The organism is Roseburia sp. 1XD42-34 (assembly GCF_009917385.1).
GTDB lineage: Bacteria > Bacillota > Bacilli > Bacillales > Amphibacillaceae > Virgibacillus.
Genome location: NZ_QWLJ01000021.1, coordinates 1 through 57,671, shown reverse-complemented (window position 1 = coordinate 57,671; position 57,671 = coordinate 1). Strand labels below are relative to the sequence as shown.

At 38.0% G+C, this 57,671-nt stretch carries 44 protein-coding genes and 1 pseudogene (1 of these 45 running past the window's edge); 26 read left to right on the top strand and 19 right to left on the bottom strand.

Translation table 11 applies throughout. The features are described from left to right. On the bottom strand, nt 1-737 hold the 5' portion of the coding sequence (locus D1839_RS12435; protein WP_120380281.1) for a serine hydrolase domain-containing protein. It extends 289 nt beyond the left edge of the window; the window shows 737 of its 1,026 coding nt (coding positions 1-737); it begins with the start codon at nt 735-737; its stop codon lies beyond the left edge, outside the window. A gap of 230 nt (nt 738-967) precedes the next feature. Further along, entirely contained in the window at nt 968-1,357 is a 390-nt protein-coding gene (locus D1839_RS12430) for a thiol-disulfide oxidoreductase DCC family protein (RefSeq protein ID WP_120380280.1), read from the bottom strand. A gap of 330 nt (nt 1,358-1,687) precedes the next feature. Here D1839_RS12430 and D1839_RS12425 point away from each other — a divergent pair, with 330 nt between their 5' ends. Next, nucleotides 1,688-3,733 (top strand): catalase, encoded by a 2,046-nt coding sequence (locus D1839_RS12425; RefSeq protein WP_120380279.1) that lies wholly within the window; start codon nt 1,688-1,690, stop codon nt 3,731-3,733. A 278-nt stretch (nt 3,734-4,011) separates the two neighbouring features. Here the strand turns inward: D1839_RS12425 and fdhD are convergent, their stop codons facing one another. Together fdhD and D1839_RS12415 are read right to left on the bottom strand one after the other, a co-directional pair. Beyond that, on the bottom strand, nt 4,012-4,815 hold the full coding sequence (gene fdhD, locus D1839_RS12420; protein ID WP_120380278.1) for a formate dehydrogenase accessory sulfurtransferase FdhD: 804 nt from the start codon (nt 4,813-4,815) through the stop codon (nt 4,012-4,014). 87 nt (nt 4,816-4,902) lie between these two features. Beyond that, on the bottom strand, nt 4,903-7,254 hold the full coding sequence (locus D1839_RS12415) for an FdhF/YdeP family oxidoreductase (protein WP_120380277.1): 2,352 nt from the start codon (nt 7,252-7,254) through the stop codon (nt 4,903-4,905). A 1,095-nt stretch (nt 7,255-8,349) separates the two neighbouring features. Here D1839_RS12415 and D1839_RS12410 point away from each other — a divergent pair. The 6 genes and pseudogenes from D1839_RS12410 to D1839_RS12385 all read left to right on the top strand — a co-directional run bounded on the left by D1839_RS12410 (nt 8,350) and on the right by D1839_RS12385 (nt 14,123). Beyond that, complete coding sequence (locus tag D1839_RS12410; protein WP_120380276.1) at nt 8,350-10,581, top strand: ribonucleoside-diphosphate reductase subunit alpha; 2,232 nt, start codon at nt 8,350-8,352, stop codon at nt 10,579-10,581. Continuing rightward, nucleotides 10,566-11,048: a flavodoxin gene (locus D1839_RS12405; RefSeq protein ID WP_120380275.1), complete on the top strand. Its 483-nt coding sequence runs from the start codon at nt 10,566-10,568 to the stop codon at nt 11,046-11,048. The genes D1839_RS12410 and D1839_RS12405 overlap by 16 nt, the downstream gene beginning before the upstream one ends. Continuing rightward, nucleotides 10,993-12,036, top strand: a complete 1,044-nt coding sequence (locus tag D1839_RS12400) for a ribonucleotide-diphosphate reductase subunit beta (RefSeq protein WP_120380274.1) — start codon at nt 10,993-10,995, stop codon at nt 12,034-12,036. The genes D1839_RS12405 and D1839_RS12400 overlap by 56 nt, the downstream gene beginning before the upstream one ends. Nucleotides 12,037-12,589: 553 nt before the next feature. After that, a pseudogene (locus D1839_RS21330) lies at nt 12,590-12,781 on the top strand (MerR family transcriptional regulator); the annotation flags it as partial. 81 nt (nt 12,782-12,862) lie between these two features. After that, nucleotides 12,863-13,642, top strand: coding sequence for a class I SAM-dependent methyltransferase (locus tag D1839_RS12390; protein ID WP_158589656.1), 780 nt, complete (start codon nt 12,863-12,865; stop codon nt 13,640-13,642). Nucleotide 13,643: 1 nt separating this feature from the next. Next, on the top strand, nt 13,644-14,123 hold the full coding sequence (locus tag D1839_RS12385) for a GNAT family N-acetyltransferase (RefSeq protein WP_120380272.1): 480 nt from the start codon (nt 13,644-13,646) through the stop codon (nt 14,121-14,123). 74 nt (nt 14,124-14,197) lie between these two features. Here the strand turns inward: D1839_RS12385 and D1839_RS12380 are convergent, their stop codons facing one another. After that, entirely contained in the window at nt 14,198-15,115 is a 918-nt protein-coding gene (locus tag D1839_RS12380) for an N-acetylmuramoyl-L-alanine amidase (RefSeq protein WP_158589655.1), read from the bottom strand. Nucleotides 15,116-16,131: 1,016 nt separating this feature from the next. Beyond that, entirely contained in the window at nt 16,132-16,674 is a 543-nt protein-coding gene (locus D1839_RS12375; protein ID WP_120380270.1) for a flavodoxin family protein, read from the bottom strand. 222 nt (nt 16,675-16,896) lie between these two features. Here D1839_RS12375 and D1839_RS12370 point away from each other — a divergent pair, with 222 nt between their 5' ends. Beyond that, the gene (locus D1839_RS12370) at nt 16,897-17,199 is read left to right on the top strand and encodes a DUF4306 domain-containing protein (RefSeq protein ID WP_120380269.1); all 303 of its coding nucleotides are present in this window, start codon (nt 16,897-16,899) and stop codon (nt 17,197-17,199) included. Nucleotides 17,200-17,522: 323 nt separating this feature from the next. On the opposite strand, the gene D1839_RS12365 is transcribed toward D1839_RS12370, so the two are convergent. From D1839_RS12365 to D1839_RS12345, 5 genes are all read right to left on the bottom strand, one after another. Continuing rightward, nucleotides 17,523-18,761 carry an ABC transporter permease gene (locus D1839_RS12365; RefSeq protein WP_120380268.1) on the bottom strand — a complete coding sequence of 413 codons (1,239 nt, stop codon included), beginning with the start codon at nt 18,759-18,761 and terminating at the stop codon, nt 17,523-17,525. Then, complete coding sequence (locus D1839_RS12360) at nt 18,754-19,686, bottom strand: ABC transporter ATP-binding protein (RefSeq protein WP_120380267.1); 933 nt, start codon at nt 19,684-19,686, stop codon at nt 18,754-18,756. The genes D1839_RS12365 and D1839_RS12360 overlap by 8 nt, the downstream gene beginning before the upstream one ends. Before the next feature lie 99 nt (nt 19,687-19,785). Next, nucleotides 19,786-20,640, bottom strand: coding sequence for an ATP-binding cassette domain-containing protein (locus D1839_RS12355; RefSeq protein WP_120380266.1), 855 nt, complete (start codon nt 20,638-20,640; stop codon nt 19,786-19,788). Beyond that, nucleotides 20,641-21,033, bottom strand: a complete 393-nt coding sequence (locus tag D1839_RS12350; protein ID WP_120380265.1) for a GntR family transcriptional regulator — start codon at nt 21,031-21,033, stop codon at nt 20,641-20,643. 61 nt (nt 21,034-21,094) lie between these two features. Further along, nucleotides 21,095-21,799: a hypothetical protein gene (locus D1839_RS12345; RefSeq protein WP_120380264.1), complete on the bottom strand. Its 705-nt coding sequence runs from the start codon at nt 21,797-21,799 to the stop codon at nt 21,095-21,097. 537 nt (nt 21,800-22,336) lie between these two features. On the opposite strand from D1839_RS12345, the gene D1839_RS12340 reads away from it, so the two are divergent. Both D1839_RS12340 and D1839_RS12335 read left to right on the top strand, forming a co-directional pair. Then, a complete protein-coding gene (locus D1839_RS12340; RefSeq protein ID WP_120380263.1) occupies nt 22,337-22,843 on the top strand; it encodes a DoxX family protein in 507 nt (168 codons plus the stop codon). Nucleotides 22,844-23,562: 719 nt separating this feature from the next. Beyond that, nucleotides 23,563-23,826, top strand: coding sequence for a nucleoside triphosphate pyrophosphohydrolase (locus D1839_RS12335; protein ID WP_286164797.1), 264 nt, complete (start codon nt 23,563-23,565; stop codon nt 23,824-23,826). A gap of 312 nt (nt 23,827-24,138) precedes the next feature. Here D1839_RS12335 and D1839_RS12330 read toward each other — a convergent pair whose 3' ends face one another. Beyond that, complete coding sequence (locus tag D1839_RS12330; protein WP_120380261.1) at nt 24,139-24,516, bottom strand: PH domain-containing protein; 378 nt, start codon at nt 24,514-24,516, stop codon at nt 24,139-24,141. A gap of 239 nt (nt 24,517-24,755) precedes the next feature. On the opposite strand from D1839_RS12330, the gene D1839_RS12325 reads away from it, so the two are divergent. Next, complete coding sequence (locus D1839_RS12325; protein ID WP_120380260.1) at nt 24,756-25,376, top strand: superoxide dismutase family protein; 621 nt, start codon at nt 24,756-24,758, stop codon at nt 25,374-25,376. A gap of 635 nt (nt 25,377-26,011) precedes the next feature. Here D1839_RS12325 and gnd read toward each other — a convergent pair. Continuing rightward, nucleotides 26,012-26,920, bottom strand: a complete 909-nt coding sequence (gene gnd / locus D1839_RS12320) for a phosphogluconate dehydrogenase (NAD(+)-dependent, decarboxylating) (protein ID WP_286164796.1) — start codon at nt 26,918-26,920, stop codon at nt 26,012-26,014. A gap of 272 nt (nt 26,921-27,192) precedes the next feature. On the opposite strand from gnd, the gene D1839_RS12315 reads away from it, so the two are divergent. From D1839_RS12315 to D1839_RS12295, 5 genes are all read left to right on the top strand, one after another. Then, complete coding sequence (locus D1839_RS12315) at nt 27,193-28,047, top strand: MurR/RpiR family transcriptional regulator (protein ID WP_120380258.1); 855 nt, start codon at nt 27,193-27,195, stop codon at nt 28,045-28,047. A gap of 88 nt (nt 28,048-28,135) precedes the next feature. Continuing rightward, on the top strand, nt 28,136-28,891 hold the full coding sequence (locus D1839_RS12310; protein WP_120380257.1) for a MurR/RpiR family transcriptional regulator: 756 nt from the start codon (nt 28,136-28,138) through the stop codon (nt 28,889-28,891). 137 nt (nt 28,892-29,028) lie between these two features. After that, nucleotides 29,029-30,624, top strand: coding sequence for a PTS transporter subunit EIIC (locus D1839_RS12305; protein WP_120380256.1), 1,596 nt, complete (start codon nt 29,029-29,031; stop codon nt 30,622-30,624). Between the two features lie 27 nt (nt 30,625-30,651). Then, nucleotides 30,652-31,977 (top strand): 6-phospho-alpha-glucosidase, encoded by a 1,326-nt coding sequence (locus D1839_RS12300; RefSeq protein ID WP_120380255.1) that lies wholly within the window; start codon nt 30,652-30,654, stop codon nt 31,975-31,977. 389 nt (nt 31,978-32,366) lie between these two features. Beyond that, on the top strand, nt 32,367-33,554 hold the full coding sequence (locus D1839_RS12295; protein WP_120380254.1) for an MFS transporter: 1,188 nt from the start codon (nt 32,367-32,369) through the stop codon (nt 33,552-33,554). A 163-nt stretch (nt 33,555-33,717) separates the two neighbouring features. Here D1839_RS12295 and D1839_RS12290 read toward each other — a convergent pair whose 3' ends face one another. From D1839_RS12290 to D1839_RS12280, 3 genes are all read right to left on the bottom strand, one after another. Next, on the bottom strand, nt 33,718-35,598 hold the full coding sequence (locus D1839_RS12290) for an FtsX-like permease family protein (protein WP_120380253.1): 1,881 nt from the start codon (nt 35,596-35,598) through the stop codon (nt 33,718-33,720). A 14-nt stretch (nt 35,599-35,612) separates the two neighbouring features. Continuing rightward, nucleotides 35,613-36,377, bottom strand: coding sequence for an ABC transporter ATP-binding protein (locus D1839_RS12285; protein WP_120380252.1), 765 nt, complete (start codon nt 36,375-36,377; stop codon nt 35,613-35,615). Nucleotides 36,378-36,714: 337 nt separating this feature from the next. Continuing rightward, on the bottom strand, nt 36,715-38,565 hold the full coding sequence (locus D1839_RS12280) for an FtsX-like permease family protein (RefSeq protein WP_199690111.1): 1,851 nt from the start codon (nt 38,563-38,565) through the stop codon (nt 36,715-36,717). 332 nt (nt 38,566-38,897) lie between these two features. Here D1839_RS12280 and D1839_RS12275 point away from each other — a divergent pair, with 332 nt between their 5' ends. Then, nucleotides 38,898-42,062, top strand: a complete 3,165-nt coding sequence (locus tag D1839_RS12275; RefSeq protein ID WP_120380289.1) for a DEAD/DEAH box helicase — start codon at nt 38,898-38,900, stop codon at nt 42,060-42,062. A 135-nt stretch (nt 42,063-42,197) separates the two neighbouring features. Here D1839_RS12275 and D1839_RS12270 read toward each other — a convergent pair whose 3' ends face one another. After that, on the bottom strand, nt 42,198-43,475 hold the full coding sequence (locus D1839_RS12270; protein ID WP_120380250.1) for a hypothetical protein: 1,278 nt from the start codon (nt 43,473-43,475) through the stop codon (nt 42,198-42,200). A 412-nt stretch (nt 43,476-43,887) separates the two neighbouring features. On the opposite strand from D1839_RS12270, the gene D1839_RS12265 reads away from it, so the two are divergent. The 9 genes from D1839_RS12265 (at nt 43,888) to D1839_RS12225 (ending at nt 54,736) form a co-directional block, all read left to right on the top strand. Beyond that, nucleotides 43,888-44,925, top strand: a complete 1,038-nt coding sequence (locus tag D1839_RS12265) for an NAD(P)H-dependent flavin oxidoreductase (RefSeq protein ID WP_120380249.1) — start codon at nt 43,888-43,890, stop codon at nt 44,923-44,925. Nucleotides 44,926-45,507: 582 nt separating this feature from the next. Continuing rightward, complete coding sequence (locus D1839_RS12260; RefSeq protein WP_120380248.1) at nt 45,508-46,509, top strand: TAXI family TRAP transporter solute-binding subunit; 1,002 nt, start codon at nt 45,508-45,510, stop codon at nt 46,507-46,509. Between the two features lie 135 nt (nt 46,510-46,644). Next, nucleotides 46,645-47,181, top strand: a complete 537-nt coding sequence (locus D1839_RS12255; protein WP_120380247.1) for a DUF1850 domain-containing protein — start codon at nt 46,645-46,647, stop codon at nt 47,179-47,181. After that, nucleotides 47,174-49,174, top strand: a complete 2,001-nt coding sequence (locus D1839_RS12250) for a TRAP transporter permease (protein ID WP_120380246.1) — start codon at nt 47,174-47,176, stop codon at nt 49,172-49,174. Before D1839_RS12255 ends, D1839_RS12250 begins: the two co-directional genes overlap by 8 nt. Nucleotides 49,175-49,600: 426 nt before the next feature. Then, entirely contained in the window at nt 49,601-50,770 is a 1,170-nt protein-coding gene (locus tag D1839_RS12245) for an alanine racemase (protein WP_120380245.1), read from the top strand. Continuing rightward, a complete protein-coding gene (locus D1839_RS12240; protein WP_120380288.1) occupies nt 50,770-52,113 on the top strand; it encodes a D-arabinono-1,4-lactone oxidase in 1,344 nt (447 codons plus the stop codon). Before D1839_RS12245 ends, D1839_RS12240 begins: the two co-directional genes overlap by 1 nt. 1,147 nt (nt 52,114-53,260) lie before the next feature. Then, complete coding sequence (locus tag D1839_RS12235) at nt 53,261-53,683, top strand: hypothetical protein (RefSeq protein WP_120380244.1); 423 nt, start codon at nt 53,261-53,263, stop codon at nt 53,681-53,683. 6 nt (nt 53,684-53,689) lie between these two features. Then, on the top strand, nt 53,690-54,316 hold the full coding sequence (locus D1839_RS12230) for a lysozyme family protein (RefSeq protein ID WP_120380243.1): 627 nt from the start codon (nt 53,690-53,692) through the stop codon (nt 54,314-54,316). A 39-nt stretch (nt 54,317-54,355) separates the two neighbouring features. Next, on the top strand, nt 54,356-54,736 hold the full coding sequence (locus D1839_RS12225; protein WP_120380242.1) for a RidA family protein: 381 nt from the start codon (nt 54,356-54,358) through the stop codon (nt 54,734-54,736). 244 nt (nt 54,737-54,980) lie between these two features. On the opposite strand, the gene D1839_RS12220 is transcribed toward D1839_RS12225, so the two are convergent. Together D1839_RS12220 and D1839_RS12215 are read right to left on the bottom strand one after the other, a co-directional pair. Then, a complete protein-coding gene (locus D1839_RS12220) occupies nt 54,981-55,226 on the bottom strand; it encodes a DUF1450 domain-containing protein (RefSeq protein ID WP_050350878.1) in 246 nt (81 codons plus the stop codon). Nucleotides 55,227-55,436: 210 nt separating this feature from the next. Further along, entirely contained in the window at nt 55,437-56,801 is a 1,365-nt protein-coding gene (locus D1839_RS12215; protein ID WP_120380241.1) for an MATE family efflux transporter, read from the bottom strand. Between the last annotated feature and the right edge of the window lie 870 nt (nt 56,802-57,671).

Genomic DNA, 57,671 nt, shown 5'->3' with positions numbered 1-57,671 from the left:
CATAAAACCATATCTTCTGCTGTTACATAAGCTCCACCATCTGGCCCGCCTTTTGCTGGTAAGGAATAAATATTTGTTTTCCAAGTTCCTACTGGATCCTCTATGTAGCCAAGAGCCGTGTTTTCCGGTAAGCGGTCTAATTCAAAGTACCCGGATTTTTTCATACCAGCCTTATGAAAAATCTGTTCCTCGATGTAAGTAGAAAACCTACATGTAGCAATCTGTTCAACAATGAGACCGAGTAATATATACCCAGAATTATTATATTGAAATGAACTATTAACAGTGGCTTGCATTGGTTCATGCTGAAATAAAGGTAAAAAATCTTTAGGTGTACGAATGTGGTACATCGGTTGAGAATGCCAAAGTGCTTCATAATCATCCATTGTATCTTCATTGAAATAGTCAGGAATTCCTGATATATGCGTTAGCAAATGATGAATCGTTACTTGGTCATCAACATGTGGGAAATCAATATCAAGACAGTCCTTTAATCTAGACGTAAAGGAAATTTCACCAGTCTCCACTAATTTGCAAATAGCAATGGATGTGAATAGTTTACTGCCTGAAGCAATCGCAAACCTAGTGTTTAATTGGTTATTTATTTTTTCTGCATCATTTCGAAAGCCATTGCTTCCTTGCAAGGTTTCGTTGCCTTTTCGAGCATAAAATGACCCTGAAAATTGCAGTTCCTTTTGCACTTTTTCTAAGTGGTACCCTTTGTTTTGTTTATTCATTTTAAATCCTCCTGAATTCTTTTTAAACTTTGCTATTTAAAAAGAATTCAATTTAGGATGTATACACCATAATATAATGCAAAGGACCCGCCTCCCCTTTAATGGAACGTTACGTATATTGTAATGGAATTTTTACAGGCAAGCAATTCAATTATAAATTTTCAAACTAAATAATTCGAACGTCATGCACACATGGTAGTTACATGCTTGTGAAATGATTGACTGCTTTACTATAAAAATCGTTTTCTAACATGTGGGGGTGGAAGTTCGCAGCTATCTTTTTTTCCAAACCAACGATAGCGGTTATTAGCAATGCGGTCGTAAAAGAAGTCGCGAATGGGCTTAGGCAGAACAATAAATGCATATAGGAATTTCCAACCTCCTGATAACTCTTTGCAAATACGTAGTGCAGCTGTTGATTTACTGTAGTACTTACTGTTATCAATCAATATTAAACTGCTTAAATCATTAGGGATGTTATATTTTTGTACCAATTTCTGACCAGCATCGCCTTGTAAGGAAGCGAATAAAAACTGTTCTTGTTTATCGCGTTGTAAAATAAATTGTACGCTTTGATCACAGAAATGACAGACACCGTCAAAGAGAATGATTTTGCTCATCGTACGTCGACCCCCTTTCTATGGATCTAGTTTGTAAACCATTTGTTTCAAAACAAGAAAAGATGATGACTTGCTCTGTTTATTAGAAAAACTTGGTTTATCGCTATATCTTTATGGTGAATGCTGTAGTTTCTTATACGATAAACCCGAAAATCAAGTTTATCGTATATAAAGACTTCTTTTAAAGAATTCTAACATTCACTGACTGTATACCACTAATGATGTCTACTATAACATGACCAAGTAATATTTCTTGTTTCATTTGTTTTTTATAAGGGAACAGGCCCTCTATAAGCATATATATAAAACGATTGGAGGAGGGACATAAGCATGTCAGACCATAAACATAATCAATCAAAGCAGGAACAATTAGACGCTTATCGTGTTGATGATAAAGGAAAAAAGCTGACCACCAATCAGGGACTAAAAGTATCGGAGGATGAATTTTCATTAAAAGCCGGAGTACGCGGTCCAACGATCATGGAAGATTTTCATTTCCGTGAGAAAATGACCCATTTTGATCATGAACGAATCCCTGAACGGGTCGTCCATGCAAGGGGCTATGCAGCACATGGTGTTTTTGAAGTATATGAATCAATGGAATCATATACAAAAGCTGATTTCTTAAAAGAAAAAGGGAAACAGACACCTGTTTTTGTAAGATTTTCCACTGTTGCTGGTTCAAAAGGATCTGGGGAACTAGCTCGTGATGTCAGGGGCTTTGCTACGAAATTTTATACGCAGGAGGGAAATTACGATCTGGTCGGCAATAATATTCCGGTGTTTTTTATACAAGATGCAATCAAGTTTCCAGATTTCATTCATGCTGTTAAACCCGAACCGCATAACGGCATCCCCCAAGCTGCATCCGCCCATGATACCTTCTGGGATTTTGTAGCCAATAATCAAGAAACCGCACATATGGTAATGTGGCAAATGTCAGATCGAGCGATTCCACGTAGCTTTCGTATGATGGAAGGCTTTGGTGTGCATACATTTCGCTTGGTAAATGATAAGGGTGAGGCAACCTTCGTTAAATTTCATTGGAAACCGACATTAGGAGTTCATTCGACGGTTTGGGATGAGGCGCAGAAAATAAATGGGAAAAACCCAGACTTTCACCGTCAAGATTTGTATGAAGCTATTGAAAGAGGCGATTATCCTGAATTTGAACTAGGTGTACAATTAATTGCTGAAGAAGAGGCGGATTCATTTGACTATGATATCCTTGACCCAACCAAACTTTGGCCAGAAGAAGAGGTTCCGGTAAAGATAATTGGCAAAATGACCTTAAATCGAAATGTAGACAATGTGTTTGCAGAAACGGAGCAAGTTGCGTTTCACCCCGGTCATGTAGTTCCAGGAATTGATTTTACGAATGATCCTTTATTACAAGGACGATTGTTCTCGTATACCGACACGCAATTAATTCGGCTCGGAGGTCCTAATTTTCATGAACTACCAATTAATCGCCCCGTTTGTCCGTTTCATAATAATCAACGGGATGGTTACGGTAGGCATACGATTAATGTAGGGCAAGTTAGTTATCATAAAAACGGCTTAACGAATAACACGCCAGAACCAGCTGCTCCTGAAGAAGGCGGATATGAGCATTATCAGGAAAAAGTTGATGGCAAAAAGATACGTGCAAGAAGTGAAAGCTTCAAGGATCATTTTTCTCAAGCCACTCTGTTTTGGAATAGTATGAGTGAGATAGAAAAACAACATATTATAGACGCCTTTAGTTTTGAATTAGGAAAGGTAGAAAGTAAAGAAGTGCAACAACAAGTCGTAAATATGTTTGCCCATGTTAGTTTAGAGATGGTACAAGAAATTGCCGCTAATATCGGTGTGACCGCTCCAAAGGAAGGCGGGTCGCCAGTAAGTAAAGTTTCGCCTGCTCTCAGCCAAGAAAACACGGTTAAAACAGCGGCAACGAGAAATGTAGCTGTTCTTTTAGATGAGGGTTTCCATACCGAAGAAGTAATTTCTGTGATAGATCGATTAGTAAAACAACGAATTCGCCCAGTAGTAGTTGCGAATAAGCGTGGAGAGATTGCTGGAGCAGATGGTCAGACAATAGAGGTCGGCGAGTGCTTCTTAACAGCTGACTCCGTTCTTTTTGACGCTGTTTATGTTGCCGGAAGTAGACAAATGAGTGAGAAATTTTCTCAACGGGCTACCTACTTTATTAAGGAAGCATTTTGTCATTTTAAGCCAATAGGTGCCTCTAATGACGGAGCTGCTTTATTGGGAGATAGCGGTATGACACAGGCGAAAGGAGTTATTTTGGAGTCAGCTGTTAACCATTTTGTAGAAGCCTTTAGTGAGGCAATTGCAACCCATCGCTTTTGGGATAGAGTAGTTCATTTCTAAAGCGTAAAAAATCCACCGCGTGTGCTGTTCCTATTTTGGGACAGTTACCTGCGGTGGTTATTTTTCACTAGAGGAAAGTATAAGGTTTTTTAATTTATAGTATAAGAAAATATAAAATGAGGTGCTTTTGGATAACGAAAGAACTGAATCGCCACGTCCGGCGCATGAGTCCAGCAACGATGCGACTTTAGAAATGCGCCTTGCGATAAGTTGTCATCGGTTCGCCTGTAAGAGGAAGGCCGACTAAAAACGGGCTTGCCGCCCAGCTCGTTTTTCTATTACTTTTCGGCATATATTATCTCCTCAACCCTATAGTGATGTGTATAGACATTCATGGCCCCTTTTCTTACAAAGCCGATTACCGTAATGCCAAGATCTTCGGCCAGCTCTAAAGCAAGTTTGGTAGGAGCTGATTTGGATATAAGAATACTTATCCGCATTTTGGCGACTTTTAAAAGTACTTCGGATGAGACCCGGCCACTAAATACAATGACTTTATCTCTTACAGAAGTCTTGTTCATTAACATATGTCCATACAGCTTATCAAGTGCATTGTGACGACCTATATCGGTGCGAATAAGCTGCACCTCGTTAACCGTAGCCAAAGCTGCATTATGCACGCCACCTGTTTGACGAAATTGATTCGATGCTTGTTGCAATTGTGTCATAAGCTGTAAACATTGATTACAAGAAAGATTTAAGCTGGACATAATTGTTTTAGCGGTCTTCACATCACTTTTAAAGTAAAACTGGCGGCTTTTTCCACAGCACGAACCGATAAATCGTTTTGAATGATCTTCTTGGTACGTATTAGGTAGGTTACCGATTTCTAAGTAGGCAAACCCAGCTGCTACATCCACAGTCAGTCGCTGGATAGCTTGATATTCGAAAATAACTCCCTCTGAGGCAAGAAAGCCAACAATCAGTTCTTCCACATGTTCGGGGGAGCAGACCATGGTAGCGAATTCCTCACCATTGATTATAATGGTTATAGGGTATTCTTCTGCCACAGGGGTTACTTCTTTTGTAGCAGCCCCGTCATGAAAGCGGACAATCTCCCAATCTGCTAAATTATCAGACATGTAATCCTCCCTTTTTGTGCGTGTTCAAAAGCGAAGGAATTGTCATTCTAGTGTATTTTTGAACAACGCTTTTATATGTGAGCACGCTTAATGACTGTCGATTTCTAATTCTTCCACTCGCTTTTCGGCATATTTAACATCTTTCTGTGCATAATAGGTGACGGCCTTTTCTAATATTACTGCTGTATTATATTCAGGTATGCCTGCATATTGTTCGTAAACGCCTTTGGGGATGAGAACATTTCCCTCTGGCCAATGCACTTCCAGATTTCCGGCTTTGACAGGGGCGAACTTGGCACGTCCTGCATATAACCCGTGTTGGTTATATACAACTACTTGTTCGCCCTTTTGAATATCAAGGGATACTGCATCTTGTTGATTCACTAAGATATCATCTCTATGCGCATTGTTAAATGGATCTGTTTCACTATATATCATTGAGTTAAATTGCTTACCTCTACGTGTCGTGACATAAAAATGCCCTTCCGGCTTCCTTAATTCTGGAATGTCCATCGCAATGAGATTACCTCTTCCATCGGGTGTTGGACAAATGCCATCCTCACAAAGCCAAGCACCACCCCATTGGAAAACATCTCCTTTTTCATTTAAATACTGAATACCATTGTAATTAGGAGCGGCTTTTGCGATTTCTTCACGAATAGCACGCGCAGTCGGGAAGTGAATCAGGTCTTTAGCCTCAGGTCTTACCCGCTTTGCTAAATCTATATAAATCTCCCATTCTGAACGGGCTTCTTTTATACGGGGACCTTTAATCTCTGGTGAAAAATAGACCATTCTTTCTGTAGAAGTGGAAGTTCCGCCGCCAGGCTGCTCATACCTTGTCATTGCAGGTAAAACAATAACAGCTTCTTTGGCATCCACTAGTGTAGACGTATTAAATATAATATCCTGATGCACTTGTAGTTCTATATTTTCCAAGCATGATTGGATATAATCAGGGTTTGGCATCGTCTCAAGAAAATTCCCGCCAGACATATAGTACAGCCTTAACTTACGTTCATGGTCTTCGGGTAAATGAGCGTTCTCTAGTGATGCCCCAACAATATCTCCTTGCCAAGTCGGAATATCGAATTTCCAAATTTTCTCTACACGTTCACGATGTTCGTCATTCATGCTTCCACCCGGTAAAGAAAACGGGTCTGCTCCCATTTCACCCGATCCTTGTACACCGGAGTGCCCACGAATCGGCATTAAGCCGCAATGCTCACGTCCGATAAATCCTCGCAGTAATGCTAGATTTGCAACCTGTGAGATATTATCTGTACCAAATCGGTGTTGGGTTAGTCCCATTGACCAGACGAAAACAGCCGATTTGGAATTTGCTAGGATAGTAGCTAATTCGATCATCCTTAGTTTAGAGATGCCGGAGGATTGCTCCAATTGTTCCCACGTATGGGATTCTACCTTTGCTTTTAGAGCCTCTACCCCATTAACATGCGCTTGGATAAAGTCGTGGTTTAGAGCTGATCCAGGTTGTTCCTTTTCCATGTCAAACCAATGTTTCATAATACCGTGCATAAAGGCAATGTCGCCACCAATATTTACCTGGTAAACATCATCTGCTATCTTGGTACCGAATAAAGCAGATTCGGCAATAGAAGGAATCCAATATTCATCCATTGATGGTTCATAATATGGATTTATGACAATGATTTTCGTTCCTTTCTTTTTTGCAGCATACATATATTTTGTAGAAACAGGCTGATTATTAGCTGCGACAGACCCCCAAAACAACAAAACATCTGTACCGATCCAATCTTTATAATTGCAAGTGGAGGCGCCAACTCCTACGGAACGAGTTAATGCTGTTTTAGATGGTGAATGGCATATTCTGGATGCATTATCAATATTGTTCGTACCAAGAAAACGGGCTACCTTACCAAGCACATAATACGTTTCGTTCGTTATACCGCGAGATGTAGAATAAAAGGAAAATTGTTTTGGGTGAAGTGCACGCATTTTGTCGGCAATATAGTTAAGCGCCTGATCCCAGGAAATACGGTGAAATTGACGGTCTCCCGGCTTCCGGATGAGTGGATAAGGAATACGACCGAGCTGTCGTAATTCCGTGCTGTTCATTTTACGTAATGTTTCTATATCAGCATGCAGAATATCTTGATTAATTGCTGGCATGGTATTCAAACGAAGAACATTTAAACGGGTGGTACAAAGGTGTGGTCCGGTTAATGTTTGATCTTTAAGTCCTTGTACTCCAAGGGCACAACCATCACACACACCCTGGGTAAGGATACGTGTAGCGTATGGAAGCCTATCTTTATTTTCCCAAGCGACTTTAACGGTATCGCGAATGTGATGTGGTTTTACTTTCCCAAGACCAAATGGAACCTTACTAACCCATAGTGATGGGGTTGGCCATTTGGATAGTTTGATGGGACCAGTATGTTTCGTTTTACCCATTATTCCCCCTCCAATTTGTCTAGCTGAAATTACTTGCCTTCATCCTATCATGAAAGCGGATACAATTCAATTTAGGATTATACCTTTTTTACATTAGTTAGAAGCCGTTAATCGTTCGTTTAAAACAGGATTATTTACCATATATTATGTAAGAAATAGGAAATAGATGCCAAGCAGCATATGAGTGAAGACGCACTCCCTAAGTAATTAGCCGAAAGAAAAAAAAGGAGATTGAAACAGCAGACAAAAGGGAAAGCAATTGATAAGTCTAGACAAAAAATGATGTCGTTTGGTTGTAATTTTATTGCTTCGACAGCAAACCATTTTAAATAAAGTTAAAAAAGTATATAATATAGTTTGTGTGTTTTATTTTTGGATGTAAATCTTCTTTCATTAGCGGGGATTTAACGACATTTAATTAGTGGACTTATTCAGAAGCTCTTGGTCCATTTTATAAAGAAAAGGGTAAAGCAACTTACTAACGGTAAATTCCCTTTCCTCATGTCCTGTAGGTGCATTGCTAATGCAACAGCAATCTACTAATTTCTAGCAAAATAAAAAAATCTTTTTTTCTATCTGCTACTAATATGGTTCAGACAGTATTTAAAAGGGATGAGAAGATGTTATATAGGTCTAAAAATAGATTGCAATAATAGAGTTTATATGCTAAGCTTGTAAACACAATATATCGTAATCATTTCTTTGTAAACATACTATATATTGTGTTTTAAGTTAAAAATCAGGTTGTTATTATTAGAAAATTGCGAGTTTTGCACTCGTTAGTAAGTGTAGTTACACGCACAATGATACAGAGGCTGATCCTCAAGTTTTCCAGTTAGATTAGTGAGCAGTTGGGATAGCAGCTAGAAGGAACATTACAGATCCAGTTTTAGAATTGTAAATGACAAGCTTGGCATGATTGCCGAGTTTTCTATTGCCTATTTACTGGATTCTCGAACAGCATCTAAATTGTTTATAGTCAACTAGAAACATAGATGAGTCATTTTTAGTGCACTATTCTAACAACCGCTTTTAGGTTACAAGGCATGTATTATCACCCTTAAAGGGTTTAAGTATATAAAGGGAGGATTATGAATGATCATCGACATCGCAACTACAAGAGATAAACTTGTAGAAATTATCGATCGTGCGCAACAGGGGTTAGCTGTTGAAACAGAAGCATATAAGGACAAGGCTTTCAAAACGATTCAAGAGGATACACCGATAGACAAAGCATTGGATATACTTGTGCAAAATGCTTTGGAGAATATGGATGAATCTGCGCCTGATTGGACGTATGTAGCCAGCCGAATTTATTTACAGCAGCTTTACCACCAAGCACGTCAAAATCGTCAATACAATACGGGTGAATATGGTGATTTTTATCAATTAATTACAATGCTCACGGAAGAGAATATTTATAGAACGACTCTTTTAGAAAAGTATTCGAAAGCTGAAATTGATCATTTTGCCAATCAGATTGACCCAGCGAGAGACTTGTATTTTACCTATTTAGGGTTACATACATTAACAACCCGCTATTTGGCAACAGATCATGATAAAAATGTGTTTGAACTACCGCAAGAGCGCTGGATGATTATTGCTATGACGCTTATGCAACATGAAGATAAAGCCAGTCGGACAGAGCATGTGCTAGAAGCGTACTGGGCATTAAGTAATTTATACATGACGGTAGCGACACCAACATTGGCTAATGCCGGGAAAACACACGGTCAACTTTCCAGCTGTTTTATTGATACTGTTGATGATAGCTTACAGTCTATTTATGATAGCAATACCGATATTGCTAAATTGTCTAAAAATGGTGGCGGTATTGGCGTATATATGGGGAAAATCCGCAGCCGTGGAAGCTCCATTAAAGGATTTAAAGGAATGTCCAGTGGAGTTGTTCCTTGGATTAAACAGCTGAACAATACAGCAGTAAACGTCGATCAGTTAGGAACGAGAAAAGGTGCTATTGCTGTTTATTTAGATGTTTGGCACCGTGATATCGAGGCATTCCTTGACTTGAAGCTGAATAATGGCGATGAGCGAATGCGCGCACATGATATTTTTACCGGTGTAACGTTGCCAGACCTATTTATGGAACAAGTGGAAAAACGTGGTGATTGGTATTTATTCGATCCTCATGAAGTGAGACAAGTCATGGGATATTCATTAGAAGATTTTTACGATGAGACAAAAGAGAATGGAACTTGGCGGGAAAAATATGAGGAATGCGTGAACTCAGAGGAATTATCAAAACGAAAAATACCAGCTATCGATATCATGAAACGAATTATGAAATCACAACTAGAATCAGGAACACCATTTATGTTCTATCGTGATGAGGTGAATCGTCAAAATAGCAATAGCCACAAAGGGATGATCTATTGCTCCAACCTTTGTACAGAAATCACCCAAAACCAATCTCCTTCTGAGTTTGTGGAGGAATTTTTGGAAAATGAAAATACGATCGTGAAAAAATATAAATCTGGTGACTATGTCGTCTGTAATTTAAGCTCGATTAATCTTGGAAAAGCTGTCCCAGATGAAGTTCTAGATCGGTTAATAAAAATTCAAGTGCGTATGTTAGACAATGTGATTGATATTAACACATTACCAATAATGCAGGCTCAATTAACGAATAAAAAATATCGAGCCATTGGGCTTGGAACATTCGGATGGCACCATCTTCTTGCGCAAAACAATATGAAATGGGAAACAGAAGAAGCGGTGAACTATGCTGATGAATTGTATGAGCGAATTGCGTTTCTGACCATCCAAGCAAGCATGGAGCTAAGCAAAGAAAAAGGAAGTTACCCTGCGTTTTCAGGAAGTAAATGGAGTTCAGGGGAATACTTTGACCAAAAGGGTTACGACAAAACAGAATGGCTTGCATTAAAAGATGATGTAAAACAGAATGGTATCCGCAATGGTTATTTAATGGCTGTTGCACCAAACTCAACCACTGCAATGATTGCCGGCTCTACAGCTAGTATCGATCCAATCTTTAAACCGTTCTATTATGAAGAAAAGAAAGACTTTAAAATTCCAGTAACAGCACCAGACTTAACGCACAAGACATACGATGTATATCGTCGTTCTGCCTATATTGTGGATCAGCGCTGGTCGGTCAAGCAAAATGCTGCTAGACAGCGACATATTGATCAAAGCCTTTCCTTTAACTTCTATGTACCAAATACAATTCGGGCTTCTATTTTGCTTGATTTGCATTTGCAAGCGTGGAGAGAAGGGTTAAAAACGACCTATTATGTCCGTTCTACTTCCAATGAAGTGGAAGAATGCGAATGGTGTCAAAGTTGAGAGTACTGATCGCTTATTTGACGTATAGTGGCAATACCCAAGAAGTAGCAACGATTATTCAAGATGAATTACATGCAAATGGAGTGGAAACGGCGGTTCATCGCATTGGGATTGATCCGCCAGTTGATCCTTCCTCCTATGATATCATCTTCCTTGGCACCTTTACGTGGGATATGGGAAGTACACCTGAAGAAGTGAAGGATTTTATTCTTGAGGTTGGGTATAAACCGGAAAATGTCGCTGTATTTGGTACAGGTGATACACAATTTGGCGGCGATGACTTATTTTGCCGCGCTGTAGATAAGTTGGTCAAATTTTATCATAGTCCTTGGTCTGGATTAAAAATTGAACAGTCGCCGAGAGGAAAACAAGAGCAATATATAAAGAACTGGGTGGAAGGAGTATTATATCATGGCAAAAGTAATACTGGAAAAAGCAAAGACACTAGAACCGTTAAATCCAAATAAGTCAACAGGGGTGTTTGGAGGGGAATCCAGTGGTATTTTAAATTGGAATGATATTGCTTATCCACACTGGTATAAAATGTATAAACGGTTAGTGGGTAATTACTGGCAAGCAGATGAAGTGAATATGCAAAGTGATATTAAACAGTTCCCAACACTTACAGAAGAGGAACAGGACGCATATTTAAAAATCATTGGCTTGCTATCCACATTAGACGCACCACAAACCCGAACAGCTTTACTCATTTCTTTGTATGCAACCGACCCATCTGTGCAATCTATTATGGCTGTAATCGCACAACAAGAAGCGGTGCATAATGAAAGCTATTCCTACGTATTATCTTCCGTTGTCTCATTAGATGAACAGAATAAGTCTTTTCAGCTAGGACGTACAGATTCTGTGTTGCTCAAACGAAATGAGAATTTAACAAAGCAGTATAATACCTTTGTAGAAGAGCCTACGATCGAAAATATTTTAAAGACGTTAGTGTACACAGCTTTATTAGAAGGAATGTTCTTCTATTCTGGTTTTGCGTTTTTCTATAACTTGGCGCGTTATAATAAAATGGTCGGTACATCCACGATGATTAGTTATATTAACCGCGATGAACTGGAGCATGGGCGTTTTATATCAGAACTATTTCGTGCTACACTAGCAGAAAATCCAGAGTATAATAATGGAACGTTTATCCAATGGGTGTATGACCATTTTAAGCAGTCCGTCGAATTGGAAATCGAGTGGTCGAATTATGTTCTTGGCAATGTAGAAGGTATTGATTTGGATGAAATGGCTGGATATATTAAGTATCGTGCGAATAAGATGTTACGGATGATGGGTCTCCATGATGTATATCCAGACTATACCGAAAATCCGATGAAGTGGATTCGTGCATATGTCGATAATTTTGATGGCACGAAAACAGATTTCTTTGAACAGAAATCTAGACAATATACGAAAACAAGTGATTTGAACGGTTTTGATGATTTATAAGTACAAGACGGCCTTTTACAAGTAACTAGTTCAAAAGCTAGCAGGCAGATTAAGAGATAGATCCATCTCTTAACTGTCTGCTTTTTTACGTCCGTCATATAATCGACTTTTACAAGGCGCTAAAATTACAATACTTACTCCGGGCAGGGGCATCGTTTGAGATGCAAAATGCGATATTTGTCTATGTCACCCATATATCCAGCTGATAAAGATCTCGTTCAATTTACATGATTGGAAACTCTGATCTGCTTGAATAATGTAGACACTCGCATCCATTCTCATTATTTTCCGCATTTTGTTACTAGAAAGATGCGTAAAGACACTTCCACCAAAGGGGGAGGTACGAGAAAAAGGCGCAGTAGGAGCCATCGGAAGGCGCCTTCACGATTCGTTCAAGATCTTTAAGTCATAACGTAGAGTTAACCATCCCTGGAAGGTGAAAAAGTTCTACTGTCTGAAGCTTCATTTTATGACCATTTATTTTACTTAAAATAAAGAGCCTTTACATTAACGTAAGGTTAACGTTTATGATAAGGATAAGGAGGCGAATAAACTGTATATTCAAGAAGTTGCCAAACGGCTAAACACAACAACAAGATCCATCCGTTTTTATGAAGAAAAAGGGCTAATATCACCCACTAAACAAGACAACCAATATCGGACGTTTACAGATGAAGAAGTAGTAAGGATCAGTACAATATTAGCATTACGCGAATTTGGTGTAGGTATTAAAGAAATAAAGCAGTTACTTGATGATGAAAAGCCATGTCGTATTCATGATTATTTGAATTTACAACGTGCTATGCTATTTGAGAAGTGGTTGGAAATGAAAGATATGATTCATACCATGGACGGTTTGTTAGAACAAGGTATGGAATCATCTATTTCTAATAGCGATTTAATTGCTATTTCACAACACTTAAAAAGGTTAAAATCGCTACGAAAGTCTTGGCGTGACAGGTGGAATTTTGACCTACAAGCAGCGGATTATGATCAAAGTCTAAAACTGCATGGTTTTCGCTTTAATGTCCACCAAGACTATGACATAGCCTTGGAGAAAGTAGTTGATACAATGCCTCTAGAAGCAGGCCAAACGTGTTTAGATATTGGTATTGGCACTGGAAATTTAGGCGCTAAATTTTTAGCAAAAGCAGTTCATGTTATTGGTGTAGATCAATCGGAGAAAATGTTGCAAGCGTGTAAGCGAAAGCACCCAGAAATTGATGTTCGTAAAGGTCATTTTTTAGCTTTACCTATTTTAGATCATCAAATTGATGGAATTGTTTCTAGTTATGCATTACATCATATTACAGATGAACAAAAACTACTTGCGTTAGCTGAAATGGATCGAGTGCTACGTCCGACAGGGGCGATCTGTCTCGTCGACTTAATGTTTCAAAATGATGCACAGCGGAAAGAGGCGCTACAACACTTTGAAGAAAGCGGAAATAATGAAGCTATTTATGCAATAGAGGATGAATTTTATGCAAATCGTTCTTTACTAGTCGAGTGGCTGCGGTCGCATAACTATCAGGTAACAACACATACCTTTAATCCCATCTTAAGTATGGTTTATGCAACTAAAAATAGACAGAAAGTGAACTAAAGTGATGGTAGATCTACTATTTCTGCAAGCAGAGCATCTAAAATCGCTGGCCTCGTATCATTTAACAGATGAACAATTAGTTTTTACTGCTCATCCTTTAGAAAGATGCCTGTCAGCTATTCTATCTAGTAATTGTAAACCTGTCGGGATATGTAAGGGTAAAGACATTGTCGGTTTCTTTATATTGCAGTGGGGGGATATTAGGCCTTACACTTATGTTGAAGATGCGTTGCTACTACGTGCGTACTCCATTCAATATCCATATCAAAGACAAGGCTTTGCTAAACAATCGATGAATGAATTACCTGTTTTTGTGAATCGTTATTTTCCAGATATAAGAAAAGTGGTTTTGGGGGTGAATTATAATAATAAACTAGCACAAAAAGTATATCTAGCCGCTGGGTTTGAGGACACAGGAAGAAGAATTCAAGGTCAAGCTGGTGAACAATATGTTTTTAAGAAAGATTGGAAGCTTGAATGAAGTGATTTATTTTAAATCCTAAACAGAAGCTACCTTTTACATCAAAGGTAGCTTCTCGTTGTTATAATGTCTATTTAATTTGAAAAATAGGCTTTTAAACCATTGGTAATTCCACTCGCTACCTGATGTTGAAACGGATTGGAACGAATATTTGCGAAATCGGAATAATTAGTAATAAATCCAAGCTCTAATAATATCGATGGAGCAGTGTTATTTCTTAGAACATAATAGTTGTTTGGTGCCATACCGCGATCACGTATGGGAATGGAAGAGGTAAGGCTTTGATGAACGCTCTCTGCTAACTTCTGGTCACTTGTAGAATAGTAGAAGGTGTTTATACCGTGTGCAGCAGAACTTGGATGCGCATTATAATGTACACTGATAAATGCATGAGTAGAATATGCCTGACTCATTTCCACACGATCATGTAATGAAACATATTCATCGCTTGATCTCGTCAATAATACGTTAGCGCCTGCCGATCGTAAGTTTTCAGCGATCTGTTTCGAAGTTTCAAGCGTTAAGAACTTTTCTTGAATGCCGCTAATTCCAATTGAACCGGGATCGTAACCACCGTGTCCAGGGTCTAACATAATATTGTACCCATAAAGGGAACCATTGTGATTTGCTTGCGTATTCGGATGTGGTTGTGCCGGAGGTGTTTTAGTTTCCTCGTAGGAGGATTTTTTTACCTGTACTTGTACAGGTTTATTTTGTGTTGCAGGAACTAAGTGATGCTTAGCCACCCATGCTTCTTTACCTGCAAAATAAGTTTGGACCCAACCATATTGCTCATTGAATTCGATCAATTGGTCTCCCACTTGTAATTGCCCTACAATTTCGGAGTCTAATGACGGTCCGCTCCGCACATTTAATACGGCTTGTCCTACGTCATATACGTCTCCATTAGCTGCATAACTGCTATGAGGCAGCAAGAACAGAGAAATTAGCATAATGGCTAAAGATGTTAATGTAAGATGTACGTTTTTCAAAATAAGCATGGCCTCCTTAAAATATTTGCTTTATCCCGTATATAGGAGCTGTATAATACCCACTTCAGGAGTAGGATAATCTGTACAGGAACAAGTCTAAGTGGGAGATAACAGCATCTATATACCCCATTCGTTCATCTAACAATCAGTGGAGGATGAAATGAAAACCACCACTAATTAAAGATTGACTTTATAGTGAATTCGTTCCATCCCCGCCACTTTTGGGGGCGGTTGATAGAATACGAGATTAAAGCTAGCTTTAGTGTAATGCTATCTTACTAGATGCACCGTTACGACAGGCTAAATAGCAATAGCGTCCTACTCTTATGAAGAGAATTATAGATTAAGGTTAAAATGGTTTTTTATCTTTTTTTCTTTCGTAATCACTATAAACTAGAAAAAAGATAAGCACAAATACCTATCTATGGTTATCATAAAAAGAATTGAACAATGTATCATTCACATTAAGGTGAATGAGTATAATGGTTTACTTCTTTATCGGTATAGTTATTACTTATATAAAGTTTTTCCTGCAAGAAATCTTATTAAAAAGCATTAACCATTAGAGAGATTTTTAAACTAGTTAAAAAAAAACAGTTCATTCGGACTAGATAAAAGTAAATCTAACAGACTGTAAGAACTATGAATAAGTTATGCGTTCTTTTCCAGTAAATAAAAAAAGCAACTGCATAAATTGCAGTTGCTAACGAATATTCAAATGGGTATCTATAAAAGGTCGAAAATCTAAAATATGGGGGGAATACCAATTTTACCCATACATTAAGTAGAGTGATAAGACGTCCATATTTTAGGAGTTTGATAATCCGTGTATTGCAAAGAAGTAGAAGAGGAGCTAATAGCACATAGATACTCCATCGACTAAGAGAGCTTTATATCATCCTTTTGGGGAATGAACAATCTTTAGAGAATGTATGAAACCCTTCACTGGTTAGATATTTACTTTAAAAGTAAGCTATATATTCATTTTCCGATGTGTACGATTGTCTAGAAAGCTTTTAAATCAATGGTTCATTGAATAAACTAGCGGCTGCGTCCAAAGCCTGCTTATTGTTTGCCATCTCTCCTGGCTTACGTGACTGTCCGATAATATAGTTTTCGAAAGACATGCCAAAAAACTGACATATATACTGGAACTGTTGGATGAGAGGAAGCCCTTTTACGTGAGGGTGATCCCCGCCAACAAGAATAAGATACACTTTTTTTTCTTTTAATGCTTGGCGAAAGTGAGGATAGTTAGGGTCTCGTAAAATTTGCGACCAACGATCAATAAACGTCTTCATTGGTCCAGACATGCCATACCAATAAATGGGGGTAGCAAAAACAACAATTTCATGCTTTAATAACTGGTCAATTAAAAATTTGTGATCATCCTGTATTTCTGGGAAACCTTCCTCCGCGTGGCGTTTATCAACTATAGGTTGGATGTTATAATCACGTAAATAAATATGTGTTGCAACTTCTTTTGGAATGGCGTGATGTGCTAAAAACTCTGTATTACCATTTGTTCTCGTCGAACCGTGAAATACGACTATACTCATGTTGTAATTCCTCCTCTGTTTACGTTCATGACATAGCTTACAGAATCAGTTTGAAATTCTTCCTTGTAAGAGTGTATTCTATATGTAGAAGTTTAGAAGTAATGGAAGTAGGAATCGGAAAAACGACTGCATTTATTTTGGACTTGAACCAAAAAAAAGAGAAACTTTTTGGAAATGTGTTTCGTATTTCTAAATAGATAAGTAAGGCGTAGGTGGAACGTCATGAAAAAAATCGTAACGATATTTATTATATTGCTCATTATTTCTGTATATACCTTTTTTCTAAGCTATTGGGCAGGATCTTATCTCATGTTGGAGCCTGATTGGCAGGAAAAAGTAGTCTTAACTCCAGATTCGGTGAAAGATCCAAGAGATATATACTTTTTTGATAAATGGGTGTTTGCTTTTCAAGCCTATCCAGCACGTACCATTATATTTTTACTATCCGCTTCTGCAGTTGTTGGTTTTTGCGTCTTTTTTGTTCGCAAGTTTATTCGTAAGCGTAAAAACAACCAAGAGATATAATAATCATTTTGGAGAGGGTGGGAGTATGAAACATAAAAAGAGGGCTAAGAATAAATCCAACCATGAAAAGTTTACTATTTTAGATATGCTATTTGATTTTCTCGAGCTAATTTTTTTACTGTTTAGGTGGATAGGCAGGATGATTGCTGGATTATTTAAGTCGTGGTTTTAAATTGTACGATATGTATAGCTGTAAGCACCTACTTCAATAAAGAGGTAGGTGCTTGTGCTTGCACTGTGTATGAGATAGGTTACTTATTGCTTTGCTAATAAGCATTTACAAGAAATTTCTGGCGCTTTGTAGGTAAATAGCATGTTAGGTTTTACATTCTAATCCATTTCCAAATTTCCGCTGGGGTAGCGTTTTTGCCATACATCAATATTCCTACTTTGAATATTTTTCCAGCAAGCTTGACGAAAATCCAAATACTGATCACTAAAATAACGAGTGAGATGATGATTTCAATCCACGGCCATTCCTCTAAGTTACTAAGTCTAAGTAAGAGAACTCCTGGAGATGTAAACGGAATGTACGTTCCCAGTTGTGCCATGAAACCATTTGGATCATTAAGAACAGGCGCAATAAAAATGAATGGTAGAAATGGGAGCATCATAACCATACCTTGAAAGTTCCCAGCTGAACTGACATCTGTCATGGTTGCTCCAACGCCAACAAAAATGGAAGCAAACATAAGATAGCCTAAAATAGCAATTAGGATATATAGTGCTAATTCTGGAACAAATAAATAATCTAAAAACGCGATTTCTAACCTCCATGATAAGACGGGGAGTACAATAGCTAAAGAAACGAATGATTGTAGAATTCCCAATACAAAATAGCCAATAATTTTTCCTTGCATCAGGTCATTTGGTGTTAGAGAAGATAAAATTATTTCGGCAATTTTATCTTTTTTCTCTTGTGATGCACTTTGAAATATCGCCATTCCGGTAAATACGATGGATAGCATAATAAAACCGGCAAATGCCCCAGGAACGATTCGTTCCAATGGCGCATCGGCAGATTCCTCAGTTGCTTCCTCGGTTTTCTCGGCAGCTGCTGGACTGTCAGCAGCTTCTTTCACTTGAATACCGCGAGACACAATTGCCAATTGCTCATCAGACAAACCAAGTTCTTTCATTTGCCATGCTTGAATTGGTGCTGTTAATATTTGTGCTTGATTGATAAAGGAAGAATCCACCTCTTCAGATGTATAGGTAGGAATAATACCTTCTTTTAAGCTTTCTTCGTCAATAAATAAATACGCTGTATGTTCGGTATCTTTGATCTCTTTCTTTGCCTCTTCCTTCGTTAAATCTGTCTGCTGCACTTGCCATGGTAGATTGTTTGATTCCACAGTTGCTGCAATTTCAGAAAATAAATTCAACTGATCATGGATAAATACCGTGGTTGTTTCTGCTTCTTCATCGTCCCCACCGAATAATTCACCTAAAAACATAAAACCGATAATAAATAATGGGGTTAAAACCATCCCGATGATAAATGTCTTATTTTTTAGGTTTCGCTTTATTTCCCACTTAGCTACTTTCATAGAATTACGCATACGATGCACCTGCTTCCTGCATTAGCTTTTTATCCGTTGCGATATCAATAAAGATTTCATGTAAAGAAATACGATCTAAACGTAGTTCCCGAACATCGAGCTGATCCGGAAGCTGCTTGAGCCACCAAACTGGCTGAATGTCTTTTTGTAAGTAGATAATATGGTGCCCATTTGCTTGTTCTACCCGTTGTACATTTGGCAGTTGTTCCAGCTCTTTTATTTGATTATCTCCATGAATGGTGCATTTAAAGTTAGCAAATTTTGTTTTTACTGCATCCATATCGCCATAAATTACTTTTTGGCCACGATGAATCATAAACAGTCGATCAGCCATTTCTTCAACAAGATTCATTTGGTGAGAAGAGAGAAGGATCGCTGTGCCGTTATCAGCAAGCTGGCGAATTTCTTGTTTAAATAACTCCTGACTCACTGGATCCAAGCCAGAAAATGGTTCGTCAAGGATTAATAACTCAGGCTCATGGATAACGGAAGCAATAAATTGGACTTTTTGCCCCATCCCTTTGGAAAGCTCATCAATACTTACTTTTTCTTTACCTTCCAAATCAAATTTTTTTAAATAATGTAATGCACGTTGTTTAGCACGATCCAGTGGATAGTCTTTTAATTCCGCTAAATACAGCAAGATATCCATAACGTTGACATTTTTATATAGCCCGCGTTCTTCAGGTAAATAGCCAATTTTATGACGCGGTATAGTATTATCCGAATAATTTGAAAAGGTGATCTTCCCTTCGTCGGGATATAAAATACCCATGATATTACGAATCGTAGTCGATTTCCCTGCTCCATTGGGTCCAAGTATGGCCATAATTTCACCTTGGTTTACTTCAAAGGAAATATTGTCGATGACTAATTTGTCTTTAAAAGCTTTGTTTAGGTTTTCAACCTTTAAAATTGCGCTCAAAATAGTTAGCTCCTTTCTGTTTCTAAATTATTTATTCCTAGTTTAACTTATGACGTAAAGTCATAGGCAAACACAAAAAAGAAAGTCGTCGTAGTTGTTTTATCTCCTTTCTATAAGTAGTGTAAGAAGTTCTTCCAAATTTAAAACTTCCTGCTGTGTCCAAGTAATTTGCTCTTGTTGTAAGAATGCTTCTGTCTTCTCTGGAACGTTGGAGATCAGACAGTGGGCGAAGCGATCGATTACCCCTGGAATACTTTCTTCTGGCAGATGTTTTTTGATCCAATACCGCCGGTGGCTATGTAGAAGGGCATCTTTTTCAAAGGTTCCGATCAACTTCCCTTCCTTTAATACGGCTATATAGTCAGAAAGTTTCATAATATCAGCTGATTGATGACTCGCCATGAAGATAGCGCGGTCTCCTTGTTCCATCCATTCTACAAGTAAATCCATTAGCTTCTGCTTTGCCGGAATGTCTAAAAAAGAAGTAGGTTCATCGAGCAGTAAGAGGGATGTATTTCTCGGTAAAGTAAGTGCAAGATGAAGTTTTTGCTGAACCCCTTGCGACAATTTTCCAAAACGCTGATCTAACGGAATTTGAAATAAAGCTACCATTTTCTGAAACATTGCTTCATCCCAATGTGGATACAGAGATGAAATAAAGTCTTTTAATTTGTTTCCAGTGAAAGGTTCCCAGCCAATGATCATTTGTGCTTGATACGCGATATGTTGTTTCCAGCTTTCATCTGTGCCATTTGTTTCTATATCCAACAGTTGAATACTTCCTTTGTCTCGTTTAGCTAAATTCATAATTAGCTTAAACAGTGTGCTTTTTCCAGCCCCATTTGCACCTGCAAGTGTTGTAATGGTTCCAGGCGCTATCGTTAAGTCGAGCGGCCCTAAATATAAGTGGTCGAGCTGTTTTTCCAAATCTGTTATCGTTAGCAGAGCTCTCATTTATTGTTTCCTCCCTTTTTCACTAATTACTTCAAAAAAGATTTCCTTTAATTGTGCTAACGTATAATCATATGTAAAGGCGATTTCAACGGCAGCTTCCATTGCTTGGTAAACTTCAGAAACTTTCATTTGCTGTTTCATATTATGGTTTATTTCAGAAACAAATGTCCCTTTCCCTTGCGTTGTTTGAATAAAGCCTTGATATTCTAAGTTTTGATACGCACGGCGAATAGTAATGACACTTGTTTCCAGGTCTTTTGCAAGTGCACGTATAGACGGGAGCATATCGCCTTCAGCAAGTTGTCCACTAGCAATAAGTGTTTTTATCTGGTTTTCAATTTGATGGTAAACCGGCTCTCGTGATGTTTTGGAAAGGTGGATAGGTAATTCCACATGATCCGCTCCTTTCTACTGGCATTAGAAATATATCTTAGAGGTCGTGTGAAGACCACTACTAGAAGTAATCCCGCTTATTCATAATCTGTTTCATATATATTTGGTGTGCTTTTACAGCTGCAAAGCCGATAATGAGTGATACCATGGAACTGATTACTGGCCAGTTTTTAGCAATAATGATAGATAATTTAACAACACTATGGTCAAAGATAAGGTTAGACAAAGTTAATATAAATAGGAAGATGAAAAGAAAAAAGAAAGTCATAGCTACTGTGAACAACCAATTTGCTGGATATACTTCACTTATTGGTGTAAGCGTCCCTATATAAAGATTGACAGATAACCAAATAATTGCAAACGCAATGTAAGCTGGTATGGATAATAAATCAGCGATAGGTGACGCAACATAAAAGATAATCAGAAATGCAATTTGTACTGGAAAAGAGAAACAAAAATGAATGATAAAGCGACTTTTAATTACGATCTCTTGTTGTATTGGTAATGGTAATTGCGTCATCAAAAGAGGATAAACATCAGCTTGCTTTAAATGCCAATAGTTTGGATTTCCAATATTGATACCTAAAGTAAAAAAAAGAATAAAAAACAAGTCATAACCTATAACGTTATTATCGAGATATTGTTGAAAAGAGGATATAGCGTAAGAGAAGAAACCAAGTATAATTAAACAACCAAATGCGATCTTCCTTGTAGAAACACTTAATTCGAACTTAGCAATTTGCCAAGCTTGCTTCCATTTTTGCATATAATCAACCTCCTAAAAACTGAATTGTTATACTGTATATATTTATATAAACAGTAGTACAGATGATGAGAGGATGTCAAGTGGATCTTCTGAAAGTAAGCTGCAAAATTTACTGATGAAGTAGGGATAACGAGGTAAGATAGAAACTTTAGCATGAACGGAAACTGTAGAGAAGGAGTTTCAAAAGTAAGTGAGCAAAAATCTTCATTTAACAATGATTATAAATGGAAGGACAATTTCATTTAGCTAATAAAACGCATGAAGATAGTAAAGTTAATAGGGAAGCGCTCAGAACATGAAGGGTGCGCATGCAATATGCCAAACGATTGGCGAGCGAATCAAACATGGTATAAACCACTTAATAAAATGTGACGAAAAAAAGTCAATTAATAATACTTCATAAGAACTAAAATATGATCATATTGTGAAATGTCGAACAATAACGACATAGGCTGAAAAATTTATGTTATACTTTACATGTAGTAAAAAGTTAATACAATATCATGTGAAGTGTTGATCAAAAGGGAGATGGTACAAATGATTATGAATTTTATCCGTAACAGCAGTATAGCCGCAGGTGTTTTAGCACTTATTCGTATTTATATCGGTTACGAATGGCTTGTTGCCGGTTATGGCAAAATTACCGGAGGGCAATTTGACGCTTCGGGTTACTTACAAGGGGCGATCGCAAGTGCAGGAGGGGAACATCCGGCAGTTCAAGGCTGGTGGGCAGTATTCTTGGAAAAAGTAGCCTTGCCAAATGCTGATATCTTCACTTTCCTCGTCATGTGGGGCGAATTGCTAGTTGGTATCGCACTTATCTTAGGGATATTCACAAATTTTTCAGCGTTGATGGGAATTACGATGAATTTTGCTTTCCTGTTTAGTGGAACAGTTAGTACGAATGCACAAATGGTATTACTTACGGTATTATTGTTAGTTGCTGGTTACAATGCTGGAAAATTTGGTTTAGATAGATGGGTTATTCCGTATTTAAAAAGTGTTTTTACTAAAAGAGAAAGAGAAAGTCTAAAGGCTGCTTAATGGCAGAGCAAATCATAGCACCTTCTTACAGTTTGATCGATAGCTGTGAGAAGGTTTTTTTTGAGAGATAAGAAAGTATAAAAAAACATAGCAGGTTTACCCAAATGGTTGAGAGTCGAATATGAATATTGGTCTTGCTCGCCAAATTCAACCGCTTTCCTTGAATCTTTTAAACTCTCTAAAGCAAATAAATGAAAATATATATCCTATCCCCCATAAAACAAGCTCAAAACTTGGATAGGTTAAAAAATAAGAAAAACCAAAATATACAATTACAATTAGCGCTTATCTACTGTCATATCTCTCAGTCCTACATTAGTTAAGCCATTTTCATCTGGATTTCTAATGGTCGCCTATCCTGCAAATATAGTTTTGTGGTTAAGGATTTTTATGCCCTTATTAGTTTCTTCATTAACCAGTGAAGCACAGACACAATTTGTATTTGTTGCACTAGGGATAATACTTGTGATTCTTACGCATGATATAACTTTAATGAGTGTAGTTCATTTCAGTAGAGGGTTTTTAAATCAAGCGTTTATAAACTGGTCAGCCATTCTAGCATCTGTTATCTTATTTGGGCTTAGTGTGTATTTTGGATATGAATTTTTTAATCGTTTTTTCGTCTTTATTTAAAACTATTTATAGTATAAAAACGATGACGGGGCATATAGTCACAAGGTGATAGGCGAAGTTTTCTACACAAGTACGGAGGGATAAGTATGCCGAAATTTCATAAACTTGTTCGTGATAAAATTCCAGAAATAATTGCGAGCAAGGGGCAAACGGCAATTACGACAAAACTTCATACGGAAGAATACCTGGTTGAATTAAAGAGAAAAATGCTAGAAGAATGGGATGAATATTTACAGACTACGGATGTTGCTTCAGCGCTAGAGGAATTAGCTGATCTTTTAGAAGTCAGTCATTCACGCATTAGCAAAAACGCATGGAGCATTGCTGCAAACAGTCGAAACTTTGCGTAAGAAGAAGCGTGAAGAGAGAGGAGGTTTTGATAGGCGCGTGTTTTTACACTGTAGAAAAGATGACTTTTGAGATTTATAGTTGAGTTGAAGAATAATTATAAACGTAGTCAATAGGAATGTGGAGCCTAAGTTTTTTATTTCACAATTGTAAGTGGGAATACTCCTATGCTAAATTTCTTTGTGTAATTGGAGCTTTCCCACTTAAAAAACTCGTTGTGTGATTCCTCAACTCGTATACAAAAAGCTAACAAGCACAGGATAAAATTATTTGTCTCTGTACGAAACATCTTTAGTATGTTTTAATATTTGATTTTACTTGCATACATAATTTGCTAAGACGGACTGTACTTTATAAATGTTTAGTTGCTTGTTGAATGTCTTTTGAATCGGTTCAGAACTGCCAGAAACCCATAACTTAAGCTCTGCATCTAAATCGAATGTTCCAGCAGTTTCAATTGAAAAGTGGGTAATGTTTTTGTATGGAATAGAATGGTATTCCATTTTCTTTCCAGTTACCCCTTGCTTGTCGAGGAGAATTAAGCGCTTATTGGTAAATATCATCATATCCCGGATTAGCTTATAGGCATGCTCCACCTGCTCTGCTGTAGCTAACAGCTCAGTTACTTCTTGCTCCGCTTTTTTGGCATCCATTTCTGATGCATTTCCCATCATTCCATCAAATAGTCCCATTTAGTAACGCCTCCTGTTTGAATTTTGTTCAAAAATTCAGACCGAAAAGGGTGGTTTATATCTTGTAAATGTGTATGTATCAGTTTACCACACGTTTCTATCCGCTTGATATCTTCCTTTTTGAACACGTCGTTATGTATTTATTGTACAAGAGTGAAAGTAATCTGGAAAGATTCTATGTTTAAACATACAGGGAATAGAGCAAGCTGGTAAAAAAACAATTTGAAAGGAGCAAGGTGATGCATAAACGGACCATTTATATTATGATTACCGCTATATGCTTGTTCATTTTATCAGCCTGTAATATAACCGAGGATGAACGATCGCGAGGAAATGCAGAACTAGAAAAGCTACGGTCAAAGGAAGTAGAGCAAACAACCACGCACATAGAAAGGAATTCTTCAAAAAAGGTTTTCGTTTCGTTAAAAGATCGCAAGCAGCAGGAAGTAGCTACAGCAATATTAACTGAAGAAGAGCAGGGAGTTCGTATTAAACTGACTGGGGGAAATTTTTCACCTGGGAAGCATGGTTTCCATATTCATGAAACAGGATCTTGTGAAGGACCTGATTTTAGTTCTGCAGGGGAGCATTTCAATCCAACAAACAGAAGTCATGGAAAGAAAGCGCCAGGTGGTCCGCACGCAGGCGATTTGCCAAATATAGAAGTAGCTAATGATGGGACTGTACAAGCTGACTTTTTAAACGAAATGGTCACACTTCAACCAGAGAAAGACCATTCATTAGTAAAGGATGGCGGAACAGCTCTAGTCATTCATTCTGACAAAGACGATTACAAGACACAACCTGCAGGTAATGCAGGGGAACGTATTGCCTGTGGCGTTATTTCGGAAGCGAAATAAACGTACGAGACTCAGACGTAATTAAAACAACTATCAAAAAACGAACCATACAGTGTCCTTTCTATCAGTAAGAGTTTTCTTTCACCTCCATGGGTGGAAATACCCTTTTTATAGCAGGGTCAGACAATAAGCGATGTGAAAAGGAGAATTTTTTATAAGAATAAGAAAGCATAAAAAAATGGTTGCTTTGGGGATACGAACTTAACGGAATAGCCACGTCTGGCTCCAGCGCCCAGCAACTAGGCGAATTCACGAAATCGCCTTCCGATAAGTCACCATCGTTTCGGGAAGAGGAAGGCCAACTAAATACGGGCTTGCTGCTTCAAGAAAAAGCTCTCCTATATTTTAAAATGAAATAAAATACGGGGCAATTATGAGGAGGTAAATAAAAAGGCTAGGTCACCCCGTAGTAACAAGTTGACGCTAGCCAATAGAGAAAAAGTGGCGTCATCCTTACATAGACCAATGAAAAAGTTCTTTTCTAAAAAACACCAAAAATCAATTTCCAAAATAGTGTAATATAATAGTATGTTTTGGGGATTTTATGTCTGTTTAATTCCCAAATCTCATTCATAGTGCGGGGTAAATAGGACTACTTTTCGTATATTTACTTTTTCAGTGGCATCATCCTTACATCAGTTATTTTTTACAACATCATGCCCGCCAAACTCATTTCTGAGTGCGGCTACAACTTTACCCGTAAACGTATCTTCTTCTAAAGAGCGATAACGCATCATTAATGATAGAGCAATTACGGGTGCTGCGACTTGATAATCGAGTGCAGTTTCTACCGTCCATTTTCCTTCACCAGAAGAATGCATAATCCCACGAATCTGCCCCAATTGCGCATCTTTAGCAAATGCTTGCTCCGCTAATTCCATTAACCAGGAACGAATAACCGAACCATGGTTAAATACGTTGGCAACTTTTTCATAATCATAATTAAAATCACTTTTGTGAAGAATGTCAAAGCCTTCTGCGATCGCTTGCATCATACCATATTCTATCCCATTGTGAATCATTTTTAAGAAATGTCCGCTACCGGTTTCTCCAGTATATAAGTATCCATTATCCGTGGAGATATCTTGAAATAGAGGCTCAATCTGTTTAAATGTTTCTTTATCTCCGCCAATCATCGTACAAGCACCATTTCTAGCGCCATCTGTTCCTCCGCTAGTGCCGCAATCAAAGAAAGTGATGCCCTGTCTATCTAAGAAATCCTTTCGCTTCATTGTATCTTTATAATGAGAGTTTCCACCATCAATTAAGATATCCCCTTTTTCTAACAACGGAGCCAACTCTTGGATGACTTTTTCCGTAACTTCTCCGGCAGGAACCATTAACCATACAATCCGTGGAACCGGTAAATGTTGAACTAAATCTGCCACAGAGGATTGTGGTTGATAATTTTGATGTACAATAGATGCAGCCTGTTCTTCATTTGTGTCAAAACCTACTACATTATGTTGATGATCAAGTAAATTTAGTGCCAGATTGTAACCCATTTTTCCTAAACCTATAATACCAATCTTCATGTTGCTCACCTCTAGTTTGAAATAGTATAAAGCTGTTTACAAGTAAAAGGATGGAAGCTCCATTTTTCATATTCTTTTCTTCGTATGCTTTTTGAACGCTGTCTTCATTAGTTCGATTCTATTATATCAAATTTTTTTTCTTAATCAATTAATATCGTAGAATTTTTTTTCGTGTATAATATGATTTACAGAAAGCCGATGTAATTGAATTGTTTTAGTCCATCTGTATTACTGCCAAAGCAGCTGTATTAATAGGTTGATTAAAAAAAGGGGAGCTTTATATGAATCAAGTTAATCAACACGGTTTAGCCCGTATCCGTAGCAATTATAGCCGTCTGAGTGATAAAGAAAAAAAGATCGCTGACTATATTCTGCAACAACCAAAAGCAATTATTCACCACACCATCAACCAGATTGCTGATGAACTGGAAGTAGCAGAATCAACCGTATTTCGTTTTTGCCAACGTGTAGGATTTAAAGGCTATCAAGCGTTGAAAATCGCACTCGCTGCAGAAGTGGTTGAACCCGTAACAGATATCCATGAAAAAATTCAAGCTGGTGATAGCATCGCAACGGTTAGTGAAAAAGTGTTTCGTTCCAATATGAAAACGTTAGAAGATACGTTGAAAATTACCGATCAAACGGCATTGAATGATGCAGTTCAGGCGCTTATTAAAGCGGAAAGGGTAGAGTTCTTTGGAATTGGTGGCTCGGCAATTGTATCCATTGATGCGTATCATAAATTCCTTCGCAGTGGGATTCATGTCCATGCAAATTTAGATGCGCATATGCAATTGATGTCAGCCTCTCAATTAGGAGAACAGGATGTAGCGGTCATTATTTCTCACTCCGGTTCAACCAAAGATATAATTGATATATTGCATGTATTAAGGGATAAGCAAGTAACGACAATTGCCATCACCAACTTTGCTAAATCATCATTGACTAAGCACGCAGATATTTTATTGTATACAGTGTCTGAGGAAACGGAATTTCGACCCGAGGCTCTATCCTCAAGAATTGCCGAGCTGACTTTAATAGATGCGCTGTATACGAATGTCATGCTTGTTAAAGGGGAATCTGCTCAACAAGCTTTACAGGATATGCGAAAAGCAATTGCATTAAAACGGCTATAAAAATTAAGCTAAATCCAAATCAACGGACCTTATTTTGAAGACTACATGCATGTTTTTGCATAACTAAAACGTTGGAGGAGGGGGTAATTTGATTGATATTAGTAAGTTAATTCAAGGAAAAAATCTAACAGAGTTAGATATTCAGCTTTTAAACTATATTATCGAAAATATGGATCATGTGTTACAACAAGGTGTACGTCATATCGCGAAGGTGAATTATACTTCTCCGGCAACGATTATTCGCTTATCCAAAAAGCTTGGCTATACAGGATTTGTAGATATGTATTATCACCTATTGCCGTTAATAAAAGAAGTAGAGGGAAAACAAACAGGTGTGGTGGAGGATTTTCCTGAAATTAATACACAGGAATTTTTCGAATACAATACTATGGAAACGATTGAATTATTTATAAATCGAGTAATGAAGTTAGAACAAACCTATATTTTCCTTTATGCCACTGGCTTTTCAGCTATAGCCGCTGAATATTTATACAAAAAGTTATTGGTTTTAGGTAAAAAAACGATATTGGCTAGTGGAATGGATTCGATCGGGGTTTTTGAAAATAATTTAGACAATATTGGAGCACTTGTCGTCATTTCGAAATCGGGAGAAACGCAACAAGTCATTGATAAATTAGTTGTTGCAAAGGAACATCATATTTTTACCGTTTCCTTTACCAAGGAGATAGGCAATCGAATTGCTGGTATATCTGATTTAAACTTTAAAATTATCGACAATAATAAATTGGACGATCGAAATATGCTGCCGAACATCTTTTTTCCAAGATTATTAATGACCTTCGAGTTGATTATCAAGGAATATCTAAAACCAAATATCAGATAGTAGACTTTTTTGAAACGTGTTTTTAATTGGTGAAACACGTTTTTTCTAGTCTAAAAATTATATACAAGAAACCGTTTGCGGAGTAAACTAAATTATGTCAAAGACAGATAGACGTCAAATATATGGAGGTGTATGACATGAAGCAGAGAATGATGGAAGCGATGCAACGCTTTTCGAAAGCTATGTTTATCCCAGTGCTCATTTTACCAATTGCAGGTATTCTCATAGCTCTCGGAAATGTATTCACAAATCAGCGATTACTTGAAGTAATTCCATTTTTAGATAATCCCGTTACAACTGGGTTCGGATCCATTTTATCAGGCTCATTAGTTTCCATATTAAGTAATTTAGGACTGATTTTTGCTGTCGGTATAACAGTGGGCTTAGCTAAAAAAGAAAAATCTGTAGCAGGATTTACCGCACTATTAGGATATTTAGTATTTGTTAATGCGATGAATAAATTTATGGAATTAAGTGGTCTACTTGTTGAAGCAGAATCCTTGCAAGGCACTGGACAAACATTGGTGTTAGGAGTCCAGATATTGGATATGGGAGTTTTTCTAGGAATTATTCTCGGTATTGTAACCGCTTATATTCATAATAAATTTATTGATACAGAATTTAATGGCGCCTTCCAAATTTATGGTGGCTCCCGGTTTGTATTTATTGTCTTAATCCCAGTGGCTGTGTTAATGGCGGTGTTTCTCACCTACGTTTGGCCTATTTTTCAAAGTGGAATCAATAGCCTTGGAACATTAATTCAACATAGTGGTAATTTGGGAGTGTTTCTATATGGTGCGTTGGAGAGGCTACTTATTCCAACTGGTTTGCATCACTTAGTCTATACCCCATTTCTATACACTTCTCTCGGTGGGGTTGAGGAAGTCGGGGGGCAAGTGTTAGAAGGTGCACGAAATATTTACTATGCAGAAATTGCCGACCCAGCAATAGATCGTTTATCGAAAAGTGTTATCTGGGATGCTCGTGGTATTGCAAAAATGTTTGGCCTAATTGGTGCATGTTTAGCCATGTACCATACAGCAAAACCAGAAAACAAAGTTAAAGTAAAAGCAATTTTAATTCCAGCTGCATTCACTTCCTTTATTGCCGGAGTCACGGAACCAATTGAATTCTCCTTTATGTTTGTGGCACCACTCTTATTTGTTGTTCATGCTGCTCTAAGTGGTTTCAGTATGGTGGTACTAAACATATTGGATGTTCGAGCTATCGGACCAAACGGAATGATTGACTTTTTATTATATAATCTTCCGCTTGGTTTTGAAAAAACAAGTTGGTCGATGTATATCTTAGTAGGAATCATATTTTTTGTTATTTATTATGTTGTATTTCGTTTCTTAATTACGAAATTCAATTTCAAAACGGTTGGTCGTGAAGAACAAGGTAAAGAAACAAAATTGTATTCTAAACAAGATTACAAAGAAAAAAAGAGTAAAGGAAAAGACAACACAAATCCAACAAACTTAGATGTTGCAAGCACGATTGTTGAAGCCCTTGGTGGTGCAGAAAATATCGATACCGTGACAAACTGCTACACGAGGCTGCGCCTCACATTGCATCAACCAAACTTAGTGGATGAACAGACACTAAAAACAAAAACGGGCGCAAGTGGAGTCATTATGAAAGATAAAAACGTTCAAGTAGTATATGGCTTACAGGTAACAACTGTTCGTAAAGCAGTGGATCGTTATTTAGGCAGAGGACAAACAGAATAACTAACCAGAATAGAGAGGAAGAGAACGATGAAACAATTTTCGATTGTTATAGCAGGTGGCGGAAGCACATACACTCCAGGGATTGTTATGATGCTTCTCGATAATTTGGATCGTTTCCCAATTCGTACATTAAAACTGTATGATAATGATGCAGATAGGCAGGCGGTTTTAGGAGAAGCATTGGAAATAACGTTAAAAGAAAAGGCTCCTAAAATAGAATACATCTATACGACTGATCCCAAGGAAGCATTTACGGATGTAGACTTCTGCTTTGCGCATATACGTACTGGAAAGTATAGAATGCGTGAATTGGATGAAAAAATCCCGCTAAAGTACGGTGTAGTCGGTCAAGAAACGTGTGGTCCTGGTGGAATTGCATACGGTATGAGAAGTATTAAGGATATGATAGAACTGATTGATTTGATGGAACAATACGCACCTAATTGCTGGATGTTGAATTATTCTAATCCAGCGGCTATTGTTGCTGAAGCTTGCCGGGTGTTACGTCCACATTCCAAAGTGTTAAATATTTGTGATATGCCAGTCGGGACATTACGCAGAATGTCACAAATGATTGATAAAACACCAGAAGAGCTTGATGTTCGTTACTTTGGCTTAAATCATTTTGGCTGGTGGACAAGTATAAAAGATAAAGATGGAACAGAATATTTGCCGCAAATCAGAGAATATGTGAAGGAAAATGGTTACTTGACACAAGTTGAAGTAGACACACAGCATATGGATCAAAGCTGGCAGGAAACGCATAAAAAAGCAAAAGATTTGTTAGCAGTCGACCCAAGATTTCTACCAAATACGTACTTGAAGTATTATTTCTATCCAGATTACGTTGTGGAACACTCCAATCCGAACTATACTAGAGCAAATGAAGTGATGGATGGCAGGGAAAAGGAAGTATTCTCTACAGCAAAGGTAATTGTTGACAAAGGTACATCAAAAGGAAGCGAATTTTCTATCGGGAGCCATGCAACGTTTATTGTCGATCTCGCACGTGCTATCGCCTATAATACACATGAAAGAATGGTTATGATTGTGGAAAATAACGGAGCTATCGCAAACTTTGATGATGATGCGATGGTTGAAGTCCCATGTATGGTTGGAGCGGAAGGACCTGAACCATTATGCCAAGGAAATATTCCCGAATTCCAACGGGCTTTAATGCATCAACAGGTAACAGTGGAAAAGCTAGTGGTCCAAGCATATATCGAAGGAAGCTATCAAAAATTATGGCAAGCTCTCACGCTTTCGAAAACAGTGCCAAGTGCAAAAGTAGCGAAAGAAATTTTAGACGACTTAATGGAAGCTAATCGAGAATTTTGGCCAGAGTTAAAATAAGAAAAGACCATTCCTCTTTAAAAAAGAGGGGTCTTTTTTTAAGAGATAAGAAAGTAGTGTAAATTGAGGTGCTTGGAGATAAAGGAATAACCGTTCGTTACAAAGAGGAGGGCCGACTAAAAACGGGCTTGCCGCTCAGGCGTCGGCATACCCCTGGTTTTAGTAGCATGATTCCTAAAACTTTAGTTGATTCGTTTCCAGTCGCTACGTTGCTAATCGGGCGCCTTGCGCCTCGCCTTTGCGGGATTATATGAGAAGTAAGCGCTTTGCTTAACTCGAGTTCGGTCAAAAACTTCGAAGTTGATTAGATTGCTTTCTCCCCCGACTTCTGTATAATATATTTCGAGTATCGAAGAAAAGTATCGGAATGTTTGGAAGGAGAGCGATTCATGGATGCACAACCTAAGGCAGAGACAAAACATGAAAAAATTTGGACACGTGACTTTATCCTGATTTGTCTCGCCAATTTCTGTATATTTTTAGGTTTTCAAATGACGCTGCCGACTTTACCGCTGTTTGTTAAAGAATTAGGTGGCAGTGATCAACTCATTGGGGTTATTGTGGGAATATTTACATTTTCGGCATTGATCATGCGTCCATATGCAGGTCACGCTTTGGAATCCAAAGGAAGACAATTTGTTTATATGTTTGGACTGCTTATCTTTGTATTATCTGTTGGGTCATTTGCACTTGTTTCGAGCATTGCACTATTACTTATTCTCCGAATCGTCCAGGGAATCGGTTGGGGATTTTCAACGACAGCTACAGGTACAATTGCTACGGATTTAATTCCACCTTCACGTCGTGGGGAGGGGATGGGGTATTTTGGCTTGGCAGGTAACCTAGCATTAGCACTTGGCCCATCTTTAGGATTAGCCCTCGTCGACCAAATGCGCTTCTCCCAATTCTTTCTAATCTGTGCCTCTGCTGGTCTTGTCGCTTTAATATTATCAAGTAAAATTAAATATAAAAAAGTTGAGCAATCAAAGGATAAGACGGTGACTTTAAAGTTTGATATTTTTGAGAAAACGGCGATTCAACCCTCTATGCTATTATTTTTTGTAACGTTTACTTTTGGCGGTATTGCTACCTTCCTTCCTCTGTATGCAGCAGAACAAGAGATTGCTGGCATTGAAGGCTATTTTTTAATGTATGCTGTTTTCCTTTTGATTTCCCGAATTTTCGCCGGAAAAATTTATGACCGGAGAGGTCATCTATATGTTTTTCTTCCTGGAACAATCCTGATTTTTAGCGCTATGCTATTATTAGCTTGGCTTCCAAGCACGGTAATTTTAATAGTTGCAGCTAGCTTATATGGACTTGGGTTCGGAATGATTCAGCCTGCATTACAGGCTTGGGCGGTCGAAAAAGCACCGGCGAACCGTAAAGGGATGGCGAATGCGACTTTCTTTTCCTTTTTTGATTTAGGTGTTGGTATGGGAGCTATCATCTTTGGACAAATCGCCTTCTTATTTAATTATGCAGTTATATATGTAACTGCTGCTGGTTCCGTATTTATATCTATGTTATTGTATCTCTATTTAGTATTTATTGCTGTTCGTAGGAAGAAACCATAATGAAGTGAATCCTCTTTAGTAAGAGATTCCACGTCATTTGAATGCAACCGTATTTACAGTTACAGTAATTCCAGATAAATAAGGAACCAAGCTAGTGTTGCTCGGTTCCTTATTTTTGGGTTTTCGGTATTCAGTGTTGATTTACCAGCTTAAATTTTTTCTGTTAGTGTTGCTTAGGAAGTACAATACGTTTGTACAATTGGACCGTCATGACATAATATAAACCATAGATAGCTACGAAAAGGCTAATCGGCAGCCAAATTTTTGTATAAGGTTCCACCATGATGAAAGAAAACATTTGCATGCCAATTAAGACATGAACGAGCCCAATAATGGCCGGGAATAAAAATAGGAGAAATAATTCTCGGTAAATGGACCGTTGTAATAACGACTTGCGCACACCGATTTTCCGTAACATATGGTAGCGCTCGATATCTGCTCCAGCACTTGATAATAATTTAAACATAAGCACACTCGCCATCATCATTAAAAAGGCAATACCGAGGAAAATTCCCATAAAGACTGTACCGCTGGAAAAACTTTTTAAACCAACGTAGTTATTGTATTTTCCGCCCGTCTTGTCTACAGGATGACCTACATAACTTTCGGCAACTCTTTTTTGTCTTTCTTCCAGTTGCTTGAACGCGGACAAATGTTTAGAAAAGTCAGCTGCCTTCGTTACGATGACCTGTTTTTCTTCAGTATCTATTTTTTCATAATGGCTCTGATCAACCACGTAAATCGTTCTTTCACCAAACATATTATCATCTGCATTTAATTCAAAGGAAATAGCATTCCACCATTTATCCGGGAGCTCTTCCCCTTTCGTGCCATCCATCGTATATACAGGAGCAGGCAGTTTCTCTTTGACTCGCTTTATTTTTATATCTGCCAGTTTTTCCATGCCAACTCCTTTTTCATCTCCCGTATGGGGAACTAATGGAGGCCGTTCTAATAAGCTATCTTTAAGGAAAAATACTCCGTTACCTATTACTTTATACCGATACGTATTTTCCTCTGTTAGCTCCATTGCTTCTAACGTCTTCATGTCTTCTTTTGTTGGTTCATAGATTGCTATGTCGTTTGCTTGAAATTTAGAGGCTTGAAGCTCTACATTATGATAGAACGAAAACCCAGCAGTCATTGCACCTAATCCAAGAGCAATTAACATGGCTACTGTTCCTAGCACTTTAGTTAAATTCAGCATTCGGAAGCGTAATTGCCCCAATGTGAACGAATTGATTCCTGTTTCATTTAAAACCCGATTTTGTTTTAACTTTTTCACAAAGAAAGGTAAAAATGAAATAAAGATCAAGTATGTTCCTGGTACGATCGTAACGGTTGCTAAAATAACCCCAATGTATTGGAGCTTAGCCATATGGATCATCGTATAGTAGCCAATAACTATTAAAATAATGGAAAACAGCACACCAAAAAAGGTTTTTACGCCACTTGTTTTAATAAAATCCTCCTGTTTATTTGCTTGCAGTAAATCAAGCACTTTTTTTCTGCCGATTTTCCATGCATTCACCATCGATGTTAATAAAAACAAAATAATATAAAAGATGACGGTGGTGATTATCGAAGAGGCATAAATTGCTTTAAACCCGGTAGCTTCTGCTGAAAAATCAAGCATATCCATCAGCACATCAGCGATAACCGTTGTTAACCCCATTCCAATTATAATCCCAATCACAAGCGAGATCAGTCCAATAAACAGTGTTTCCATAAACATCAGCTGGGTAATTTTACTTTTTTTTGCTCCTAGCGTCATATACATTGCCATTTCTTTTTGGCGTAATGTTTGAATAAATGAGGTGGCGTAAAAAATATAAAATATGGTAATAAACCCGAGAATAAAAGTTCCGACATGAAATACAAACATGGTTGCACTAATCATAGCATTTGCTTCAACAAAAGCTTTGTTTTGAGCTAGTGTTTGAAACATATAGAAAATCGCGATGGAAATGGTTAACCCAAATAGTAATACTAGATAATCCTTAAACATTTTCCGCATACTTGTTAAAGATAATTTGACTAACATGTTATCACCCTCTTTTACCATTCACTCGGAGTGTTGAATTCAGAAAGTACATGAAGTATATCTTGGTGAAATGCACTTCGTGTATGATTGCGATGGATTTCCTTATACAGCTGACCATCTTGGATAAATAATATACGCTGACAATAGCTAGCGCTAAGCGGATCATGTGTTACTAGCATAATTGATGTACCAAGGTTTTCATTCATATGGACGAAAGTTTCCATTAAGCTTCTAGCGTTTTTAGAATCCAATGCGCCTGTTGGTTCGTCTGCTAGTATAAGTGCAGGCTCATGAACGAGTGCCCGAGCTGCGGCAACCCGTTGCTTCTGCCCACCTGAAATCGTTACTGGATATTTAGGAAGAATGTCTTGAATCCCGAGGTTTTCCGCCACTTTGATCACGTTTGGTTTAATTTGTTTTACCGCAACACCTTGTAAAGATAAAGGTAAAGCGATATTTTCGTAAACAGTAAGGTTTTCCAATAAATTAAAATCTTGAAAGATAAAGCCTAACTGTTGTGAGCGAAAGTCCGCTAGTTGATTTTGCTTCATTTTGGTAATATCCGTTCCGGCAATTTTAACAGAGCCGTCTGTTGCTTGGTCTAATGTGGATATCACATTTAAAAGTGTCGTTTTTCCAGCACCGGATGGTCCCATAATGCCGACAAATTCACCTATTTTCATTTCGAATGATACATCCTTTAAGGCATGATATTGTGTTTCTTTATGTTTTCCATATAACTTGTTTAAATGGTTTACTTGTAAGACAGCCTGTGTCATAATTTTACCTCCAACTTTTATTTTCTAATGTTAGCTTAACGCTATATGGAAATTACAGGTATCGAATTTCCTTTCAGCATACTTACAGATTTGTAACCTTATGTAATTAAGATTAATTTAGTCTACAGAGAAAACCGAATGTGGATTTAAAAATGTAAGGTTCACTTTATTTGATGGTAAAGCAATATCAACAATAACCCGCACATGAGTAAAGAGACGCTTATGATACTTCTCTTTGAACTGAATGGAATGCGTATCAAACCCCCATTAAATGGAGTTCTACTTTAAATAAATACTAAAGAACCAAGCATTTTTGCTACTTGGTTCTTATCATCATTTACATTTGCTTAGGCAGTACAATGCGCTTGTACAATTGGACAGTTATAACATAGTATATACCGTAAATTAGTATGAAAATGCTGATTGGTAACCATATTTTAGTGTAAGGTTCAATCAAGATGATGGCAAAAGCTTGCATACCAACCAATACATGTGCGAAACCAACGATTGCTGGGAATAAGAATAGGAGGAATAACTCTCGGTAAATGGATCGCTCCAATAACTTCTTACGTACACCAATTTTTCGTAACATGTGATAACGCCCAATATCTGCTCTGGCGCTTGATAATAATTTAAACATTAGCACACTTGCCATCATCATCATCATGAGGAAGGCAATACCTAAGAATACCCCCATAAAGATAGTGCCGCTAGAAACTTGATATAAACTAGTGTAAAGAGTGTATTTTCCTTCGAAATATTCAGGAGGGGCACCAGTATATTGTTCGACAATCTTTTTTTGCCTTTCTTCTAGCTTCTTGAGTGTCGGTAAGTATTTTGTGAAATCGTCTGTTCGAACTAAAATGACTTGCGCTTCCTTCGCGTTTATTTTTTGGAAATGGTTTTCGTCCACTACATAAATCGTTCTTGGACCAAACATGTCAAAGTTTGCCTTTAATTCTCCTGAAATAGCACTAGCCCAATCCTCTGGTAACATTTCCTCCTTTTCGTCCTCTATGGAATATACAGATGCAGGAAGCTTACTAGCTACCCGTTTCCTCTTTACATCTGCCAGCTTTTCAATGCCAGTTGTATCGGGAATGAAAGGTGGTTGTTCCAATAAATTGCTTTTAAGAAAATAAATGTTATCATCTGTTAATTTATACGTATACGTATTTTTCTCCGTTAGTTTCATTGTTTTAATCATGTCCATATCTTTTTTGGTTGGCTGGTATACAGCAATATCATTTACTATGAGCTTAGAAGTTTGGACTCCTGCGTTATGGTAAAAAGAAATGCCGGCTGTCATCGCACCTAATCCAAGAGCAATTAGCATCGCTACCGTTCCTAGTACCTTTGTTAAATGAAGCATACGAAAGCGTAATTGTCCTAGTGTAAACGAGTTGATTCCAGTTTCATTTAGCATCCGATTTTTTTTCAGTTTCTTTATTAAGAAGGGCAGCAAATAAATAAGCATGAGGAATGTTCCTGGAATGACTGTACCTGTTATAATAAGGACTGCTATTTTTTTCATTTCTGTTGACTTAAAACCTACCATATTGATAAAGATATAATAGGCGATAGCAATTAGAATAACGGAAGTAACTACACCGAGAAAAGTTTTTATACCATTCGTTTTAATAACATCTTGCTTTTGATTAGCTTGTAACAAATCGAGTACTTTTTTTCTGCCTATTTGCCACGCATTAACGATGGACGTTAATATAAATAAGGCGACATAGAAAATAACCGTTGTCAAAATTGATTTGGTGTAAATAGCTTTAAATCCTTCTGCTTCTGCTGAGAAGTTAAGTTTTTCCATTAATAAATCAGTCACCACTGTTGTTAATCCAAAGCCAAGTATAAGACCAATAGCCAGGGAAATGATCCCAATGAACAGTGTTTCCATAAACATCAGCTGCGTAATTTTACTTTTCTTCGCTCCTAGCGTCATATACATCGCCATTTCCTTTTGTCGTAACGTTTGAATAAAGGAGGTGGCATAAAAGATATAAAAAATGGTAATAAACCCAAGAATGATGGTTCCTACTTGAAAAATAAACATGATGGAATTAATGATGGAATTTGCTTTAACAAAAGCTTCATTTTGAGCCAGTGTCTGAAACATATAAAATATAGCAATGGAGATGGTTAGCCCAAATAATAATACTATATAGTCCTTAAACATTTTCCGCATACTTGTTAGAGAGAGCTTCAATAACATCCAAACTCACCAGCTTTCATTTCAAAGGATACATCTTTTAATGCATGTTTATATTTTCCATAGGATTTATTTAAATGATTCACTTGAAAAACAGATTGCGTCATGGTTTTTTACCCCCAGTATTATTTTTTTATTATTAGTTTAGCTTGAAATGGAAATTACAGGTATTGAACTTCCTTTCCACAAGCTTACAGTTTTGTAAGTAACGATCTGTGAAGAGGGAAGAATAGTTTAAAAACAGGGGAAACTTGTTTACAATAGAACCATAAGTATTGGCAAAGGAAGGTATTTCTGTTTTGAAAACAATCCGTGATATTAATGTGGAAAAATTATTTCCGTCGGTCATTTATAAACGAGGGTTAAAATATTATAGACAAGGTCGCGTCAGTGATCCGTTATTTGATATTAATTATCAGGAGTGGTCGGCAACGGTTGAAGGAACGGAGAACTACATGGTGGAGATTAATGCGAAAAATCTAGCAAATGGTTCCATTGATACCTATTGTAACTGTCCAGCATTTGATACGTTTGGTACATGTAAGCATATAGCAGCTGTGTTAATTAAAATTGTAAATAAAGATAAGGGTAAGATGGCAGGTTTTTCTTCCCATGACTTTCACTTGACGCAAAATTTTATGAATGCGTTAAATAATCTTCCCCCATCGGATCAGTTGAAAGCACCATTACCGAATCAAGTCGAGCTTAAGGTGGAATATATTTGTAAGCTGGACTATCATGATCAAATACAAGTAGAAATGAAAATGGGTGAAAAGCGTTGCTATGTCGTAAAAGAAGCTCGTTCTTTATTAGAACATATTATGGAGAAAAGAGAATATCCGTTAACCAAGCGGTTTTCCTATCTGCCGGAACTGCACACCTTTGCTCAAGAGGATATGGATCTTTTGGTTCAGTTGCACGCTATCTTACAAAGTGAGCGTGTCTATCATAGTGATGATAGATTTTCCAGTCATCAAGAGAACAAACGCTTTATACTCATTCCGCCTTTAGAAGCAAAAACGTTATTGGAGCAGATGGTAAAACGGACATTTTATGTAGAAACAATGAAGGAAAATTATTCATCTGTAAAGGTTGAAAAAGAGAAAATGCCGTTTGCCTTTTCTTTATCAGGCCAAAGCCGAGAGGAACTGTTACTAAAAATGGATCCATTGCAAGACGTGGTCTTTTTGCCGCATTATGAGCTTTTGTTTGCAAATGGAGTGTTCTATTTTCCTGAACCGCATCAAGCGTCTATTATGAATCAGCTTCGTCGGTTTCAGCATCATCATTGGCAATTGCCGATTGCTAAAAATCAGGCTGATGAATTTGTATCTACTGTCATTCCGTCGTTAAGAAAAGTGGGTAATGTATCGATTGCCGATAATGTTGCAAAAGATATCGTCCAGTTTCCACTTGAAGCCAAGCTTTATTTGGAAGAGAAGGGAACATATATTGTTGGGAAATTGGAATATCATTACGGTGATGAACGGATCGATCCTTTTGGTGGAAGAGATTCAAATGATATCATTATTATTCGAGATGTAGAAAAAGAGCAACAAATCATGCAGCTCATTGAATATGCGGATTTTCATTATAACGGAAAAGAATTATATATTCATGTAGACGATGAAGAAGCAATGTATGAGTTTATTTATTATACGTTACCGAAATTAGATGCGCATGTAGCATTGTTTTTAACATCTGCTATTCGCAATCTAATCGTGGAACAGGAGCCTCAAGCCTATACCAAAGTGCAGGTCGAAAGTTCATCCAATTTATTAGATATTGGTTTTGATATTGAAGGTGTTAATGAGTCGGAAATCAAACAAATTTTAGCAGCTGTCATAGAAAAAAAGCGATATTATCGCTTAGATAACGGGGCATTGCTATCTTTAGAAAATGATACATTTCTATCTATGCAACAATTTTTCGAGGATATGAAAATAAGTACGGATGATGTTATAGAAGACAATATGAAAGTACCTGTTTACCGCGGTGTACAAATTGATGAGCTATTGCAAACTGATAAAAATTATGATCGCTCGTTTCGCAAGTTGTTACATCGTTTAAAATCACCAGAAGAGCAGGTTTACCCACTTCCTAAACTATTTGCTGAACTTAGGAACTATCAGGAGACAGGCTATCAATGGTTTAAGTCGTTAAGCGAGTATCATTTAGGTGGTATTTTAGCTGATGATATGGGACTGGGAAAAACGTTGCAAAGTATATCCTATATTGCTTCAGAGCCGGGTGAATACCCGCATCTTATTGTTGCGCCGTCCTCTGTTGTATATAACTGGAAAAATGAATGTGCTAAATTTGCTCCACAATTGCAAGTCGCCGTCTTAACAGGAACACCACAGGAGCGGAAACAGAAATTCTCGGATTCGAAGCAGATGGATGTTTGGATTACTTCCTATGCTACAGTGAGACAAGATATAGAGCTGTATCAGGAGATTTCTTTTCAAACGTTAATTCTCGATGAGGCACAATATATTAAAAACTATGCGACAAAAACATCAAAGGCCATTCGCAGCATTCAAGCAGGGCGCCGTTTTGCGTTAAGCGGTACACCGATTGAAAACTCTATTGATGAGTTGTGGGCGATTTTTCAAGTGATTTTACCAGGCTTAATGCCTAACTATAAAACATTTAAACAACTTCCTTATGACAAAATTGCCTTGATAACAAGACCGTTTATTCTGCGGCGTTTAAAACGAGATGTATTACATGAGTTGCCTGAAAAGATTGAAACGGTGCATAGCTCTCATTTAACAAAAGACCAGAAGGATTTATATATTGGTTATCATCGCCAGCTACAACAAGAAGCGGTATACTCGATGAGCGAAAATGGTTTCCAGAAAAGCCGAATGAAAATTTTAGCTGGCTTAACACGTTTACGGCAGATATGCTGTCATCCATCGCTATTTATAGAGAACTACCAAGGAAACTCAGGCAAACTGGAACAACTGATGGAAACCGTAAGAAATGCCAAGGAAAGTGGCAAACGAATGTTGATTTTTTCTCAGTTCACCTCCATGCATGAGATTATCCAGAAAGAATTAGACAAAGAGCAGATTGGCTATTTTTATTTACATGGTCAAACGCCGTCGCAGGAACGGGTAGGAATGAGTGAACGTTTTAATAATGGTGAAAATGATGTTTTTCTTATTTCGTTAAAAGCAGGTGGTACTGGTCTGAATTTAACAGGCGCAGATACGGTTATTTTGTACGATTTATGGTGGAATCCAGCAGTGGAGGATCAGGCAACCGGTCGTGCGCATCGATTTGGTCAAAAGAATGTCGTACAAGTTATTCGTTTAATTACAGAAGGAACTATCGAAGAGAAAATATACGAGTTGCAGCAAAAGAAGCGCGAGTTAATCGATCAAGTAATTCAACCAGGGGAAGCAATGCTTTCCAGCTTAAGTGAGGATGATGTGCGAGAATTACTAAATATATAAAGCTTAAGAACAAAGGCGCATAAGCTAGACGTGTCTATCCCGTTATATCGGTACTCATAAGCCAACATTTTTATACTTTCTTATTTTCTGAAAAAAATGAAAGAAGCCTGTATATTATTAAGGCTTCTTTCATTTTTACAAATTCAAGCTAAAAAGCTTTCTTGGCCGCCCCCTTATATATGGTTTTTCTTCCCCTGTTACTTTAATAACTTTACCTGCTAAAAGTTTATTAATGGTTCGTTCGGCACTGCGCTTGGTTACTTTATAATGTAAGGCAAAATCATGCGACGAGAATGGTTCATTATTACGCAATGTAACGAATTGAATGAAATTATAGGATATTTCGTTATTTAACCGGGCTTTATGAATTAAAGCCTGATACAATTTCGAAGTATCAAAGGTTTTGGTTATGCCAATAGGACCAATCGTATCCTGATTTTCATTTACCAGATAACATTTGCTTTCATTCGAATCCAAGCAAATCTTTAACGCTTTCTTGGCATTTTCTTTTGCTCTTTTTGCATTAAGCCCAAGCCCAAAACCAATAGCCACAGGGAGTTGTGAACGACGTTCGATGACATGGAGTAATGGAAAATCACGGTAATGTCGTTTGATGTGATCTAACATGCTATTTGTTCCAAAAAGCATGACCCGATTATGTTTATTTGTTACTACACATGCATTGTTTTGGTGAGCGAATTCATCAACGATATGCCGTAATTGCACATTGCTGTCGAAAGATTGCACGTTCGCTTCGATCGATTTTAGCTGAATATATCCAATTACGATTTGTGTTGTATTTAGTTGATATTGCCGCAGTTTAGCTACTTGTCTTGCCTCTTCAATGGCTAATTTAATATTTAATGAGGGAGTATGTATCTTTCTGGCTGGAATTTTCTTTTGCTTCAGTTTCTCTTTTACTTCTTCGATGGATGTAAGAACATAATCTATCTTTCCTTGTTTCCATAGGCGTTGGTGATGTTCAACAATAGAAGTGAAGTCATGCAACATCCATTCGTTAGTTTGAAGCAAATAGATATCATTATCTTGCAAATCTAATTCTGATAAAACATTGTATACAGGTTTTTCATCGCACACATCCATAGAAATACGGTTCCAGTTTTGCTCCCTTTCCTGTTTCAAAAGACTTAATGTTGTTAATAGCATATACTCATTCAAAGAAATATAGATGCAAGGAGTCGTTTTTTTGATAGCTTTATTTTTCACCAATAAGTATGGAATTTGTTCTGCAAATAGATAAATATCACATACATATGCTTTTTCTACTTGATAAAACAACTCTTTTGTTTGCATGTACGGAAAAAACTTAAATTCAAGCTCTTTATCTATAGCTATTTTCTTTACTCGACTTAGCATAGCACTTGGGCAAAATATGGCTACTTTCATTTTCATTCGTATCGCTCCTGTTTGAGTAATAATAATGTTGCACCCGCCAAAGCGAAGATGAATCTGTTTTGACTATTGTATGAAAACAGGTTGCAACAAGACTTCCTCGAATTATACAGGCGGATGTGTTTTTACAATTAAATAGTTAATAGCCATATGATATTGAATTTTCTAATAATTGTCAAGATTATTATCGTAAAAGTCGGCATGAATGCTAAAGAGCTTCTCCTGACAAGAGGTTTCCCTGTATCCCGCCAAAACGGACTGTAGTCTTCATGTAGATTTGCAAAAAATGTGCGAAGATTGCCCGTAAAGACCCGATTGGTTCAACTAACTAGTTCATGGTGCAGTGCATTGATGACAGAAGTTTACCTGTATAGTATGCTTGTAAAAAGGGTGTGGATGGGAGGAAGATAGAATGAATCGTTTTCTAACATTAACTAAAGTGAAGCTACCAATTATTCAGGCAGGGATGGCTGGTGGGATTACGACACCAGAACTTGTCGCAGCAGTTGCAAATCAAGGGGCTTTAGGAACAATAGGGGCAGGCTATATGACCCCAGAAGCATTACAAAAAGTGGTCCAAGAAGTAAAACAATTAACGGATCAACCATTTGCAGTTAATCTGTTTGCGACGAATTTGCAAGCGAGTTTAGACGATTTAGAGCCCATGCAATCAGAATTAAATACCTTTCGAGAACGTTTAGGGGTGGAGCTAGGACGTAGGCAAGTACAAGTGTATGATTATATGCAAGAGAATCTAGAAGTTTTGTTAAAGGAAAAGGTTCCTATTATAAGCACTGCTTTTGGTATATTAGCAAATGAACATATTGAGGAACTGAAAAATAATCATGTGACCTTAATTGGAATGGCAACGAATGTGGAGGAAGCAAAACAGCTTGAAGAGTCAGGATACGATATTGTCGTAGCACAAGGGAGTGAAGCTGGTGGGCATCGAGGTACATTTTATATCGATCAATATCCAGATGGGTGTAATATTGGGTTAGTATCATTGCTTTGTGCTATTATGGAACAGGTAAATATTCCTGTTGTCGCGACAGGTGGGATTGTTTGTAAAGAGCAAATGGAAGGGCTACTAAAGATGGGAGCGGAAGCTGTGCAAATTGGAACACGGTTCCTCGTTGCTAAAGAGGCCGGAACAGCGCCTTCTTATAAGGAAGCTATTCTTAATGCAAAAGCAGAAGATACAGCGATTACAACATTTTTCTCAGGCAGACCGGCAAGAGGAATTGTCAATACATTCATTAGCGAAATGGAGCAAAAACAAGTGACTGCTTTGCCATTTCCGATTCAAAATGAATGCACGAAGGATATAAGAAAATCGGCCAAGGAGCAAGGTAATTCTGCTTATCAATCCTTATGGGCTGGACAAGGTGTTAGTCAAATCAGAACAGAAGCAACAGTAAAGGGTATTATAGAATCATTCATAAATTAATCTAACAGAAGCATTGGAATGAAGCTTTTCCTTCATATGAAAGTAGCAATTAAATTTCCCGTAGCGTTTAGGTGCTGCGGATTTTTTAATTGTATAGGCGCCTATACAATGAGATGCTTGTGAATAACGAAATAACCGAGTAGGAACGTCCGGCTCGTGAGCCCAGCAACGATGCGACTTTATAAATGCCCCTAAGATAAGGTCTCATCCAGTTCGCCCTTAAAAAGAAGGCGGACTAAAAATGGGCTTGCCGGAGAGACGTCGGCACACCCCTGTTTTAGTGGCATATTTCCTTTATCTCTATTAATTTGTTCCATTCTGGAAGCACTCTTTCTATGTGAGTAGACAACATCCATCTTTATACGATAATTCCACGTCAACCCGAATCTAAAGCGTGATCACTGCTACAGTAAAATAACAGAAGATGTACCTCCTTAAGGTGTCTAGCTTTTATTTTATGATAAAGTAACCGAATACATAATGAAATATTGATTCAATTAGTTCTATTACTAATAGTTTGACAATAAAGTAATTAAAAAGTTAAAATATAGTTTATAAAAAGGTTTATAAGGGGGAGTTTGCATGAAACGAGCAAATCAGTGGTGGCTCATAGTTCTTTTATTTCTCTTTGTGTTTTTACTGTCAGCATGCGGAGGAGACAAAGAAGCTGATGGTGCAGATGAAGGAGATAAGGGGAAGGCGGAAAAACCTGAATTTTTAAGTTTGTTGACTGGAGGAACAAGTGGTACATATTATCCGTTAGGTGGAGAAATGGCCACAATTATTAAAGATGAAACAGGTATTCAGACAGACCCGCAATCATCCAATGCCTCTGCGGATAATGTAGCTGCTTTGAGAGATGGAGACGCACAATTAGCCTTTGTTCAGACAGATGTTATTTCTAATGCAATTGAAGGAATAAATTCATTTGAAGGAGAGCCCGTGGAAAATGTGCAAGCAATTGGATCCCTTTATCCAGAAACCATTCAAATTGTTACAACAAAAGATTCAGGGATTACTTCCGTGGAAGATTTAGCTGGAAAAGCTGTTTCAGTTGGAGCACCCGGGTCAGGAACGTATGTGAATGCGGAGCAAATTTTGGAAATCCATGGTATGACAATGGACGACATTGAAGCACAAAATCTTGACTTTGGGGAGTCGACCGGCGGTATCCAAGACGGTAATATTGATGCCGCATTTATTACAGCAGGTACCCCAACAGGTGCTGTGGAAGGATTACAAGCTCAAGTGGATGTTAATATTGTTCCGATTGCTCAAGAGAAGATTGATGCCTTAGTAGAAAAATATCCTTATTATGCAAGTGATACAGTTCCTGCAGGGACATATAAGCTTGAAGAGGATGTTCAGACAGTGGCCGTACTTGCGATGCTAGCTGTGACCGACAGTCTTTCCGAAGATGTTGTCTACGATATTACGAAAGCTATTTATGAAAATTCAGATAAAATCGCCCATGATAAAGGTCAGTTTATAACGAAAGACACTGCTCTTGATGGGATTGGAGTTGATTTACACCCAGGAGCTAAAAAATATTTTGATGAAGAAGGTATTTCAGCTTCTGAGTAATGAATTAGTGATCATGGCCGGCTGTAAAATTAGTTTGCAGAATTTTGCTGCCGGCTCTTCTATTGTTCTGTAAAAGTAGGAGGGGCATTTCATAGCATTTAAAATTCATTACCTAAAATAAAAGGTGAAGTCGATATGAAAGCTTTAACTAGAAAACAATGGGCTTTTATGCTTATTTTCCTCGCTAGTATTACGCTGTTAATTACTTTACTTGTTCCCTTTCGAACAGCGCTTATTTTTTATAAGGAAAATACAAATCAAATAGAAATGTTCCTTCCTATCAAAGAAGGGGATCCGTTTCAGCTTATATTTACCCATTCCATTCATTTAACAGATGTAGTAGAAAAATATGAAATAACGGATAAGAAAACGATCCGCCAAACGGAAATCAGCTTTGAGGAATTTGCTATCGGTATGCCTTCTAATGCGCAAGGTGAAGAACAATTTATTTACAAAGATGGAAAATATCATATTAAAAACATAAATCAAACGTTTGATCAAATTAAACTTCGCAATGGAAAAGTTGTTTCTGAAAATAGACTCGTTTGGGGAGATGGCGCAGACTATTGTGTCTATTTAAACGATTATGTAGAACCAGGTGCTTGGTTTTCGTTAAAAGTGGAAGACATAACGCTATGGCAATACCTGAAAGGAGTGGAAATACATGAGTGAGGAAAAAGATCAGTTAACAGAACAAGAACAAGAAGAATTGTTACAAAAATACGATACAGAATCAAATACGAGGAAGCTTGCAGGAATGGCTGCTGGGATCGTATTCATTGGCCTGCTGGCATTTTCAATCTTTCAATTATATACAGGTGCATTTGGACAAAAAACGGCTTATATTCAGCGGACTGTTCACTTAGGGTTTGCACTTTCCTTGATTTTCCTTTTGTTTCCAGCAAGAAGGAGCGGAAACAAGTTCCGGGTTGCCTGGTACGATTATGTGCTTGTTATATTATCTATTATTGTTTGTAGCTATTGGTCGCTATACTATGAAACACTTGTGCAGCAAATTGGCGGTATTACAGAAGTGCAAATGATTATTGGAGGAATGGCTATATTACTCGTAATGGAGGCTGCGCGAAGAGCGGTAGGCTTGCCGATTACAGTTATAGCAGGTTTGTTTTTAATTTATGCTTTATTTGGTAGGCAAATGCCTAGCTTGATAGCCCATCAAGGATTAAGTGTAGAACAGCTTATCGATACGATGTTTTTTACGACAGAGGGGATTTTAGGAACACCGTTACAAGTTTCCTCCACTTATATTTTCCTCTTTTTGTTATTTGGTGCATTTTTAGTACAAACGGGAGTCGGGAATTATTTTAACGATTTAGCCATCTCCATTGCCGGCAGACGGACTGGGGGGCCTGCGAAGGTAGCGATATTTTCTAGTGCATTAAATGGGACAATATCTGGAAGCTCCGTTGCCAATACAGTAACGACTGGTTCCTATACCATTCCAATGATGAAACGATTAGGATATAAACCGAATTTTGCGGGTGCTGTAGAAGCAGCCTCGTCAACAGGTGGACAGATTATGCCACCAATTATGGGGGCGGCTGCTTTTTTAATGATTGAGTTTGCTGGTGTAGGGTATTGGGAAATTGCTAAAGCTGCACTAATCCCAGCTATTTTATATTTTTCTGGTATTTGGATCATGACACATTTAGAAGCAAAACGAATTGGTTTGTACGGCCTGCCAAAGGATCAAATCCCACCTAAGAAAGAAGTGCTTAAAAAAATTTACTTGCTCCTGCCGATTATAGCGATTGTTTGGCTGTTATTTGAGGGGTTTAGCATTGAACGAACGGCGCTTTATGGAATAGGTATTACTATATTAGTTAGTTTATTTATGAAGGAAACGCGTATAACGCCGAGGAAATTTATTATCGCACTAACGTCAGGAGCCCGTACAGCATTAGGCGTGGCTGCGGCCACTGCTTGCGCTGGAATTATTGTTGGTGTCGTCACGAAAACGGGGCTAGGAGTAAAGTTAGGAGGCAGTTTGGTAGATATAGCAGGTACTATAGCTACTTCCGCCGATATGCAGTTATTGTTGACGCTATTTTTTACGATGATTACGTCGATTGTTTTAGGCATGGGCTCGCCTACGACAGCGAATTATATTATTACATCAACAATAGCTTTACCAGCTATTTTAGCCTTAAATGATCATTTAGATGTAGCTATTCCACTGCTGGCAGGGCATATGTTTGTGTTTTATTTCGGTATTGTAGCTGATATCACTCCACCAGTCGCACTCGCTGCTTTTGCAGCCACTGGCATCTCGGGTGGTGAACCAATTCGCACCGGGGCAAATGCTGCGAAGCTGGCAATTGCTGCTTTTATTATTCCTTATATGTTTGTGTTACAGCCAGAATTATTAATGATTGATACAACAATTGTAGGTGTCGGGTGGATTTTATTTACAGCAATTACAGGTATGATCGCGATTGGTGCAGGATTAATTGGCTTTTGGTATGTAAAGCTTCACTGGACCGTTCGCCTTTTAACAATAGCAATCGGGCTGTTATTAATTTATCCAGAAGGAAATACGGATTTATATGGATTAGCCGCCTTTATTCTTATGTTAGCTATCCAGTTGTACATGAAGCGTTCAAAAGCATCTGGTAAGGAAATGGAAAAAACGGCAAGTGGTTAGGAGAGGGTCTTAACCGTGTAAGCCTTATGCAGCCTATGCTTGAGTTATCGAATGTATGGATACTATCTTTTGCCGTTATGAAGGGCTACAAGCGAAAAGTAAGTGTTGAAACTCCACGTAAGCTGCAATGTTTTATGGATTACTAAATAGCAGACGATAGACGCTAACATCATGATATGGATGGTAGAGTTGTTTCGCTGTATAGGAAATTATAAAATGAGGGGCTTGGGGATAACGAAATAACCGACGACTCACGTCCGGCGTATGAGCCCAGCAACTAGGCAACTTCACGAATCGTCCTACGATAAGTCATCATTGGTTCGTATCCTTATCATGATTCCTAAAACTTTAGTTGCTTCGTTCCAGTTGCTCCGTTGCTAAACGGGCGCCCCGCGCCTTTATTCTTTACGAAAGGGAGGGAACAAAATGAGTAACAGATCAGAATTAAAATCGCAACCGCGACTAGTCCTTCATATAGATCAATTAGACAATAATTGTAAGATTATTGCTGCCAAGGCAAACAGCAAAACAATCCGGATTGCTACGAAGTCGATTCGCTCCATTCCTGTCTTAAAGCGAATTTTAGCTTCGAACAGCGTATTTCAAGGGTTAATGTGTTATAACGCTCAAGAAGCTTTGTTTTTGCACGAAAAAGGATTTGACGACATAGTAATTGCCTATCCTTCCATAGATAAAGAAGCGCTTAAGCAGATAGCTCTTGCAAACAAAAACGGAGCTCATATTGTTTGTATGGTGGATAACGTACAACAAGTAGATTTAACCCAGCAGATAGCTAAGGAGGACAACGGTCTTGTTTATATATGTTTAGATATTGATATGAGTACAAGGTTCGGACAATTTCACTTCGGAGTGCGCCGTTCACCATTGCGGAAAATTTGTGATGTATTAAGTATAGCTGCCTATATTAAAAAACAATCTCAATTACGATTAATAGGAATGATGGGGTATGAAGCGCAAATCGCTGGTGTCCAAGATGAGTTGCCAAACCGGATAGCAGTTAATAAACTGGTGCAAGCTTTAAAGAAGCAATCCATTTCCGCTGTCAGCAAACGACGCCATGCGTTTGTTCGAGCTTTAATGGTTCATGGTTTCCCGTTGCAACTGATAAATGGTGGAGGAACAGGAAGCGTATCAACAACAGTGAAGGAAGAGGTGATTTCAGAGGTAACTGTTGGCTCAGGATTTTATTCTCCTAAGCTGTTTGATTATTACAAACATTCAATTGGAACAAAACCGGCATTGTTTTTCACACTTCCTATCGTCCGCAAAGCAGCAAAAAATGTGTATACATGCTCAGGGGGTGGCTATATTGCTTCAGGCAGCTCGGGCGAGGATAAATTACCAGTGCCGGTTTATCCTGCGGGAAGTAAATTAATTTCGGTAGAGGGCGCTGGTGAAGTACAGACGCCTGTTTTTATTCCTCGTGGGTCCATGGATATAGGTGATGTTGTCGTATTTCGAGCAGCAAAAGCCGGAGAAATTTGCGAACGATTTAATGAAATCATCTGTGTTTCCCAAGGAAAAGTGGTGGACTGCTTTCCAACTTATCGTGGAGAAGGGGTGTGTTTCTTTTAATGAAAGAAACATTTTGGAAAAATTGGGCAGAAACAGTATATTTTCAACCGCATAAAGTAGTGTATCCAACATCGATTGCCGAAGTATGCCAGATCGTGAAGCAAGCCAAAAAGGAAAACCAACAAATACGTGTAATTGGCGCTGGACATTCGTTTACTCCGATCGCTGCAAGTCCGGGTTACCTCATTTCTCTAGACAATTTGACAGGAATTATTTCCATTGACGAAGAGCAGCAAACAGCTGTTGTATTAGCTGGCACACGTTTGTATGATCTTTCAAAACAGCTTGCCGAGCAAGGGTTCTCTCAGGAAAACTTAGGAGATATTAATACTCAAAGTTTGGCGGGGGCGACGCTCACCGGAACCCATGGGACGGGAATTCAATTCGGTAATCTTGCTACACAAGTAGTAGAGTTGAAAATGGTAAACGCTGATGGAGACGTGATAACTGTAAATGCACAAAGCGAAGTGCCTTTGCAAGCGGCAGCTATTTCTTTAGGGTTATTAGGCATTGTTGTAGAAATGGCAATTCGGATTATTCCTGCCCCTACGTATCGTTTTGAAAGCAGAAAAATACATTTCCTTCATTTGTTGCAAGATATGAAGCAATTAATAGCTGAGAATAGACATTTTGAATGTTTTATGTTTCCATATTCCGAGATTGTGCAAATCAAAACAATGAATTTATCTGAACAGGTCCCCCTTTCAGTTAGAAAGCATCGTTTGAAGGCATTGGTAGTGGAGAACTACGCGTATCAACTCTTGTCAGAAACAGCAAGGTTCATACCGCGTACAACTCGTTGGATTAGTCGTTTGTCTGCTAAAGCCATTGGTTCCTCCGTTATTCATGCGAAAAATTATGATCTTTTCGCTACAGCTCGTAATGTTCGCTTTCGTGAAATGGAGTATAGTATTCCTTTGGAAAAGTTATCAGAAGCATTAATTGCTATTCGAACGAAAATGGAAAGGGAAGGGTATCACGTCCATTTTCCGATTGAAATTAGAATGGCGAAAGGAGACGATTTATGGCTGAGTACAGCTTATGCGAGGGATTCCGCCTATATTGCTATTCACATGTATAAAGGGATGCCGTATGAAAAATATTTTCAAGATATGGATGCTTTGCTGCAAGCATATGAGGCTAGACCTCATTGGGGAAAAATGCACAATATGAATCTAACCCAACTACACAGAGTATACCCTAAACTGGAGGCATTTCTAAACATCCGCGAACAGTTAGATCCATCCGGCATTTTTTTAAACGCGTACTTTGCAAAGTTATTGGAGACAAACAATAAAGAGAATAGGACAAAGCTGCAAAAAAGTATTTTTGCGGAGGTATGATTGCAAGCTTTTAATGGTTATATCATTGCTATCATCGCTTTAGAGAGGATAACAAAGACGCAGAGCGCCCGTTTAGCAACGTGGCGACTGGAGCGAAGCAACTAAAGTTTTAGGAATCACGGAGAGGTAACGAACCGATGATGACTTATCGTAGGGCGCTTTCGTGAAGTCGCCTAGTTGCTGGGCGCTTAAGCCGGACGTGGCTATTCCGTTATATCGGTACTCATAAGCCAAAATTTTTATACTTTCTTATCTCTTAAAAAATACGTAGTTGTCTTCCTTGTTTGAAACTTATCATTCATCATTTACCGGTATATAAGGTGCTGTAAGCCCCCACCATAAGAATGGAAAAATCCATACTGCAGCAAGTCTAAGTGTCACCTAAATGCCTTATTTCGTAAATGGCCTTTAGGTCATACCTTGTTCTACTAGCCATCAGTGGGGGATGAAAGAAATCCCCCTTGATGGAAGGTTCACTTTACCTACATAGTCACAAAGTTCATCATGCGATAGTGCCTGTAGTTGTAAGATTTTCTATCCCATTAAGTGGAAGTTTGTGGAGTGTTATAGTTGATACTGTTAAGCTAGCGGATGATGAACGTGGAGACTCCTCGAAAATGAATAACGCATTTTCTTCGTGCGATGTTTCACTGTCGTAGCTTTCCTTGTCCTGTAGGAAAGCGCAGTGGGATGGCCCCGCAGAAAAAAGAGAACTGCCTTTTTTCGAGTAGGCTGAGCGCCAGCCCAAGGAAAGCGTAGTGTTTTTCCTCAGCGGTCACTAGATACATTTCGCTTCTTCCATGTTTTTTAAAACAATTGTTGTATTAAAAATAATAAAATTGTACATACATAGAGTGCTGGAAATATAGAGGTTATAGCTATGTTGAGGGAAACTTGAGACATACCATGAAGAAATCTTACTTTCGCATAACCTAAATTTGTTTTAAAATGTAGATAACTCATTTTTGCCAAGAGGAATCTCGGATTGGGTATAGCTATGGTCGTAGATAATAATAATAGTATAAGTTGTACAATGAAGATATTCATTTTTTCCCTAACGTATTTTGAAATGTTTCTTATTATGGTTTGTAATTTAGGAATATAATATGGAAGTACCTTAGATCGCATCAATAAAGGAGATCAAATAATGAGGCTGTTGCAATTAATGATCATTGGAGTTATCTCTGGTCTCTGTCTTGGAAGCTTTCTAAAGCTTATTGAACAAATGACATCAAAACAGGTTTATACATTACTGTTAAATGTTGATTACATTCCTGTATTAAACAGCTGGTCACTAAATGAAATGAGTGAATTTATGTTGCATATTCTCGTTTCTATCATACTTGTACCATGTATCTATTATAGCTTGAAACATATCGGCCAAAGACAAAGCGTATTCACATATATGCTAATTAGTAGTTTAATAGGTGCAATATTATATGTAACCACAAGCTTTTCTACTCGTACACCTGCTCTTTATGATGAGGCAGCATTTTTACTTTGGGTCCTAGGTCATCTATTATTCGGATGGATTATAGGTACTTTAATAGCTATGATAGTAAAGGATTAGATAATGATGAAAGACAGCAGAAGATTGTCAAAAGCAGTTAAACGGACATTGTTAATTGGAATCGCATTATTTATATTACTTATCGGTATTTCGTTGTTTTTTCACCGTACTTTGTTGAATCAACCTGATTCACAGACAGGAACATTAATCAGTGAACAAGTATTAAATTATCGCCCGCTTGTAGCCAAATATGCTGAACAGTATGGGATTGAAAAACATGTAGAAACCATCCTTGCCATGATGATGCAAGAATCTGGAGGACGTGGAGACGATCCGATGCAAGCCTCAGAAAGCTACTGTGGCGAGCGAGGATGCATCAAGGACCCGGAATTATCTATTAAACAAGGTGTCTATTATTTTTCCAAAACATTGGAAGCGGCGGATGGAGACTTGCTAACTGCTGTTCAGTCTTATAATTTTGGAAAGGGGTTTGTTGATTTTATTCGGGAACAGGGAAAGAATTTTTCCCAGGAAGCTGCTATTCAATTCTCACAAAAAATGTATGCTAACGATCCAGACAAGGAAAAATACCGTTGCTTACGGGATGGAGCAAAGGAGCTTGATGCTTGTTACGGCGATATATACTACGTTAAATCTGTTATGGCATATAGAGAAAAAATAACAGAAGAGTAGCTTTTTCCATGGTATGATGAAAAGAAGGAGGAGATAGCAATGAATAAGGCAATTCACACAGATAAGGCACCAGCTGCATTGGGGCCATACTCACAAGCTGTTGCGGCAGGTGATTTTCTTTATGTGTCGGGGCAAATAGGCATGGATCCGACGACAGGGGAAATGACAGAAGGGATTGAAAACCAAGCGAAGCAAGTATTGAAAAATATTCAAGCCATTCTTGAAGAAGCAGGCACAGATCTGACGAAGGCGGTTAAATTTTCAATCTATTTAAAGTCAATGGATGATTTTTCCGTTGTGAATGACATATATGGTAGTTATTTACAAGAGCCATATCCAGCAAGATCGACGATTGAAGTTAGTAAACTACCTAAAGATGCGCTTGTAGAAATGGATGTTATTCTACATTTAAAGGCTTAGGAGGCGAAACTTGCAAAATTTCGCGTATCATAATCTAGCGAAACTGTTTTTTGGGAAAGGGTAATTAGACAAACTGCCTCAATAACTGGCTCCTTATCGGAAACTTATCGTTTATAGTGGAGGGAGTATGAAGCGTAGAAGAATATATAGATCGTATTATGAGGGGTAGAAGTCTGCTGTTTGAAGGTTCACTTTAAGGATGTTTTGAAAACCTTGTGAAGTGAAAAGTAAAAAGGCTGGCTGTTTATTCATACATAGCCAGCTCTTCTTTAATCGCAGCTCTTATTTTATCCAAGCATTCTTCTGGTGTGTTTCCAAAAATGCGTCGGTTGTTAACGAGCGCATATGGCTTTACTCTGCACAGTCCGCAAAAGGATAGGCAATCATTTGTGAGTACAGCTACTTCAGGGAACTCTTTTTCTAAAATTTCCTCTATGTCAATAGAAGTGATTGCATTTCCGTCACAGACTTCAACTACGACAATACCCATTGCTATCACTTTCTTTCTAATTTTAGTTTGTATACAAAAGGGTAGACAGTACAAAATATCATAGCAGTAGATATAAAAACATTAACACCAAGTTACGATGGTCGGCCTCTTGTTTATAACCAACTTTTTGTACATACTCTTCATTTTCCTTGCCCTTCTAAATAAGGTACTTTGTTAGTTTTAGCATAAACGTAACGAGAAATCAATCATCTAAACTGAGTCTTGCTTCTTTTCTGGTTGTACAAAGCTCATGGATACCCAATTACGTTGTTTCCAACGGCGGAGCATGAATAAACCACGCAACCATTCATCAGCAATAAAGGAAATCCAAATCCCCATGAGTCCAAGATTTAAGTAAATAGCGAAGAACCAAGCAAAAGTAACGCCAATGCCCCACATGACAGCAACACCAATATAAACTGGAAACTTCACATCTCCTGCTGCACGTAAGGAGCTAATCATAATTAAATTAAAGGCTCGCCCAGGTTCAAGCACAATTGTCATTAATAATAGCCATGCTCCAGTTTCTAAAATGGTCGTATCATCTGTGAAAATCCCTACTAAAGGCTTGGAATAAAAGTAAACAATCGTAGCCATCGTTAATGAGACGACAATTGATATTTTGAGACTTTTCATCACTCGCTTGTATGCTGCCTCCATGTCTCCAGCACCAACTAAATGACCAACGAGGATTTGCGTGCCTTGACCAATAGCAATGGAAAATAGAAAGATAAACATCATAATATTTTGCGCATATACCTTCGTAGTAATTGCAATGGTACCAAGTTGTGCAACAAAATAGGTGATTACCATCTGGCTGGCATTATAAGAAATTTGTTCACCGGCAGATGGAATACCAATTTGCAATAATCGCTTGACGTATTGTTTTTGATAACGGAAAAAGTATCCGACTTTTATCTCTTCCCTGTTTCGTTTCCAAAATAAGTAAAATAAGACAATAACTCCGACAAAACGGCTGATTGCAGTTGAATAAGCTACTCCTTCCACCCCTAGTACCGGAAATCCAAACGGACCGAAAATAACCAAATAATTCCCAATGACATTCAGGATATTCATGCCGATGGTGACATTCATCGTATCCTTTGTATATCCATAGCTACGCAAAATAGCACCCAGCGTCATAATTAAAGCTTGAATAAAGATAAGTCCACCTACAATTTGCATATAGCTGGATGCTTCCCCCATAATTTCCTGTGGAAGATCCATGAATTGCAGGATAGTTTTTGCGCCAAAAAATAAACCAACGCTTAGAAACAGTGAAAACAATAGGTTTAAGCTAATAGACAAGGCGGAAATTTCTCCTGCCTGTTGATTATTTTTGGCACCTAGATGTTGCGCAATGAGGATAGCTGCCCCTTGTGCTACGAAGCCAAACATCACAATGACTACTGACAACACTTGATTAGATACACCAACAGCTGCGACGGCTTTATCGGAATATTGGCTTAGCATTAATGTATCCACATTCCCCATTAACATATGTAGGAAGATTTCAATAAAAATAGGCCATGTTAGACCAAACAATGTGAGCCTTTTCACTTTTTCTGAGGACATAGTTATCCCAACTTTCTAAGCTATCATAGAGTTAGTTTACCTTTATTTGACCGGAATGGAAAGTATTAAACGGCGGTGTTTAAGTGAATGTCATTTTTTCCTTGAATGTAAGGTGTAAGACAGCCACTTTGGGGAGCCTGGCAAGATAAAGAGAGGTTTAAGTGGAAGACAGCGGCACCTAAATGGGTCGCCTAAATGTTATATCAGGAGGCGTGAATTACTGAACAAGAAAAACTTCGAAAGCGAAACATCGCACGCCAAAAAGCGTTCTTCTTTTTCAAGGATGCTTGATATATTAGTCTTTGTTCAAAGATAAGAAAGCATAAAATTTAGCTTTGGGATACCGATATAACGGAATAGCTACGTCCGGCTTAAGCGCCCAACAACTAGGCGACTTTAGAAATGCGCCTTCCCATAAGTCATCATCGGTTCGTGGTTAAGAGGAAGGCCGACTAAAAACGGGCTTACCGCTCAGGCGTCGGCATACTCCTGTTGCAGGAGCATGCTTCCTAAAACTTTCGTTGATTCGCTTCAGTCGCTACGTTGCTAAACAGGCGCACTTCGCCTTTGTTCACTATAGGAAATTATAAAATTTGGCAGCTGTGGATAAACTTACTAAGTTATTTAGCCACGTCCGGCTTCAGCGCCCAGCAACTAGGCAACTTCACGAATCGCCCTACGATAAGTCATCATTGGTTCGTACCTCACCGTGATTCCTTTATCTCAGTTGATTCGCTTCAGTCGCTACGTTGCTAACCGGGCGCACTTCGCCTTTGTTCACTATAGGAAATTACACTAGCGTTGCATAAACTTTTTATTTCAAAGTCAAGCGAAGATATTTTGTTCCAAAATTATGAATAATAGGAGTTT

Coding starts and splice junctions, on each gene's coding strand:
- D1839_RS12290 (WP_120380253.1), bottom strand. CDS start 35,598: ATGTTAGTCAAATTATCTTTAACAAGTATGCGGAAAATGTTTAAGGAT.
- D1839_RS12220 (WP_050350878.1), bottom strand. CDS start 55,226: ATGGGTATTGTCGTAGTTGAAGTCTGTGACGGAAATGCAATCACTTCT.
- D1839_RS12225 (WP_120380242.1), top strand. CDS start 54,356: ATGAATAAGGCAATTCACACAGATAAGGCACCAGCTGCATTGGGGCCA.
- D1839_RS12300 (WP_120380255.1), top strand. CDS start 30,652: ATGAAACAATTTTCGATTGTTATAGCAGGTGGCGGAAGCACATACACT.
- D1839_RS12215 (WP_120380241.1), bottom strand. CDS start 56,801: ATGTCCTCAGAAAAAGTGAAAAGGCTCACATTGTTTGGTCTAACATGG.
- D1839_RS12250 (WP_120380246.1), top strand. CDS start 47,174: ATGAGTGAGGAAAAAGATCAGTTAACAGAACAAGAACAAGAAGAATTG.
- D1839_RS12240 (WP_120380288.1), top strand. CDS start 50,770: ATGAAAGAAACATTTTGGAAAAATTGGGCAGAAACAGTATATTTTCAA.
- D1839_RS12375 (WP_120380270.1), bottom strand. CDS start 16,674: ATGAGTATAGTCGTATTTCACGGTTCGACGAGAACAAATGGTAATACA.
- fdhD (WP_120380278.1), bottom strand. CDS start 4,815: ATGTCTGATAATTTAGCAGATTGGGAGATTGTCCGCTTTCATGACGGG.
- D1839_RS12365 (WP_120380268.1), bottom strand. CDS start 18,761: ATGCGTAATTCTATGAAAGTAGCTAAGTGGGAAATAAAGCGAAACCTA.
- D1839_RS12245 (WP_120380245.1), top strand. CDS start 49,601: ATGAGTAACAGATCAGAATTAAAATCGCAACCGCGACTAGTCCTTCAT.
- D1839_RS12255 (WP_120380247.1), top strand. CDS start 46,645: ATGAAAGCTTTAACTAGAAAACAATGGGCTTTTATGCTTATTTTCCTC.
- D1839_RS12415 (WP_120380277.1), bottom strand. CDS start 7,254: ATGGGTAAAACGAAACATACTGGTCCCATCAAACTATCCAAATGGCCA.
- D1839_RS12345 (WP_120380264.1), bottom strand. CDS start 21,799: ATGCAAAAATGGAAGCAAGCTTGGCAAATTGCTAAGTTCGAATTAAGT.
- D1839_RS12340 (WP_120380263.1), top strand. CDS start 22,337: ATGATTATGAATTTTATCCGTAACAGCAGTATAGCCGCAGGTGTTTTA.
- D1839_RS12285 (WP_120380252.1), bottom strand. CDS start 36,377: ATGACACAGGCTGTCTTACAAGTAAACCATTTAAACAAGTTATATGGA.
- D1839_RS12390 (WP_158589656.1), top strand. CDS start 12,863: ATGAAAGATATGATTCATACCATGGACGGTTTGTTAGAACAAGGTATG.
- D1839_RS12370 (WP_120380269.1), top strand. CDS start 16,897: ATGAAAAAAATCGTAACGATATTTATTATATTGCTCATTATTTCTGTA.
- D1839_RS12410 (WP_120380276.1), top strand. CDS start 8,350: ATGATCATCGACATCGCAACTACAAGAGATAAACTTGTAGAAATTATC.
- D1839_RS12430 (WP_120380280.1), bottom strand. CDS start 1,357: ATGAGCAAAATCATTCTCTTTGACGGTGTCTGTCATTTCTGTGATCAA.
- D1839_RS12355 (WP_120380266.1), bottom strand. CDS start 20,640: ATGAGAGCTCTGCTAACGATAACAGATTTGGAAAAACAGCTCGACCAC.
- D1839_RS12325 (WP_120380260.1), top strand. CDS start 24,756: ATGCATAAACGGACCATTTATATTATGATTACCGCTATATGCTTGTTC.
- D1839_RS12295 (WP_120380254.1), top strand. CDS start 32,367: ATGGATGCACAACCTAAGGCAGAGACAAAACATGAAAAAATTTGGACA.
- D1839_RS12260 (WP_120380248.1), top strand. CDS start 45,508: ATGAAACGAGCAAATCAGTGGTGGCTCATAGTTCTTTTATTTCTCTTT.
- D1839_RS12305 (WP_120380256.1), top strand. CDS start 29,029: ATGAAGCAGAGAATGATGGAAGCGATGCAACGCTTTTCGAAAGCTATG.
- D1839_RS12335 (WP_286164797.1), top strand. CDS start 23,563: ATGCCGAAATTTCATAAACTTGTTCGTGATAAAATTCCAGAAATAATT.
- D1839_RS12330 (WP_120380261.1), bottom strand. CDS start 24,516: ATGGGACTATTTGATGGAATGATGGGAAATGCATCAGAAATGGATGCC.
- D1839_RS12265 (WP_120380249.1), top strand. CDS start 43,888: ATGAATCGTTTTCTAACATTAACTAAAGTGAAGCTACCAATTATTCAG.
- D1839_RS12230 (WP_120380243.1), top strand. CDS start 53,690: ATGAAAGACAGCAGAAGATTGTCAAAAGCAGTTAAACGGACATTGTTA.
- D1839_RS12400 (WP_120380274.1), top strand. CDS start 10,993: ATGGCAAAAGTAATACTGGAAAAAGCAAAGACACTAGAACCGTTAAAT.
- D1839_RS12280 (WP_199690111.1), bottom strand. CDS start 38,565: ATGTTTAAGGACTATATAGTATTATTATTTGGGCTAACCATCTCCATT.
- D1839_RS12425 (WP_120380279.1), top strand. CDS start 1,688: ATGTCAGACCATAAACATAATCAATCAAAGCAGGAACAATTAGACGCT.
- D1839_RS12315 (WP_120380258.1), top strand. CDS start 27,193: ATGAATCAAGTTAATCAACACGGTTTAGCCCGTATCCGTAGCAATTAT.
- D1839_RS12235 (WP_120380244.1), top strand. CDS start 53,261: ATGAGGCTGTTGCAATTAATGATCATTGGAGTTATCTCTGGTCTCTGT.
- D1839_RS12405 (WP_120380275.1), top strand. CDS start 10,566: ATGGTGTCAAAGTTGAGAGTACTGATCGCTTATTTGACGTATAGTGGC.
- D1839_RS12270 (WP_120380250.1), bottom strand. CDS start 43,475: ATGAAAATGAAAGTAGCCATATTTTGCCCAAGTGCTATGCTAAGTCGA.